Source organism: Kitasatospora sp. Ki12 (assembly GCF_054601375.1).
Window position 1 is genome coordinate 1 of sequence record NZ_BAAIHT010000007.1, and the last position, 54627, is coordinate 54627.

Sequence of the window (54627 nt, forward strand, 5' to 3'; positions counted from 1 at the left end):
GATCGACACCGACCGCACCCTGGCCGACGCCCTCCTCCAGCTCCTGCCCGCCACCGTCCCCCTCGCCGCCCTCACCCTGCTCTGCCACGCCGCCCTCATAGCGCTCCTCGTCCGCCTGCTCTCCCGCCCGCTGCGCCCCGGCTTCCACCCCGCCGGCGGCCGCGTCGCCTTCTGCGCCTGGGCCGTCAGCCGCCTCGGCGACACCGCCCGGCGCACCCTCTTCCCCTTCTACGCCAGCCTCTTCACCCCCGTGTGGCTGCGCCTGCTCGGCGCCCGCATCGGACGCCGCGTCGAAGCCTCCACCGTCCTCGCCCTGCCCGGCCTGATGCGCGTCGACGACGGCGCCTTCCTCGCCGACGACACCCTCGTCGCCCCCTACGAGCTGCGCGGCGGCTGGCTGCGCCTGGGCCCCGCCCACGTCGGACGCCGCTCCTTCGTCGGCAACTCCGGCATCGTCGGCCCCGGCCGCCACCTGCCCGACAACTCCCTCGTCGGCGTCCTGTCCGACACCCCCGCCCACGCCCCGAAGGCTCCTCCTGGCTCGGCCGCCCCGCCTTCGCCCTGCCCCGCGCCGCCGGCACCGGCGGCGAGGGCCGCACCTACGACCCGCCCCGGCGCCTGATGTGGGCCCGCGCCGGCGTCGAGGTCTGCCGGCTGCTGCCCGTCATCCTCGCCGCCCTCCTCGGCGACCTCGTCCTGGCCGCCCTGCAGTCGTACGCGACGACTACGGGCTGGGCGCGGCCTGCGCCACCGCCGGACTCGTCCTGACCCTGGCCGCCGTCACCGCCTGCGCCGTCACCACCGCCGCCAAGTGGCTGCTGGTCGGACGCTTCCGCGTCGCCGAGCACCCGCTCTGGTCCCCCTTCGTGTGGCGCAACGAGCTCTACGACACCTTCGTCGGGAACTCGCCATGCCCTTCGGCGGCTCCACCATCACCGGCACCCCGTACCTCACGCGTGGCTGCGCAGCCTCGGCGCCCGCATCGGGCGCGGCGTGTGGTGCGAGACCCACTGGCTGCCGGAGAGCGACCTGGTCACCGTCGAGGCCGGGGCCAGCGTCAACCGCGGCACCGTCCTGCAGACCCACCTCTTCCACGACCGCGTCATGCGGCTGGGCCCCGTCCACCTCGGCGCCGGCTCCACCACCGGCCCGCACTCCGTCGTCCTGCTCAACTCCTCCCTCGGCGCGAACACCACCGTCGGGCCCGCCTCCCTCGTCATGCGCGGCGAGAACGTGCCCGGGGCCACCCGCTGGCTCGGCAACCCCGTCGCCGCGTGGAACGCCGACCCGACCCCGCCCGCCGGGCGCAGGCGGCGCCGGCCGCGGCGGCAGCGGCGTGACGGCGGCGTGATGTGGATCACTCTGTTCGAGCGATGAGTCGGCGGTGTGATCATGGTCCTATCCCGTGAGCGCACCGCTTCCGCTGTGCCCGACCGAGAGGAACCGGACCGATGAGCACCGACTCCGTGAAGACCGCCGCCGTGAAGACCGCCGCCCCGAAGGGCGGTCCGGCCTCGTACTTCCCGTCGATCGAGAAGAAGTACGGCCGCCCCGTGGAGGAGTGGAAGGACCTGATCCGCACCTCCCCGCTGGTCAAGCACATGGAGCTGGTCGCCTGGCTGAAGGCCGAGCACGGGCTCGGCCACGGCCACGCCAACGCCCTGGTCGCCCACACCCTGGCCGAGCGGAGCGCCTGAGCGCGTGCCCGCTCAGCCGCTGGAGGCCGCCGCGAGGGCGGGGGTGCCGCGGGGCGGACGGGCCGGGGCCGGGAGGGCGGCCCTGCGGGCGTGCAGGACGGCGGCGCCCAGCGGGAGGGGGGAGTGGCCCAGGAGTTCGAGCCCGGCGTCGGCGAGCAGCCGGCCGTAGTGGTCGGCGCGGCGCTCGCGGCCGCCGGTGTTGCAGCGCATGTGGAGGTCCCAGGCGGTGGCCAGGGAGAGCGACCCGTCGTCGGGCAGCAGGCGCTCGACGATGAGCAGGTCGGCGTGGGCGGGCATCGCGCGGGCGCAGTGGCGCAGGATCTCGCGGCAGCGCGCGTCGTCCCAGTCGTGCAGCACCCGGGACAGCAGGTAGACGTCCGCGCCCGCCGGGACGTCCGCGAAGTCGCCCGCCCGGTAGTCGCAGCGGGTGCCGCAGCCGGCCTCGTCCAGGCGGCGGCGGGCGGCGTCGACGACGTGCGGGCGCTCCAGCAGGATCCCGTGCAGGCCCGGGTGGGCGGCCAGGACGCGGCCGAGCAGTTCGCCGTTGCCGCCGGCGACGTCGACGACGGTGGCGGGGGTGGGGGCGCTCTCGGGGGCGGTGGTGCGGGCCGCGGCGGCCGCCAGGACGGGGTGGGCGGGCAGCGGTTCGAACATGGGGGAGCTCGCGGCCATGGACTGGTCGAACAGCCCGGCGAGTTCGGGGTCACGGGCGAAGTGGTCGAAGTGGTTCTCGCCGAAGAGGTGGTCGAAGGCGGGCCGCCCGGTGCGGGCGGTGTGCTCCAGGCCCGCGAAGGACTCGTAGAACGGGCCGCCGTACATCAGCGCCAGCGACCGCATCGACCCCGGGGTGTCGGCGCGCAGCAGCGCGCCGAGCCCGGTGAGGCGGAAGCCGTCCGGGTGTTCCGTCACCACGTCCAGCATGGCCAGGTAGCGCAGCAGCGCGGTGAGGGTCTCCGGGTCGGCGCCGACCCGCTCGGCCAGGGCCTCGCCGGTGGTGGGGGTGTCCGGGGCCAGGGCGTCGGGCAGGGCCAGGCGGGCGCAGACCGCCAGTGCCTGGGTCGTCCACGCGCCGGTGAACAGGTGCAGGAGGGTCTCGGCGGTCGCGGTCGCGGTCGCGGGCCGGTCGTTCGCGGAGCGGTGGCCGGGGTGGCCGCCGAGGTGCGCGGCGAGGATGTCGGGGTGGTCGCCGTGGGTGTGCAGCTCCAGCCGGCGGTAGGCGGCCCCGGAGGCGGCGGGCACGGTGAAGTAGAGGACGGTGCCGTCCTCGTGCGGGTTGTACCCGCCGCCGTCGGCGCGGGCGCCGTGCCGGGCCAGGAGCGCGCACAGGCCGCGCAGCACCAGCGGGTCCGCGGAGTCGACCTCGAAGGCGAGGTGCGCCTCGTGCCGGTGGGCCGTTCGTGGGCGGCGACGGGGGCGAGCGGGGAGCCCGGCGGGACGGTCAGCGCGAACACCTCGACCTCCCGGTGCTCACGGCCGGGGCCGAGCGCGGTCGGGCGCAGGATCCGGATGTCGAGCCCGGCCGGGTCGTACCCGTGGCGCCGGGCCAGCCGCTCCCGGACGACGACGCTGGGCACCGGCGGCGCGTCGAAGGCCAGTCCGCAGTCGGCGAGTTGGGCGTGCAGGGTCGGCAGGTCGGGCGGGAAGACCAGGAGGGCGGCGTGCGCGAAGCGGCAGTGCCGGGCCAGTGCCCGCAGCTCCGGGCCGGCCAGGCCGGGCAGCAGCAGGGGGAGCAGGGAGGCGGTGTCGTGTTCCCGGACGAACGCGGCCGTGCGGCGCAGGCTGGTCGCGTCGTCCTGGGCGGTCGTGGGTGTGGTCGTCGTCATGAGGGTGTCCTCGGTGTGGCGCCGGGCGTGCGGCGCTGCGGTGCTTGGGGGGCGGACCGGCCCGGTGGTCAGATGCCGACGTAGTTCTCGGCGAACCAGTCCTGGTGGGAGCGCGAGGTGCGCAGTGAGGCGATGCGGGCGCGGCGGATGGATTCGTGGAAGAACGATTCGTCATCGGACGGTCCGGGCCGCGCGTGCAGCAGCTGGACCATCCAGTGGGAGAACTCCTGGGCCCGCCAGACGCGCTCCAGGGCCTCGGCGGAGTAGCGCTCCAGCGCCCGGCCGTCGCCGTGGGCGAGGTCGTCGACCAGGGCGCGGGCGAGCAGTTCGGCCTCCAGGACGGCGAGGTTGGCGCCCTTGGCGGCGGCGGGGCTGATCAGGCCGGCGGCGTCGCCGGCCAGCAGCAGGGAGCCGTGGCGCAGCGGTTCGACGACATCGGATTCCAGGTCGACGACGGCGCGCTGGAGGATGCGGCCGCGGTGCAGCGGGCCGTGCTCGGGAGCGCGCATCCGGGTGTCGAGTTCGTCCCATATCCGCTCCTCGGGCAGCTCGCCGGCCCGGGTGCCGCGCTCGCACTGCAGGTAGTAGCGGGTGACCTGCGGGGTGCGGGCCATGTGCCCGGCGAAACCGCGTCCGTGCAGCGCGTAGCCCACGGCGTCCAGGCTCGGCGGGGCCTCGGCGATCAGGCCGAGCCAGGAGACGCCGTGGTCGCGGCGGTGGTGACGGGCCGTCGGCGGCAGGGAGCGCCGGGACGCGCCGTAGCGGCCGTCGCAGCCGGCCACGTAGCGGGCCGCCCACTCGGCGGTGCCGTTCGTGTCGCCGCCGCCGCTTCGCGTGCCGCCGCCGTCCGGGGTGCGGACGGTGACCGTGGGCCGCGGCCCGTCGATGCCGTGCACGGCCAGGGCCTCGGTCTCGAAGTGGACGCGCCCGCCGGCGTCCAGGTACTGGTCCAGCAGGTCGCCGACCAGGTCCTGCTGCGGATAGACGGTGTGCTGCTCGCGCAGGCCGAGGCCGGCGTAGTCCAGGCGGAAGTGCCCGTCGTCGGTGCGGAATTCGCAGCTGCCGTGGAGCCGGCCGTCGCGGTGCAGGTTCCCGGACAGGCCGTGCCGGTCGAGGATCCGGACGGTGTTCGCGGCGAGGAAGCCCGCCCGGGCCCGGGTGCGGATGTGTACGGGGGTGGCGCGTTCCAGGACGGCGCAGTCGATCCCCTCGCGGTGGAGCAGGTTCGCGAGCAGGAGACCGGCAGGTCCTGCGCCGAGGATGACAACATCGGCCGTGTTCCCGGCCGTTCGGGTGTTCTGACTCTTCGTCACGGGAAACGGATCATAATCGGCGCCGGATACATGGATCGCTGGAAATCGCCCGAAGCGGTGAATAGGCGGATGATCATGGCGTCCGGGCCGGTGGTCGCCGAGTCGTGCTCCGGGTGGTCGCCGCGTCGCGCTCTCGCACCGTGTTCCGGGACCGCCGGGGCGAGCGGGTGGACCCGGGGGCCGGGGCCGCCTGCGGCACGATCGGGAAGCAGGCGGCCCCGGCCCCGGGTACGGTTCCGTACGGGCGGGGCATCGACCGCGGGATTGCCCGTACGGCTGCGGTCGGGTGCCATTCGACAACTTCAACAGCACTTGAAGTCAAGCCCGGGGCCCGCCGCGGTCCCCGCCGCGGCCCGCCCCCGCGCGTCCCCGCCGCCCCGGCGCGGGGTAGCCTCGCTCACGGCGCGGGCCTGCGGACGGGCACGGACGAGGCGGACAGGGGCGGTCGATGACGGAGCAGCAGCGCGGCTACTGGCGGGTGTCGGATGATTCGGCGGTCAGTGCCACCCAGGCGCACATCGTGTGGACCAGGGCGGCCTACCCGGCCCTGGTGGAGGTGGCAGGCCGCTACCACGGCGTGATCACCTACGCGGACCTGGCCGAAGCGGTCCAGGAGGCCTCCGGGGTACGCACCCGGATCAACCAGCGGCACTGGATCGGCAAGGTGCTCTCCCTGGTGATCCTCGAAGCCCACCGGCGCGGCGACCCGCCGCTGACGGCCCTGGTGGTGCACGCCGTCGACGGCAAGGTCGGCCCCGGCTACCAGGAGGTACTGGCGGTGGCCGGACAGCCCCCGCTGACCGAGGAGATGGACCGCGAACAGCACGCGGCCGCCGCCCGCCTGGCCTGCTACCGCCACTTCGGCGCCGACCTGCCCGCCGACGGCGGCACCCCCGCCCTCGCCCCGCGCCTGCGGGCCTCGGTGGAGCGCAAGGCCGCCGCCGTCGCCGAGGCCCGCCCGCCGGCGATCTGTCCGAACTGCTTCCTGCAGCTGCCCGCCACGCGGGTGTGCGACTCCTGCGGGGAGACCATCGCCCCCTGAGAAGTCCCCTGAGAAGTCCCCTGAGGAGCCTCCTGAGCGGGCCGGCGGGCCGCCGTCACCCGGCCGAGGCGCCCGCCGGCAGGCGCCCCGGCATCCGCCAGCCCTCGGCCAGGCGGGAGGGGGACAGCCGCCGGCCGTCCCCGAAGAACTCGCAGAACTTCATGATCAGCGGGTCCCAGCCCACCGGGTCCACGTAGTGGTCGCTGCCGGGCACGAGCAGACCCTCCTCGACGTGCGCCCGCACGACCTTCACCTCGAACGCGGTGCACCGGTCGTTGCCCGCCAGCGGCGTCGCCGCCTCCACCCGGCACTCCAGCTGCACCGGGCACTCCGCCGCCCGCGGCGCCCGCACCAGCTCGCCCGCCAGCTCCGTCAGCCCGGCCGCCTCGAACTTGCGCCGCTCGTGGCGGTAGCCCTGCTCCCGCCTCAGCTCCGAGATGTCCGGACGGGCGGTCAGCAGCGCGAGGGCGTCCACGGCGTCCACCTGCGCCGAGGACGGCAGGTTCAGCACGCACTCGCCCTCGCGCCGCAGGTTGTCGGCGGTCTGGCTGGTGTTGCCCAGACCCAGCACGCAGGACTGCCCCAGCCACCACGCCGAGGACATCGGCGCGAGATTGGCGCTGCCGTCCTCGTTGCGCGAGCCGATCAGCACCACCGGGGTGCCGAAGTACAGGACCTTCAGGTCGATGACCTTGTGCACGGGAATCGTCGTCCTTGGGAGAGGGAACCGCTGTCGGTCACCGACTCTGCCCCCGCCCGGACGGGGGCGCTGGCGGTGATCGGACATCCAGTTGCCCCGCCCGTCCCGCCCGTCCCGGCGGGCCCGCCGGGTGTGTCAGGCCGCGCCGTCCACCGGCCCGTGCGCGGCGACCTGACGGGCCTGGCCGTCCAGCAGCCGGTAGGACAGGCCCACCACGGCCACCTTGCCCTCCGCGACCTTCGACGCCAGCGCCTGGGAACGCTCCACCAGCAGGTCCACGGTCTGGCGGATGTGCACGTCCACGATCGCGTCCCGGTCCTCGATGCCCGCCGCCTTCGCCGACAGCACGCTCGGGGTCACCCGCTCCACCACGTCCCGCACGAAACCGCCCGGCAGCTGACCCTGCTCCAGGGAGTCCAGCGCCGCCGCCACCGCACCGCACGAGTCGTGCCCCAGCACCACCACCAGCGGGCACTCCAGCACGCTCACCCGTACTCGATGCTGCCCAGCGCCTCCGCGCCGGTCACGTGCCCGGCGGTGCGTACCACGAACAGGTCACCCAGGCCCTGGTCGAAGATGATCTCGGCGGCCAGCCGGGAATCCGAACAGCCGAACAGCACCGCGAAGGGCCGCTGCGCCGGTGCGAGCGCGGCACGGCGCCCCGCGTCCTGGTTGGGGTGCTCGGGGTTGCTCGCGACGAACCGCGCGTTGCCCTCCATCAGCATCCGCAGCGCCTCGCGGGGGTCGGAGATCGGGTCGGATATCGGTGTGGGGATCATGCCTGCACCCTAGATCGCCACGGACGGCCCCCGCAGCCGGGGGTGACCGGTCTCTCACTCCCGGGCGGCAATCCGTTCCGCGACCGGCCACGAATCACCCCGCGAATCATCCCGCGAAGCCCCCCCCGAATCACCCCGCGAAGCACCTGTAGAGCCGCAGACCCGTTGACCACTGAGACCGCCACCCCCGCGCACCGTACGAGGCCCCCGATGAGCACCGCCGTCGTCCTGTTCACCCAGGACCTGCGCCTGCACGACAACCCCGCCCTGCACGCCGCCCGCACCCGCGCCGACCAGGTCGTCCCGCTGTTCGTCCTCGACCCCGCCGTCGATCGGGCCGGCTTCGCCCCGCCCAACCGGCGGGCCTTCCTCGCCGACAGCCTCGCCGACCTCGACCGGGCCCTGCGCGCCGCCGGCTCCCGCCTGGTCCTGCGCCACGGCGACCCCGCCGAACAGACCGCCCGCCTCGCCGCCGAATGCGACGCCACCACCGTCCACACCGCCGCCGGGGTCTCCGCCTTCGCCACCCGCCGCGAAACCGCCCTGCGCCGGGCCCTGGGCGAGCGGCTGCACCTGCACGACGGACTCACCGTCGTTCCCGCCGGCGCCCTCACCCCCGCCGGCCGCGACCACTACGCCGTCTTCACCCCCTACCTGCGCGCCTGGCAGCGAACCCCGCACCGCCCCGTCCTGCCCGCCCCCCGCACCCTCGCCACCCCCGACGGCCCGGCCGGCGACCCCCTGCCGCAAGCCCCCGCCGGCACCTCCCCGGACCTGCCGCCCGGCGGCGAAGCCGCCGCCCGCCGACGACTGCGCGCCTGGGACCCGGACCACTACGACCACCTCCACGACGACCTCGCCGCCGACGCCACCTCCCGCCTCTCGCCCTACCTGCACTTCGGCTGCCTCTCCGCCCGCGAACTCGCCCACCACGCCGCCGCCCACGGCGGACCCGGCGCCGACGCCCTGGTCCGCCAGCTCGCCTGGCGCGACTTCCACCACCAGGTCCTCGCCGCCCGCCCCGACGCCGCCCACGCCGACTACCGCCCCCGCGGCACCCGCTGGCACCACGACGAACAGGAACTACGGGCCTGGCGCGAAGGCCGCACCGGCTACCCCGTCGTCGACGCCGGCATGCGACAGCTCGCCCACGAAGGCTGGATGCACAACCGCGCCCGCCTCATCACCGCCTCCTTCCTCACCAAGACGCTGCGCCACGACTGGCGCCCCGGCGCCGCCCACTTCCTCCACCTCCTGGTCGACGGCGACCTCGCGAACAACCAGCTCAACTGGCAGTGGATCGCCGGCACCGGCAACGACACCCGCCCCAACCGCGTCCTCAACCCCCTGCGCCAGGCCGAGCGCTACGACCCCGACGGCGCCTACGTCCGCCGCTGGCTCCCCGAACTCGCCCACCTTCCCGGCCGCACCGTCCACCAGCCCTGGACCCACGACGGACCCCTCGACTACCCGGCCCCCCTGATCCCCCCGGACGCCCTGAACGCCCGCATGCACGCGGAGCGGTGACGGGCGGGGTGACGGGGCGGGGTGACGGGGCGTTCGCCGGCCGCCGGAATGACGCTTCCTCAGGTCCACCCGTACTGCCAGAATCCGCGGGTGAAACACACGACCCACCGTCTCACCACCGCGCAGCAGCGGCGCCAGTGGATCAGCGGACCGCTCTTCCTGGCGGGCTCGGCCTACCTCCTGCACCTCGTCCTCAGCCGGCCGCTGAACGAACGGACCGCCCTGGTCGGGATCCTGTTCGTCCCCCTGCTGGCCGTCATCGGCACCGCCCACCTGCTCGCCCTGCGCACCAGCGTGAGCTTCGACGGGCACGAACTGTGGTGGACCCCCCTGTGGGGCGGCCGCAAGCGGGTCGCCTGGACGGACGTCACGAACGCCGAGGTGGTGAAGAAGAACGAGCGCGCCAACGCCCCGGACGTCGTACGGATCACGCACCGGGTCCACGGCGTGCGCACCCTGCCGGTGCTGATAGGCCTCCCGGGCACCTGGCGGGACCCCGACTTCGAGGCCAAGGCCGCCGGCCTCGTCACCGCCTGGCACACCGCCACGGCAGCGGCCGCGACGTAGGACCGCACGCCCCGGACAGCCTGCCGCCCACGGGCACCCCGTCCCCGGGCGCCGGCGTCAGGCGGTGGCCGTGGGGGCGGTGGCCGTCGGGGTGGGTGAGGCCGCGTCGGCGGGCGGGGCCTGGCAGGGGAGGGTGACGGCGACGCCCACGCCCTGGCCCGGCTTCGTCCCGTCCAGCAGGGAGACGGTGTAGGGGTCCGGCCCGTGGGCGGCCACGAACTCCTCGGAGGGCGGGGTGGACGGGGCGGCCCGACCGGGCTCCGGCGAGGTGATCGTGAAGCCTTCGCCCGCGAGTCTCTCCCGCAGCGCCCGGAGCACCTCGGCGTGCCGGTCGTCCGCGGCCTTCAGCTGGACCACCGAGGTGAGCCGGTACGGCTCGCCCTGTTCCGCGATGCCCAGGCCCCGCCCCGGGCACTTCTCGTAGCTGACGATCTTGATCCACAGGTCCCGTTCGAGGCCCGTCAGCTCGCGCACGTGGTCCTGGATCCGCGTCGCCCGGGTCAGCGCCTCCTCGCGGGACTCGACGCGTACGGGCTTGGCCGGCGTCCCCTGCCCTCCGTCCCACGGCCACCCGGCCGAGCAGGAGGCGAGCACCAGGGTGCCCGACGCCGTCAGTACGGCGGCGCGGGCCGCCCGTGCGGCGGCTCTGGTCGGCGTTGCCGTCGATCTCCGGAACAACAGTGGTACTCCCCCGTGAACAGGTGTGCGTGTGTGCCGTCCGGATGGTAGGGCACCACCGGGGGAGGCCGGCTGTCGGAGGGGGTGGGTACGGTGGCAGGTGTGTCCACCAGTGAAGCCCGTCCGGCCCGCCTCCCCGTCGCCGACCTCGTGCGGCTGCGGCAGGCCCGCGACCGGATGGACCGCGACTACGCGCAGCCGCTCGACGTGCCGGCGCTCGCCCGTACCGCGCTGATGTCCTCCGGGCACTTCTCGCGCAGCTTCCGCGCCGCCTACGGGGAGACGCCGTACAGCTACCTCATGACCCGCCGGATCGAACGGGCCAAGGCGCTGCTGCGGCGCGGGGACCTGAGCGTCACCGACGTGTGCATGGCCGTGGGCTGTACCTCGCTGGGCTCCTTCAGTACCCGCTTCACCGAGCTCGTCGGGGAGAGCCCCAGCGCCTACCGGGCCCGCGACCACGGCGACGGCGCCGCGATCCCGGCCTGCGTCGCCAAGGTCCGCACCCGGCCGGTGCGGCGCCCGGGGCCAGGAACGGGAACGGGGTCGGGGTCGGGATCCGGTACCGGTAGCGGCGCCGGACCGGGCTCTCCCGTAGCGTGACGGTCATGAGCATCGAACTCGCGCAGTGCTTCATCGCCGTCGACGACCACGACAAGGCCCTCGCCTTCTACCGCGACGTCCTCGGCTTCGAGGTGCGCAACGACGTCGGCTTCGAGGGCATGCGCTGGGTCACCGTCGGCTCGCCCGACCAGCCCGGCGTCGAGATCGTCCTGGAACCCCCGCTCGCCGACCCGCACGCCTCCGAGGACGACCGCCAGGCCGCCGCCGAACTCCTCGCCAAGGGCCTGCTGCGCGGCGTCATCTTCCGTACCGACGACTGCGACGCCACCTTCGAACGCATCCGCTCGGCCGGCGCCGAGGTCCTCCAGGAGCCCATGGACCAGCCCTACGGCGTGCGCGACTGCGCCTTCCGCGACCCGTCGGGCAACATGCTCCGCTTCAACCAGCCGCGCACCGCGTAGCGCCCCAGGCGCAGCGTCAGACGCGGCTTCAGGACCGGCGCAGGAAGCCGGTCACCGTCGCGGCGTAGTCCTGCGGGTGCGTCACATGCGGGATGTGGCCCGCGCCGGGGTAGGTGTGCCGGTGCGCGCGGGGCAGGGCGGCGGCCAGCCGGTCCAGCACGGTGGCGAACCACGCCGGGCTCTCGCCGCCGTGGCTGAGCAGCACCGGCGCGGTGCAGGCGCGCAGCCCGTCGACGTCCAGCCGGTCCCAGGCGGGATCCTCCTGCTCGTCGAGCCAGGTCCGGGCGTGGCGCACGAAGGTGTCCCGCATCGGCGCGGGCAGCGTCTCCCAGGAGCCGGGGCCGAGCGCGATCCGCTCGACGAACAGCCTCGCGCCGGCCGCGTCCTCGCCCTCGCGCAGCAGGTCCAGGGCCTGGGCGACGGCCCCGGTCACCGGCCGCAGCTGCGCGGCCGCGGCCGGGTCGTCGAGGACGAGGGCGGCCAGCGGCGGCTCGTGCAGGACGATCCCGCGGAACAGCTCGGGCCGGCGCGCGGCCAGGCCCGCCGCGATCGAGGCGCCGAAGGAGTTCCCGGCCACGTGGGCGGGGGCCGGGCCGAGGGCCTCGATCAGCGCGGCCAGGTCGTCCTCGTCCTGGCGGCGGGTGCCGGGGCCGGGCGCCGGCCCGCTGAGGCCGTGGCCCGGCGGTCGTACGCCAGCACGCGGAAGGCCGCCCGCAGGCCGGCGTCGGTGGCCGGCTGCCAGGAGCGGTGGTCGTTCCACGAGCCGTGGACCAGCACCAGCGGCTCGCCGGTGCCGGTCTGCTCGTAGTGCAGCGGCACGTCACCGGCGTCGAACCGGGGCATGGCGGCCACCCTTCTCGCGGCGGGTCCCCCTGCTGCCAGCCTTCCACGGGCGGCAGCTCCCCGCCCGCTCCCGCCCGGTTCCCGCCCGGGGTGCGGGCGGGGGTGCCGGCGGGCCGGTCCGGTCCACCCCCGTGGGGCCGGTCCGGGCCTCGCCGGGGTCAGGGTTCCTGCCGGGGGCAGGGTTTTCGCCGGGGTCAGGGCCTGTTGGGGTCGGGGGCGGGCAGGCAGGCCCGTACCAGCAGGGCGGCGGTGAGGGCGGGCAGGACCGGCCAGGGCAGCACGCCGACGGTGGCGGCGATGCCGGCCGGGCCGAGGACGGGCAGCGCGCTGGCCAGGCCGAGGGGCGGGCGGGGGCGCCCCGGCTTCGTGAGGTCGGCGGGGACTGCGGGGCCTTCGGGGCCGGGGCCGGGGGCGGCGGGGCCGGAGGCGGGGTCGGAGGCGGGGTCGGAGGCGGGGTCGGAGGCGGGGTTGGTGGTGGTCACGAGTCCTCCCGGGCCCGGTCGAGGTAGGTGCGCAGGTCGGCCCATTCGTCGGCGGGGGCGTCGGGGACGCCGGACATCGCGGCGGGCTCCTCGCGCCAGGCGGTGCGGACGGCCGCCGACAGGCTGGTGTCGCCGCCGCTGAAGAGGCGGCTGAGCTCGTCGAGGCGGTCGGCGATGCGGCGCACCCGGGGGTCGGTGGGGGCCACGCCGGCGGTGCGCAGGGCCTCGGCGCCGCGGTACAGCTGGGGCCATTCGACGTCCAGCAGGTAGTGGGCGGCGGGCCCCAGGGCGGCGGCGTGGTCGGCGAGGGCGTGGATCCGGTCCTCGTCGAGGTGGCGGTGCAGGGCCTCCCGGGCGGCGGGGGCGGTCGGGCCGGTGGCGCTGACGGCCCGCAGCAGGCGCAGCAGGTCGGCGGTGCCGGGGGCGCGTTCGGCGGAGAGTTCGGTGTGCACGTGGGCGAGGCGGTCGCGCAGCGCCTGCAGGGCGGCGAGGGAGGCCTCGGTGGCGGCGAGGTGCTCGCGCACCAGCCGGACCGGGTCGATGCCGGCGTCCAGGCAGGTGGCGATGGTGTCCAGGCCCAGGCCCAGGCGGCGCAGGGCGAGGATCTGGTAGAGGCGGACGACGTCCTGCTCGGTGTAGGCGCGGTGGCCGGAGGCGGTGCGCCGGGAGGGGCTGAGCAGGCCGATCTGGTCCCAGTGGTGCAGGGTGCGTACGGTCAGCCCGCTCGTCTCGGCGAGCGGGCCGACCTTCCAGGTCTGTTCGGTGGGCATGGCACGAGCATTCCTCCTGACGTCGCGTGAGGTGCAAGTCGGGGGGCGGTCCCGGTTCCGGGCGGACGGGTCAGAGGGAGTGGACGGGCAGCGGGTAGTCGGGCAGGTCGATGGCGTCGGCCTTGGCGAACTGGCCGGCCAGCAGGTTGCGCAGCGGCCAGCGGCCCATCCAGCGCATGGAGGCGGCGCGCAGGCGGATCATCAGGGCGCTGTCGGGGGCGTAGCCGTGCAGCCCGCCGGGCGGGAGTTCCTGGGCCTGGGTGACGTAGGGGCGCATCAGCTCCTCGTAGCGGGCGAAGGCGGTGGTGAAGTCGCCCCGGGCGGCGGCGAGTTCACCGGCGAGCAGGTAGGCGCCGACGAGGGCGAGGCTGGTGCCGAGGCCGGTGAGCGGACTGGGGCTGTAGCCGGCGTCGCCGAGCAGGGCGACGCGGCCGCGGCTGTAGCGGTCGAGGCGGATCTGGCCGAAGGAGTCGAAGGCGAAGTCCTCGGCGCCGCGCATCCCGGCGAGCAGCCGGTCCACCTGCCAGCCGGCGCCGGCGAAGCGTTCGCCGAGCAGGCGCTTGAGGGCGGCGGTGTCGCGGCGGTCGTAGGCCAGGGGCGCGGAGCGGAAGCCGAGGGAGGCCTTGACCTCGCCGGGCAGCCGGCCGGGGCGGGCGCCGGCGACCAGGCCGCCGGGGGCGTTGTACATCAGGAACCAGCCGTCGAGCTCGCGGGCGAGCGCGGTGTCGTGGACGGTGAACCAGGCGTGGTAGCCGCCCAGGGGGTGGTAGTGGCTGTCACCGCCGTCGCTGCGGCCGCTGCGGCCGGGGGTCTCGAAGGCGAGGCGGCGCACGGTGGAGTGCAGGCCGTCGGCGCCGATGACCAGGGCGAAGCGGCGGGCGGGGGCGTTCTCGAAGGTGACGGTGACGCCGTCGGCGTCCTCGTCGAGCGCGGTGACGGTGTCGTCCCAGAGGTACTCGACGCCGTCGGTGGCCTCCTGGAGCAGCTCGGCGAGGTCGCCGCGCAGGATCTCGATCTCGGAGACGATGCCCTGGCCCTCGAACAGCTCGACGGGCATCCGGGCGCTCACCCGCCCGCGCTGGTCGACCAGGGCCATGCCGTCCTGCTCGACGCAGAGCGCGCGGGCCCGCTCCATCAGGCCCATCCGCTCGACCACGGTGCGGCCGGCGCCGCGCAGGTCGACGGCCTGCCCGCCGGGGCGCGGGCCGGGGGCGCGTTCGACGACGGTGGGGCGGAAGCCGTGGCGGCGCAGCCAGTGGGCGAGGGCGGGGCCGGCGATGCCGGCGCCGGAGATGAGGATGTCGGTGGTGTTCATGGGCCCGTCCTGTCGGTGTGTCTGCCGGGGTGCTCGACACCGATGAATGTACGCCGTACGCATTGCGCTCAACAAGCCCTGTGCTGGGGGAATTTGACGGTAGTGCACTAGTACGGTAGGGCGCTTCGGGGCCGATCCGGGCCCGTGTGCGGCGTACGGTGGCGGCTTTTCCGCAGCGGGGAGGCCGTGGCGGGGGCGTCGAGGGCGACGGCGGGTGCACTAGTGCGGCACGATGGCGGTGGCTCCGGGCGGGGCGACTCCGGGTGGGGCGACTCCGGGTGGGGCGACTCCGGGCGGGGTGGCTAGAGCGTCGGCGTCCCGCTGCCCGGGGTTCCGCCGCCCGGGGTTCCGCTGCCCGGGGTGCCCGTCAGGGTGTGCAGCAGGTCCTGGCCCAGGGCCGTGCCGGTCTGCGACTCGTCGGGCAGCTCGTAGTCGCGGTACCAGGCGGCCGGCGCTTCCGGGTGCGGGCCGCTGACCGCGACCCGGCCCGCGCCGTACGCGGCGACCACGGCGGCCGGGCGGCCGTCGGAGTAGCGGGCGAGGACCTCCGCGGCCGGGCCGTCGACGTCGAAGTACGGGCCGTCCTGGAAGTACATCCGCTGCGGGCGGCCCCGCCACACCACGTCCACGAGCGTGTCCCGCTCGTCGGCGACGGTGGCCCCCGGGGTGCGGACGTACGGCCCGGAGTCGCCCGGCAGGAGGTCGAAGCCCGGGTCGCCGGCCAGGTAGCCGCCCATGCACAGCCCCAGGTATGCCCGCCGCGGCGCACGTAGGCCCGCACCAGCTCCGGGGAGAAGCCGGGTTCGTGCCCCAGCAGGTCCCACGCGGTGCCCACCTCCTGGCCGTTGGTGCCGCCCGGCTGCACGTACACGGCCACCCCGGTCATCACGTTCGGGCCGAACCGCACCCGCTCCCGCGGCCCCACGTAGCGCACCCTGAACCCGTCGCCCGCCAGCAGCGCCCCGCCGCCTCCGGACACCCCTCGCAGGCCGCCGGGCCCCGGTATACCAGCGCCAGCGGCCGGTCGTCCTCCGGCGCCGGCTTCCCGCCCCCGCCCGCCGGGCCGGCCCCGCACCCCGACGACACCACCAGTGCCACCACGGCCGCCACCGCCGCCGACACCCGTCCACCGCGCATGTGCGCCCCCTCTCTCCAGGGTCCGCCGGCCGCCGGCCGCCGGCCACGGCCCGCCCGCTCGCGGAACGACGCTACGTCGCGGCGGGGGTGCGCCGCGAACCCGGGCCCCGGTCGGGCGAGTTCGCGGCGGACGGGTTGACGGCCAGGCGTCCGTCCCACCGGAGCCCGTCCACCGGAGTCCGTTCACCGCTGTCGCAGGGAGCCCACCACCGCCGACAGGTCCTCCTCGGCGATCGACGGGTCCGCCAGCAACACCTCGCGGGCCGCCGACAGGACCCGGCCGCCGCCCGCCAGGGCGAGGTCCTTGGCGGCCAGCCGGACCGGGAAGTCCGAGTCCGCGCTGTGCGCCCGGGCCACCACCCCCGCGAGTGGCCCGGCCGCCAGCACCTCCCGTGCCAGCTCCTGCGGCACGCCCAACTCCTCGGCCACCGCCAGCACTTCACCGACCACCGTGACCGAGGCCACGATCGCGCCGATCACCACCACCTTCAACGCCGCCCCCGACCCCGGGCCGCCGCAGCGCCGCACCCGGCCCAGCCGCTCCAGGACCGGCTGCGCGCGGTCCAGGTCGGCGTCCTCGCCGCCCGCGAAGACCACCAGGCCACCGGTGGCCGCCGGGCCGACGCTGCCCATCACCGGGGCGTCCACCAGGGCCACGCCGTCCGGGAGCCCGGCGCGCAGCCCGGCGGTCGCGGCCGGGCCGATCGAGGACATGTCGATCCACAGCGTGCCCGGCGCCAGCTCGGCCGCGAACCGCCCGGCCACCTCGGTGACGGCCTCAGGGCCGGACAGCATGGTGACGACGACGGCCGCACCCCGCACGGCCTCCGCCGGGGTGGCCTCGGTCAGGCCGTCGGCGCGGCCGGGGGAGCGGTTCCAGACGGTCAACGGGTGGCCGGCGTCGGCGAGGCGACGGGCCATCGGCAGGCCCATCCGGCCCAGTCCCAGAAAAGCGATCTTCTCCATGGCCACCACGCTAGGCAGCCGCGAGTCAGGCGACAAACGAATGTCCGGCATGGTAGCCATGCGGAATGGACATGGCTTGGCTGGACGTCTTCCGCACCGTCGCACACCTCGGCTCCTTCACCGCCGCCGGTGAACGGCTGGGCTACACCCAGTCCGCGATCTCCCGCCAGATCGCCACCCTGGAAGCCGAGTTGGGCACCCCGCTGTTCGACCGCCTGGCCCGCGGCGTCCGGCTGACCGAACACGGCCGCGCGCTGCTGCCGCACGCCGAGGCGATGCTGGAACGCCTCGACACCACCCGGCGCGACCTCGCCTCGCTCACCGAACTCACCGCCGGACGCCTACGGGTGGGCGCCTTCGACAGCGCCAACGCGGCCCTGGTCCCCGGCGCGCTCGCCGCCTTCCGCGCCGCGCACCCGCAGGTCGCCATCAGCCTCACCGAAGGCCTCGCGGCCCACCTGCTCGACCTGCTGGCCGACGGCGCGATCGACCTCGCACTGGTCGCCTCGTACGAGGAAGACGCCTACGACCGCGACCAGTTCGACCTGCGGCCCCTGCTCGACGACCCCGTCCTGGTCGCCCTGCCACACACCCACCGCCTCGCCGGACGACGACGCCTGCGCCTGGCCGAACTCGCCGACGAACCCTGGATCGCCGCCCGCCACCACGCCGAATCCACCCTCCTCGCCGCCTGCCTGCGCAGCGGCTTCCAGCCCCGCATCGAGTACGCCGTCGCCGCCTGGACCGCCAAACTCGGCCTGGTGGCCGCCGGCCTGGGCCCCACCCTCATCCCCGCCCTGGCCGCCCGCGCCGCCCGCGCCGACCTCGCCCTCATCCCCCTCCACCCCGACGACACCCCGGTGCGGCGCGTGTGGACCGCGACGAGGCGGGGGCAGCGGGTGCCCCGGCGGTGGTGGCCTTCGAGGGCTTCCTGCGGAAGGCGGCGGGGGCGGGAGGGTAGGGGGGAGTGCGGCTCCTGTCGAGCATCTTTTCGGGATCCACAAGGCCCGTGCGGAGAACGGAAGTTCGACCCTTGGGCGTGACCTTCGCGAGGCCGTGGTCAAGCAGCCTCGGGTGGTTCCGGAGGGCAGTGGCGATTCCTGGACGGAGCATTTCAGGAAGGAGCTGGACGCCGTTCAGCAGGTGGTGTCCGCCGCCGGGAGCACGCCCGTCAACAGGTAGGTGTCGACCGCCTGTTGGGCGCAGGGGCGGTAGCCGTTGAGGTAGAGGGTGTGGGTGCGGCCGGGGACGGTGAGCAGGCGGGAGGCGGGGAGGCGGGTGTGGAGGGCGAGGGCGCCCTGGTAGGGGGCGTGGGTGTCGCCGGTGGAGTGGAGTTGCAGGGCGGGGACGGCGGTGCGGACCTCGACGGGGGGTTCCAGTGGGGTTCGGCGCCAGGAGGCGCACGGGGTGGGGGAGTTGTAGACCGGGCCGAAGACGGGCTGGGTGGGGCGGGCGCGGTCGACGGCGGCGCGGTACCAGCGCGGTGAGCGCGGCATGGTGACGTCGTCGCACAGGATGCCGATCGCGGCGGCGAGGTCGGCGCCGCCCTCGGGGCTCGGGGCGAGGACGGTGGTCAGCAGCTCGTGCAGGAGCGGGCCCGCCTGGACCGGCTTTCCGTCGGCGGCGTCGAGGAGCCGGCGCAGTACGTCGGCGTAGTCGGCGCTGTCGCGGTCGTCGCCCTGGCAGACGGCGAGCAGGAACGGCAGCAGGCGGTCGTCCAGCTGGAAGCCGTCGATGGCGATCGGTGCCGTCCCCGCCGGCGGACCAGTCCCTCGACGGTGGCCCGGACGGCCGCGGGCGTCGCGCCCAGGCCGTACGCGGAGTGGCGGGGGGCGGCCCAGGCGGCGAAGTCGTCCAGGGCGCGCTCGTTGGCGACGCCCATGTCCTGGAAGAGCCGGATGCCGTAGCGGGCCGGGTCGGGGGCGCTGTCGAGGACGAGGCGGTCGACCCGCTCCGGGTACAGCTGCGCGTACACCGCGCCCAGCATCGCGCCGTAGGACTGCCCGAGGAAGGAGGTCCGCTGCTCGCCGAGGGCGGCGCGCAGCAGGTCGGTGTCGCGGGCGATGTTGCGGGTGGTCAGGTGCGGCAGCAGGTCGGGGTACCTGGTCCAGCAGGCGTCGGCGTCGGCCTCGGCCAGGGTCCAGGCCTGCTCGAAGCCGGCCCGGTCGGTGCCCACCGACCGCAGCCAACTGCCCCTGGTGAGACCGCAGTCGAGGCCGCCGCTGGCGCCGACCCCGCGGGTGTCCATGCCGACGATGTCGAAGGCGGCGGCCGTCGCGGGCGCCATCACGGCCCGGACCGCGGCGGGCATGGCCAGTCCGCGGGTGCCGGGGCCGCCGGGGTTGGTCTGCAGGATGCCGTGGCGCTTGGCCGGGTCGGCGGCCTTGATCCGGGAGACGGCGAGGGGGAGGGTGCGGCCGCCGGGTTCGCGGTAGTCCAGCGGGACGGTCAGGGTCGCGCACCGGGCGCCGGCGGCGGCCAGTTCCGGGTCCTGGCAGGCGGTCCAGGCGAGCGGCTGGCGGCGGTAGCGCTCCAGCGGGTCGGCAGCTGCGGGGGAGACGGTGGTGAGGACGGCGGTCGCGGACAGGGCGAGGGCGGCGGCGATGGCTGGTATCGGCTTCATGTGGCCCAGGTTAGAAGGCAGTTGACGAATGTTCCGGAAGCGGATCCCGGGCCGGGGTGTCGGGGCGGACGGGCGATCGCTTGACCTCAAGTCGACTTGAAGTCCTACGGTCGATCGCGTCCAGACGGTCAGTCGGTCGGGCGACCGGACGGTCGGGTGATCGGTCGTCGGCCAAGCGAAGGAGTACGGGACATGACGATCAAGACGTACGCACCGGAGGTCATAGCCGCGCAGCCCATCGGGGCGTGGAGCGGCGAGGCGTACCGCCGGGTGGTGGGGGGCCTGCGCGAGCAACTGGCGGTGGAAGGCCTCACCCAGCCGCACTGGTGGACGCTCAACCACACCGCCGGCAGGCCGGGCGGCTGGAACCGGGCCACCCTGACCGAGCGGCTGACCCCGTACGACGACCAGGACACCGCCTTCGACGCCGTCTTCGACGACCTGATCGCCCGCGGCTGGCTGACCGAGGACGCCGACGGCGGGTTCACCCTCACCGAGGAGGGCGAGGCCGGCCGCCTGCGGGCCCGCGAGCGCAACCTGCGCGTCCACGAGCGCACCCACGAGGGCATCGACCCCGAGGACTTCGTGACCACCGTCAACGTGCTGCGCCGCATGGTGGCCAACCTGGGCGGCAACGGGGACCTCCCGGGCTGATCGCGGGCGGTCGTCGGTCCGGTGGAGGAGGCCCTGAACCCCGTGTTCAGGGCCTCCTTCGTCATGTCGGGGGGCTCGGATGGAGGAGGAAATTGACCCATGAAAATGGCCGAGAATTGCCACATGATCATGGGTCTATCCGACTGTAGATTGATCACATGACGACGACGAAGAACACCAACGCCGCCCCCACCGCCGCCACCCAGACTCTCGCCCAGGCCCCCATCCTGACCCGCCGCGCCGAGGCCGAGACCTGCGCCGACCCGAGCTCCACCATGACCCTGCTCGCCGAGACCGACCCGGGCCAGGGCGGCTTCACCGTCTACCGCTCCACCTTCGCCGAGGGCGCCGCCGGAGCCCCCTCGCACTTCCACACCCGGGCCTGGGAACTGTTCTTCGTGATCAGCGGCTCGCTGGAGGTGCTGGTCGGCGAGGAGGTCACCGTCCTGGGCGAAGGCGACTTCCTGGCCATGCCCCCGCACACCCCGCACGCCTTCGCCGCCGCCAAGGGCTCCGAGGCCGACGTGCTGTTCATGTTCACCCCCGGCATGGACCGCTTCGACTACCTGCGCCTGCTCGGCAGCGTCATGCGCGGCGAGACCGCGCCGGCCGCGATCGCCGCCTCCTCCGAGCGCTTCGACAACCACTACGTCGACAGCCCCGCCTGGCGCGCCGCCCTGGAGAGCCGCGCCTGAGCTCCCGGCTCTTCCCCGGCTCCCCGCCCCGGCACCCGCTCGACGGGCCGGGGCGCGCCAGGTGTGGAACGGTGGAAGACGGGGGTGGACCGGTTACGAGAGGAGTGGCCATGTCGTCGAAGCGCCGCCGCAAGAAGAAGGCCAGGGCCAAGCGCGGAGCCAACCACGGCCGTCGCCCCCAGTGCTGAACGGCTGAGCGGCAGAGACTGAACGGCTGACCGCGCGGTCGCCGACGGAACCCCCATCGGCGGCCGCGCCCGCCCGCCCCGTGCACCGCCTCCTCGAACAGCACCCGGGCCGGCTCCAGCCCGGACACGAACGCAGCACCAGGGCCCGTACCAGTCGTCACGCCACCCACTCTGCCGCCACCCGGCCGCGCGGGGCCACCGGATTCCCCGCCCGAGGGGCGCGGCGCGGGCGCCGCACGCCGGCCGGTGGCGCACCGGAAGTCGGGGCGGGCCGCACCGGGTGCCGCCCGCGCACCGGACGTCGGCCGCGCCGACGTCCCGTGCGGCGCCCCCGAACGCAGAGAGACCGCCCTCGGCCACCAGGGCCGGGCGGTCTCTGCTGTCCGGGCGGGCCCATGCGCCAACACGGCCCGCTGCCGATGTTCCCGAGATTGTCGGAGTGAACAGCGCCCCCCGGGTTCCGGACCCGCGGGTCCTGGTGACGCCGCCTCCATCGTCACATCCAGCGGTGTCGACCACAAAAGATTGATGCGCCCACGTCCGGCGCCGAAGCTCACCTCAGTGCGCCATGGACGGGATCCACGCAGGTCAGCAGCTAGTGGGAGAAAATTGATGAAAGATCATGCAGGCCTCGCCGATGAACTTCTGACTCGATTTCAGAATCTCCCGCACCGCCTGGCAGAGTGTCCTCAGCGAGGCTCTGAGTGACGCCAACCACTCGAGCTCCGTGGCCTGTTGGAGTGTTCAGCGTCCCTTGGAGGTCTCCTCAGATGACGAGGAAGCGTAAGAAGTGCAACCCTGCCCGATGCGCCACCGGAGGTGTGCCGCTGAACCCGGGCGGAGCCGTGCTGCCCGGTTTGGGTGAGGTGCTTGTCGTGATCGTGGTGGTCGTCGTAGCGGCCGCCTTGGTGGCAGCCGGCCTCTCGACCAGCGCAGCACTGGAACTGGTGATGGGAATCGGGCTCCTGGGGTCGAAGCGCCGACACGGGCACGCCTAGCCGGGGGGATGCCTGCCAGCGATGGGGCGTCGAGAGAATCCGATCGCAGCGACCGAGCCCGCTTTGGCACGGTTGACCGTTTGGCTGCGTGAGCAGCGCGAACTGTCCGGACTGACGTACCGTCAGCTCGCTGATCGGACCAACTACCACGCCACCACTTTGCAGCGGGCCGCCAGCGGTCGTTCCGTGCCGAACTGGAAGGTCGTCGAGGCCATCGCCCGTGAATGCGGCGGCGATCTCAGGACGGCCCGGCGCAAGTGGGCCCAGGCCAACTACTGGGCCCACGTCCCCCGCCCCTTGGAGGACCACCGCCGCCGCGCGCCCCGCCGCGTCGAGCCCGAGCAGGTCGACTCCTTCGCCGACCTGCGCCGGGCGATGCACGAGATGCGGCGTAAAGCCGACTGGCCCTCCCTGAAGGAACTGGACCGCCGGGCCCGCGACAACGGCGGACGCCTGCCCGCCAGCACCCTGGCGCAGGTGCTCAAGGGCGAAGCTCCGCTGCACAAGCCGGTGTTCCTCACCTACATGGAGGCCTGCGGAGTCACTCGGGGCCGCCGCGAGCTATGGGCGGCGGCCTGGGACCGGACGAGTAACCTATGCCGCCAACAATCGGGTCCCTTGCGCACCCGCCAGGGCGAGTTGGGCCGTGCGTTGGAAGCGTCGGCCAACGGAATCTCCACGGAGAAGCTCTTCAAGGTGTGGAAAGCGCTGCGCAACAGCCTCGCCGCCGAACGGGCCGAAGGCACCGACGACACCCGTCGGTGCCCGTGTGACCGGGTCCGCGGGCGGAGCGCGCCGGCCGCGCCCCGCCCGCGGACCAGCAACCACCCGCGCCACCCCGGGACAACCACCGATGCCGACACCACCGATGCCGTCGACAACACCGTCACCCACGCCACGTCCACGCCGCGAACCGGCCGCCCCCGGCCCGGCCCTGGGCCTGCGGGCGCTGCACGACCTCCACCTGCGCCACTACCTGGACTACGCCGCCCTGCTCCTGCCGCCCGCCGACGCGCCCCTGGCCGTCCGCGACGCCTTCGAGGACCTCAGCCGCCACTGGCTCGACGCCCTCGCCACCACCAGCCCGGCCGCCTGCGCCTGGCAGGCGGTACGCCGCCGCGTCCGCGCCCTGGCCGGACCACGGCCCTTCGGCCCGGTCGCCCACCTCACCGCCACCCAGCAGGACGTCCTGCTGCTGCACCTCGTTCTCCACCTGTCCGCCGCCGACATCGCCGCCCTCATCGGCACCGAGCCCGCCGCCGTCCACGTCCAGCTCCGCGCCCTGGCAGCAGACCGTCCCCGTAAGGGAACTGACGAACAGTAAGTATCGGGGGGCGCCGGGCCCGGCGGGCCGGTTGCCCCAGGACATGAAGCCATCGACACGGACGGATTCGGCGGCCCGGACGTCCTGCGCGACGCCGACCCTGCGCGACGCCGACCCTGTTTCTGAAGCGGTAGCCGTTCGCGCGGGCTCGGACGAGGTCGTGCACGGGCGACGGCCCGCACGGCGTGATGCGGGCCGCCGCCATCCCGCCGTGCGCGGGCACGGGCACCGCCGGGGTGAGCCGGCGGAGGCGGCCGGGCCGTAGACGGGGAGGGGCGCCCTCTGCCGGAGCGGGCGCCAGGGCGGCAGGAGGCGGGCATGCTCAGGTACCACGGCGCGTGGCGGATCACGGTGGTCGGACGCAGCGCCGACTTCGACCAGCGGGCGGTCGTGCGCGGCCCGTACGGCTCCCGGGTGCTCGCCGGACGGGTCGGCGCCGCGCTCGAGATCGACGAGGAGAGCTGGACGCTCTCCCTGGAACACCACCTGTGGGGGCGCAGCTGGCAGCCCAACCTGCGCACCACACCCGGGCCGGTCACCGAACGCGACGGCATCCGCAGCCAGTTGCTCACCAGCAACGACTGCCACTGGCCGGGCAAACCGCTCGACTACGTCAACTTCGTGCTGCGCCTGGACCAGGCCCTCGCCCCGGCCCCCACCCAGCTGCGCGCCGCCCGGGTGACCGGGGTGCCCGTCGCCGCGCCCGTCCAGGCCGTGCGCACCTCCTCCTCGGGGTGGCCGGGCGACGCCGTTCCGGCCGTTCCCGCCGCCGTCCCGGCCGTTCCCGCCGTCGTGCCGGGGCAGGGCGGGCGGCGGGCCACCTGGTAGCCCGCCGGGGCGTACGGGGGACAACCCCAGGTCAGGGCGGCCCGCTGGCCGGGTGTCGCGGCGGGCCGGCCCCGGGTTGGCTGGAGGCACACGCACCGACCGACCCGAAAGGCCGTCAACCGTGCACTTCCGCAAGACCGTCAGCACGACCACTACTCGTACGACCCCTGACCGCACGACCACCCGCACGACCTCCCGCCGTGTCGCCAAGGCCGCCGCCGTCGCCGCGCTGGCCGGGGCCCTGGGCGCCACCGCGATGAGCGGCAGCGCCTCGGCCATCGTCAACGGCCGTGACTCGACCGAGCGTTACCCGTTCATGGCGACCGTCCCGCTGAGCGCCGCGCAGCTGGCCGACGGCTCCTGCGGTGCCTCGCTGATCGACCCGCAGTGGGTGCTGACCGCCGCCCACTGCGTCGTCGGGGACGAGGAGAGCGGCCTGAAGCTCAAGGGCACCGTGCGCGTCGGCAGCGCCCACCGGGACAGCGGCGGCACCGTGCGCACCATCGCGCGGGTCGTGGTCCACCCCGGGTTCGCCTTCGGTGACGGCGCCACCCGGCCCAACGTCGACGACCTCGCCCTGATCCGCCTGGACCGCCCGGTCGCCCAGCGGCCCATCCGCATCGCCGAGCACGCGGGCCCGGCCGGCACCCCGACCCGGCTGCTCGGCTTCGGCACCGTCAAGGACACCCACAGCTACCCCGACATGGTCTTCCCCGACCGCCTCCAGGAACTGCCCACCCGGATCGGCGCCCAGGACGAGTGCGCGCCCGGCTGGTCCGGGCCCACCCGGCTGTGCACGGTCAGTCAGGTCCCCAAGGCGATGGCCTGCTTCGGCGACTCCGGCGGCCCGCAGGTCCAGCGCGGGCGCGGCGGGCGGTGGGAGCTGGTCGGCGCCACCTCCGGCCCCGGCGCCCCGGGCGTGGCCTGCTCCGACGGCCCGGGCCTGTACAGCGACGTGCCCGCGTACGCGCCCTGGATCCGGACCGTGATCGGCGCCGGGTGAGCGAGCCTGATCGGCGCCGGGTGAGCGACCGTCATCGGCGTCGAGTCAGTGATCGTGATCGGCGCCCAGTGGGCGACCGTGATCGCCGACGGCTGCGGAAGCCCGGCTAAAGTCCCAGGTGAGAACCGTCGCGCCCGAGGAGACCACGCCATGCCGACCGCCCCCGCCGCAGCAGACACCACGTCGGAGCCCGCCCGCCTCGGGCTGGGCACCGCGGCCGTCGGCCGGCCCGGCTACATCACCCTCGGGCGCGACGCGGACCTGCCCGCCGACCGCACCGTCGAGGCGCTGCGCGAGCGCACCCACACCCTGCTGGACGCCGCGTACGCCGCCGGGGTGCGCTACCTCGACACCGCCCGCTCCTACGGCCGCGCCGAGGAGTTCCTCGCCCAGTGGCTGGACGCACACCCCGAAGCCGCCGCCGAGGTGACGGTCGGCAGCAAGTGGGGCTACACCTACACGGCCGGCTGGCGGGCCGACGGGGTGGACGCGCACGAGGTCAAGGAGCACTCCACGGCCGTGTTCGACCGCCAGGTCCGCGAGACCCGGGCCCTGCTCGGCGACCGCCTGGACGTCTACCTCGTGCACTCCGTCGTCCCCGGCAGCCCCGCCCTCACCGACCCCGCCCTGCACGAGCGGCTGGCCGCGCTCGCCGCCGAGGGCGTACGGGTGGGCCTGTCCACCAGCGGCCCCGCCCAGGGCGAGACCATCCGCGAGGCGCTGGCCGTCACCGTGGCCGGCCGCCCGCTGTTCACCGCCGTCCAGTCCACCTGGAACCCGCTGGAGACCTCCGCCGCCCCCGCCCTCGCCGAAGCACACGCGGCCGGCTGGCTGGTCGTCGTCAAGGAGGGCATGGCCAACGGCCGCCTGGCCGGACGCAACGCCACCGGCCCCGACACCGCCCCCCTGCGCGCCCTGGCCGACCGCACCGGCACCACCCCCGACGCCCTCGCCCTGGCCGCGGCCGCCGCCCAGCCCTGGGCCGACATCGTCCTGTCCGGCGCCGCCACCCTCGACCAGCTCGCCTCCAACCTGACGGCGGCCGACACCCACCTGACCCCGCAGGACCTGGCCACCCTCGACACCATGGCCGAGCCGTCGGAGGCGTACTGGCACACCCGCTCACAGCTGCCCTGGGCCTGAGCGGCGGCCTGAGCGGCGGCCCTGGGCGGCCCGTCTGTCGGTGCCGCCTCCTACGGTGGGCGGCATGACGCAGCCCCTGGACCTGGCCGGCGCCCTCGCCGCACTGCCCGTCGCCCTGCCGCCCGGCCGCCTCGTCGGCGGCGAGGACGGGCGCGAGCCGCTGCTGTGGGTCAGCGACGCGCCCGCCCCCGGCGGGCTGTGGGCGCGGCTGCACCGCGCACACCCGGACAGCGGGCTTTGGCCGCTGCTGCTCAGCCCGCTGGACCGCGGCGGCCCCGACTTCCGGCCCTGGCTGTCCGGTGAGCTGTACCCGAGCGACGCCGGCGCCGTCGGGCTGTACGACCCGGCCGCGCTGCTGCGCACCTGGTGGGAGACGGGCGGCGAGGACGGGGACGACCGCGGGGACGACGAGGAGCTTGCCGAGTCCCTCGCCCCCTACGGCCTGACCTGGCCCGGCCCGGCGCCCGCCGTCGACGTGCCCGCGGGCGCGGCCGGCGTCGAGGCCCGCGGGCTGGCGGACGTGCTGCAATCCGTCAAGGAGGTGCGCCTGGGCCTGGTACGGGCCGACAGCGGCGCCGAGGCGCTGGCGGTGTGCGGCTGGAGCGGGCCGGCGAACCACGAGGACGACATCGCCAAGGTTGCCGCCGTGCTCGCCGACTGGGAACGCCGCTTCGGCGCCCAGGTGGTCGAAGTCGGCTTCGACACCCTGGAGTTGAGCGTCCCCGTGCCGCCCGCCACGCTCGCCGAGGCGCTCCCGCTGGCCGCCGAGCACACCTCCCTCTGCCCGGACCTGGTCTTCCAGGGCACCGGCAGTCTCGCCGAGTACGCCGAGGGGCTGGTGGGCGCCCACCAGTGGTCCTTCTGGTGGGACTGACCCGACCCGACCCGGCCTGGCCTGGCCTGACCCGGCCTGGCCTGGCCCGTCCGCTCGTCCGGCTCAGTACTCGGAGCTCGGCGCCGCCGTGGTCGGCCCGAGGTCCGGCTCGTCCCGCAACTCCAGTGCCGTTCCGTGCCGTTCCAGCTCCAGCACGACCAGCTCGTTGCCGCCCGGCCGCCACAGCGGCGCCGGGGCGTAGAGGGTGCGCTGGGGTCCGGCGGCGCAGTAGCGGCCGAGCAGGAAGCCGTTGACCCACAGCAGTCCGCGCCCCCAGCCGGGCAGGGCCACGAACGCGTCGGCGGGGGAGGGCAGTTCGGTCGTGAAGCGATGGAACACCGGCTCGCCGTCGAGGATCTGTGCGTCGTCGGTGAAGCGCAGCCCCGACAGGTCGGTGAGCGGCAGCGGCCGGATCTGCCAGTCGAACAGCCGCTGGCCGCCGTGCGAGACGCCGCGGGTGATGCCCTTGCGGTCGTCCATGTTCGGGCCGTAGTTCACCCGCCCCAGCGCCTCGACCAGGATGTCCAGGGTGACCCCGTCCTCCCCGGTGGCCAGCGCCAGCGTCGCGCCGGGGGAGTTGCGGTCGAGGGTGCCCAGCGGGCGCCCGTCCGCGAACACCTGCGCCCGGTCGGCCAACCCGTCGATGCGCAGCGGCAGTTCGGGGCGCGGCCCGGGCACCCGGGTGCGGTAGTGGATCAGGCCCAGGGACTGCCCGAGCTGCTCCATGGGCAGCGGCGCGGCCCGCTCCACCGGCTGCGACAGCGCGTCCAGGTTCGCCGGCAGCGCCGCCCGCCCGTCCGCCCGCTCCAGCCGCTGCGGCGCCACCCGGGGCGGGTCGGTCGGCAACTCCTCCTGCAGCAGCGGCAGGTAGCGGCCGATGACCTCGCGCAGCGCGTGGAACTTCTCGGTCAGCTCGCCGGCCTCGCCGATCGGCGCGTCGTAGTCGTAGCTGGTGACGGTCGGCTCGTACCCGGCGTCCAGCGGGTGGGCGCCGGAGTGGTTGGCGCCGGCCCACAGGCCGAAACTGGTGCCGCCGTGGGCCATGTAGAGGCTGACGGAGGCGCCGGTGGCGAGCAGTTCGTCCAGCGAGGCGGCGGTCTCCTTGGCGTCGCGCACGTGGTGGGGCAGGCCCCACTGGTCGAACCAGCCGATCCAGAACTCCATGGCCGTCAGCGGCCCTTCGCCCTGGTGGCGGCGCAGCACCGCCAGCCGCTCGGGCGCGCGCGAGCCGAAGGTCGCGGTGGCCAGGTGCCCGGGCAGGGCGCCGCCCTGCTGGTTGGTGTCGTGGGCGCCGTCGGTGGTGAACAGCAGGCAGTCCACGCCGCGCCGCACCAGACCGTCGCGCAGGTGGCGCAGATAGGCGCCGTCGTTCCCGTAACTGCCGTACTCGTTCTCCACCTGCACCGCCACCACCGGCCCGCCCCGGCTCGCCAGCAGCGGCAGCAGCTGCGGTACCACGGCGTCGAACCAGCCGTCCACCTCGGCCAGGTACGCCGGGTCCGCGCAGCGCAGCCGCAGCCCGTCCACCGCCAGCAGCCGGGCCGGCAGCCCGCCGAACTCCCACTCGGCGCAGATGTACGGGCCGGGGCGCAGGATCACGTCCAGCCCCAGGCCGCCGGCCAGCCGCACGAACCGGGCCACGTCCCGCCAGCCGGTGAAGTCGGTACGGCCGTCGGGCAGTTCGTGGAAGTTCCACGGCACGTAGGTGTCCACCGTGTTCACCCCCAGCGCCCGCACCCGGCGCAGCCGGTCCTCCCACAGGTCGGGGTGGATGCGGAAGTAGTGCACCGCGCCGGCCACCACCCGGTGCGCCACCCCGTCCCGTACGAACCCGTCCGCGTCGTACCCGAGCATGCCCACTCCCCACCTTCAGACGTCCCGCCGGCAGACCCCGTTCCCCGCCGAGCCTAGCGAGGAACGCGACCGCGCGTCCGGCCGCCGCCGGCGTGTCAGCACGGCCGCGTCCTTGCTCCGACCGGGTGATCCGAACGACCCGTCCGGCGGCGGCCGTTGCCCCGTCCGGCGGCACGTCGTTAACGCCCACGAGGTACCCGAGGGCCCTCCCGCCCGGACCGGCGGCGGCCCGAACTCCCCGGACCCGAACTCCCGGACAGGACAGGAACGGAACACCATGGCGGACGTGGCGACGACGGCCCCCGAGACGCTGCCCCCCGACGCCGTGGCACCCGCCGAGCCGGAGGACGGGCGGCCGGAAGAGCGGCAGCCGCAAGGCCCGCGCCGGCCCACCCGTTCCCGCCTACCCGCCCGTTCCCGCCGCAGGGCCCTCGCCGTCGCCGGCGAGGCCGCCGTCTCCACCGGTGTCGCCCTCGGCTTCACCCTCTGGGCCCGCACCGTCGACGTCGACCCGCTCATCCGGATCGGCCAGGTCAGCGGCCTCGCCACCCTGCAGTTCCGGGCCGCCCTGATCGCCCTGCCCGTCCTGGCCGCCGTCCTCTACGCCGCACACCGCGCCTCCCGGCGCCACTTCCAGCACGCCCTGCGGTTCGGCTGCGCCGTCGTCGCCGGACTCGGCACCGGCATCGTCGCCGGCGGCATCACCGTCGCCCTGCACGGCACCCCCTGGGACCTCGGCGGCCAGGACGGCGACCCGGCCGGCCTCCAGGGCTACGCCGTGTCCTTCCTGCGCGGCGAGGGACTGCCCGGCATCTACCCGCCCGGCTTCATCGTGCTGCTCGCCGAATGGACCAGGTACCTGCGCCACGGCCAGGTCGGCTACGCCCTCCAGGACCTCCAGCTCCTCCTCAGCGCCCTCCTCGGCCCCGCCTGCTACCTCGCCTGGCGCACCCTGCTGCGCCCCGGATGGGCCCTGGCCGTGGCCCTGCCCGCCGCCATCGTCTTCCTGGACCCGATCCGGCCCTACAGCCACCTGGTGATGGTGGTCCTCCTGCCGGTCCTCGCCCGGCTGCTGACCGAACTCACCCGCGCGCCCGGCCGCCCGCCGCGCTCGGCGGCACTGCGCGGGGCACTCCTCGGCGGGGCGCTGGGGCTGCTCTTCCTCACCTACTGCGGCTGGTTCGTCTGGACCGGCCCCGGCGCATTGGTCGCGGTGGCGGCCCTCTTCCCGTGGCGCGGCGGCCGGGCGGCGGTGCTGCGCGCCGGGGCCCTGCTGGCCGCCGCGGCCGCCGCGTTCTGCGCGGTCGGATCGCCCCTGCTGCTGCGGATGCTGCAGAACGCCTCGGGCACGGTCGACCGCTACGCGTACTTCGACGTCTACACCGACCCCGCCTACGTCCTCGGCTGGCACCAGGACCGGCCCGGCCGGCTCACCGAACTGCCCTGGCAGCCGACCGGCGAACTCGCCGGCCAGGGCACCTTCACCCTCCTGCTGCTCGCCGGAGCGGCCGTGGCGCTCGCCCTCGGCCTGCGCCGGCCGGCGGTGATCGCGGCCCTGTCCTGCCTGGTCAGCGCGTGGCTGCTGCGGTTCTGGTTCGCCGGGCAGATGGAACGCGACCAGGCGGTGATGCTCTACCCCCGCACCACCTGGCAGATCCTCTACGCGCTGATCGCCCTCACCGTCCTCGCCGCGATGCTCGCCACCCGCACCGCCCGCGCCCTGACGGCCCGCACGTTCCCGACGCCGTCACCGACGCTCGGCCGCCGCCTCGCGGCCGGATCCCTGTGCGCCGCCGCCCTGTTCGCCGCCGTGGGCGCCTCCTGGTCGGCCAACCGCTACCAGCCCAGCGACCCCACCCACCAGAACATGGGCCTGGACGCCTGGCGCGCCCACCACCTCCAGCGCACCGACGGCACCTGCTCCCCGTACGCCGCCGCCGGCACCTGCACCGCCCCGCACGACCTGGGCCGCCCGGCCGAGAACACCTACCCGCTGCTGTGGTGCGGCAACATCCCCGCCGAACAGTGGACCGCCTACTGCGGCGCCCCGGCACCCTGGGCGAAGGCCAAGTAGAGCCGGACGGAAGCAGTCCCGGCCGCATCCCTGTCAGCGTCCCCGGCCTGGCCCAGGGGGTCGGCCGGAACCGCTACACGTGCATCGGATACGGCGACCTCGACGCCGCCGGAGCTCCCGTGTTGCAGAAGGCCGAGGTCGTTCCGAACTCGCTCTATGGACCAGAATCCAAGGCCTGGTACAACCCCGGGCTTCAATGAGAGCGATCAGTGGCACACGAATTCGACATCAACAGGCTCCTGGAGCTCATGCCCCCGCCGGACGGAGCCGGCGAATCCGGTGACTGGGCGGCGGCCGAGTCGGCGTGGGGACTGCGGTTCCCGCGCGACTACACCGAGGTCATCACCCGGTACGGGAAGGGGGAGATCGACCGCTCCCTCACCGTCTTCGCCCCCGAGGAGCTGCTGCCCCCGGACGCCCCCGGGACCGGCGTGCGCGGCATGACCGAGGAGGCGCGCTGGCTCTTCGAGGAGGACGGCGAACCCACCGACGAGGTCCGCTCCGCCGAGCAGATCATCGCCTGGGGCGGCTCCTGCACCGCCGACACCCTCGGCTGGCTGGCCGTCGGCGACGACCCCGACGCCTGGCCGGTCCTGGTCCTCGGCCGCAACGGCGGCGCGCCCCTGATCTTCGACATGGGGATGGCCGAGTTCCTCCACGGGGTGCTCTCCGGCGAGATCAGCCCGAGCCCTATCGGCGCCGTCGTCACCTGGGGCGAACAGCCGCCCCGCTTCGTCCACTGGAGCGCCGAGTAACACCAGCACACCAGAGCGCCCCGCCCCCACCACACCGGGGGCGGGGCGCTCGGCTGCTGTCGGCCCACCCGGTGCCGGTGAGGTGGTGCCGGAACCGTGTCGACCAAGATCGACGAGGCCGACGAACTGCCGCCCGACATAGCGGAATTGCGTTCCTTGCGTACTCCGGCAAGGAGCGGCCCCGGTCATTCCACGGCGCGATCGGGCCAACAACCCGAGTCACCGGCGACCCGTGGGACTCCCCTGGCTACCGTCGCTTCCGTCTGTCACACGGCCCGGGCACGGGGCCTGGGGGAAGCTGTGGCAGTCGAGGGGGGAGAAACTGTGAGGCTTTCACGTTTCAGCCAGGCGATCACCATGGGGGTGGCGGCCTGCGCGCTCGCCACGGTCTGCGTCGGCACCGCTCAGGCGGATCCGTCGCCCGGCCGGACCGCCTCCGTGGCCCAGCCGTCGAAGCACGTACCGCCCGCCGGTGCGAAGGTCGCCAAGATGACGGTCCGCGGCGTCGACCGGCAGGTCGCGGAATCGCACGGTTTCAAGGTGGTGACCGGCCCGGACGGCACCCAGCACGTGGTCCCGACCGCTGCGGCCACCAACCCGGACGGCAGTCCGTACAAGGCGACGACGGCCAAGGCGACGACGACGTTCAGCCCCGACAACGTGGTCGAGGGCAACTGCGGCGACTCCTACCTGTGGGTCCACGCCGTGGGCGGTTACGTCTCGGAGATCGAGACCGGCTTCGACCTCAACATGGGCGCGGTCGCCTACCACTGGCAGGTCAACAGGTCCGACACGTGGGGCTCCGACTCCCACTCGTGGGGCGGCGGCCTGGGAGTGGACACGTCCTGGCACGGTGAGTGGGACGTGCGCAGCGGCGGGGCGACCTGGGAGACCGCAGGCGTCGTTCCGTCCAGTGACGCGCTGCTGTGGGACGGTGAGATCTGTTCCAGCGGTGGGCCCAGCGACACCGAGTGGATCTTCTGACGGGAGAATGACCGGATGGTGACGATGTCGGGCGCGCCGTGGTCGGTGGCCTTGGACTACTCGCACGACGTGGCCTTCGCGCTGGCGGTCCGCGACGCGCTCGGCATCACCGATCCGCAGGGCCTGCCGGCGCTCGATCCGCCGCAGGCCCTGGCCGTCGACTCGGCCGTGCTGGCCGACGGCGGCTCCGAAGAGCTCTGGCAGCGCTGGTGGAGCCGCGCGCTCGACGCCACCCGGCGTGAGGAGGCGGGCGCTCCGGCGCTGCCGGAGGGCCTGCTCGGCCGGGTCGTCGAGGAGAACTTCGCCGCCCTTCACCACTGGAGTGGCGCGCGCAAACGCGAGGTCGCTCGCGTCACCCGACCCACTCACGCTGTTCCCCGTCTGCGGGACGCCCTGCGCGAGCATGAGCGGGCCAGCGGCGTCCGAATGGGCGGATTCCGGCTGCGGGTGACCGCGTTGCCTGTCGCCGGCCCGGTCTTCCTCCCGCTCGACGAAGAGCGGATCCTCGTCAGCATCACGGTGCTGTCCGACCGTGCGGACTATCTCGCGCGCCTCCTGGCGCACGTCGGCCGGACGTCCGACTGAGCCGGCCGACCCGGTGCCGGGCGGGCACGGGCCGACTGGCGACCCCTGACCGGCGGGCCCAGGAGCTGACGCACGCCGTCTCGTCCGGCGGCCGGGTGCCCAGCGCCCGGCCGCCGGTGGGGTTTTCCGTCCCCGCCCGGCGTTCGCGCCGGGCGGGGACGGGGGGTTCAGGGGTGGTGGGTGGTGATGGTGATCGGGTGGGCGGTCCAGTCGGTCATGCCGCCGACGTAGAGGGTGGTGCTCCAGCTGCCGCCCCGGGCGAGGCAGCGGGCGACGCCCTGGCCGCCGCCGGGGCCGATGCAGATCCGGATGTAGTCCCGGTGGGCCTCCCGGACGGGGAGTTCCCGCACCCGCTCCCACAGGACGGGCAGGGCGTGGTCGAGGCCGGGGAAGAGGGCGGGCGCCATGATGCCTGTGATCTCGGCCCGGACGACGGTGGTCACGCGGCGCTCTCCTCGGGGCTGACGTGGCACCAGACGAACTTGCCGATCCCGCCCTCGCGCGGGCAGCAGCCCCAGCTGCGGGCCAACTCGTGGACGAGGAGCAGGCCCCGGCCGGTCTCGGCGCAGACGGGCGCGTCGCGGAGCACGGGCTTCTCGCTGTCGGCGTCGTGCACCTCGATGCGGAGGGTGCCGTCCGGGGCGAGGTGGAAGCGGACGTGGATCAGCCGGTCGCGCGGGAATCGGGCGTGCTGGACGGCGTTGGTGACCAGCTCGCTGACGAGCAACTCGCCGGTCGGGAGGATGAGTTCGCCGATGGGGAAGGGGGAGAGGAAGTCGCGGAGCCGCTGCCGGGCGAGGCTGGGGGAGGTTCGGCTACGGGGCAGCCGGCAGGTCGATTCGGTGGGGGCGGGGGAGGGGGAGTCGGTTTCAGACATGGCGGAGCCACCTCCGGAGTGTGCGGGGTGAAGACGGCCGAGGAGGGCATGGGGATGCCCGGGTGATGAGCCCGCCATGATCACGCTGTGTGGCAGTACTCACTACTCCAGGTAGCATGCACCTGTGTTGGTGCAACCTGCAAGTGGGACTTCTGCAACGATGCATGTATGGCTACGCTGGATTGACGAATCGTCACAAGGCAGACTGGGGTTCGTCAGGTGAGAGGACTTGCGCATGGCCGATGAACCGAAGCCGACCGTCCGTGCCCGCCGACTCGGATCGGAGCTTCGCCGCCTCCGCGAAGCCGTGAACAAGGGGACGGAGGATGCGGCGCAGGCCCTTGCCTGTTCCCGCGCCAAGATCAGCCGCATAGAGACCGGCGCGTCCGGCGTTCGCCGACTGGACCTCGGGATCCTGCTGGACCTGTACGGGGTGGTCGGCAAGGAGCGCGATGCTCTTGAGGGGCTGGCGAGAGACAGCAAGAAGCGCGGATGGTGGCACGACTACGGCGACACGATCCCCTCGGCCTATGTCGATGTTCTCGGGCTGGAAGACGATGCCCGGTACATCCGCATGTGGCAGACCATGGTCGTCCCCGGCTTGTTGCAGACGAAGGGCTACGCCAGGGCGCTCCTGGAAGCCAATCCGGCTGCGGTGCGACCGGAGCGCATCGATCAGTTGGTCGAGATTCGGATGGAGCGCAAGGAGGTCCTCGCGAAGCCGGATCCGGCCCGGTTCTGGGCGATCATCTGGGAGCCTGTACTCAGGTGCCCGGTGGGAGGGGCGGAGGTTCACAGGGAGCAGTTGGAGCACTTGTCGGAGATGGCGCAGCTTCCCAACGTCACCTTGCAAGTGGTGCCGTTGGACGTGGGTGCGACTGCCGGTGCGTGTGGCGCCTTCGTGATGTACGGCTTCTCCGACTCGCCCACCGCCGGAGCGGTGTTCCTGGAGACACTGACAAGCAGCCACTACCTGGAGCAGCAGGGTGAACTGGATGGCTATGGGTTGGTCTTCGAGTACTTGCGATCAGCTGCTCTGAACCCCAAGGAGTCGCTGGATATGATCGCGGCCATCGCTGCGGCGACATGACGATGAGAACAGAAGAGGTGTGACCACGTGACTGTGCCGGAGAGTGGCGCTCGGGGTTGGTACAAGAGTAGCTACAGTGCCCAGGCGAACGAGTGCGTAGAGGCCCGGCAGTCGGTGTTGAGCGGGATGGCCGTCCGGGATTCGAAGGACCCGAACGGGCCTGCTCTGCTGTTCCCCGCCAATGCGTGGTCCTCGTTCCTCGCGGGGCTCAAGGGCGGGGAGTTTCCGGCGGGCTGAAGCGCACGGAGAGTTGCCCCGCACGGGCTCTGGCTGTGCGGGGCTTCTGCCTGCTACCTCTGGGCAGGGCGCCCGGCTGACAGTCTCGACATGATCGCTCGGGAGCGGCACGAGCTGTGCCGCTAAGCGCGTAGAGGGGTAGGAGATGCTCGCATCAGATTTCGGCAACGTCCTGTGGCGCAAGAGCAGCTACAGCGGGCAGGGCGGCGATTGCATCGAAGCGGCAGAGCTTCCGTCGGCGGTCGCTGGCGATGAGTGGCAGAAGAGCAGCTACAGCGCTCAGGCGAACGATTGTGTGGAGACCGGCCGGTCGGTGCCGGGTGGAATGGCTGTCCGGGACTCGAAGGATCCGAGCGGTCCGACCCTTCGGTTCACCGCAGAGGCCTGGGCTGCCTTCGTCGGCGGCGTGAAGGCCGGCGAGCTCTCGGACGGGTAGACGGGTCTCGGCGGGGAACGTTCGGGTGCGGCGGTAGCTGTGCCGCCGTCGGCTATCGGAGGGTGGGCATGCTCGCATCGGACTTCGGCGACGTTCTGTGGCACAGGAGCAGTTACAGCGGTCAGGGCGGTAATTGCGTCGAGATCGCCGGCTGTGTGCCGGTCCCCGGCCCGGGGATCAACTGGCGGAAGTCCTCCCGCTCGGGTGCGCAGAGCAACTGTGTTGAGGTGGCCGACCTCATGCATGTCCATGGCGCCGGGCTTGATTGGCGCAAGTCGTCCCACTCCGGTGCGCAGAGCGAATGCGTGGAGATGGCCAGTGGCGCGACCGGTGTCGTGCCGGTGCGGGGCTCGAAGGACCCGCATGGTCCTGTGCTGCTGTTCCCTGCCGATGCGTGGTCCTCGTTCCTCGCGGGGGTCAAGGGCGGGGAGTTTCCCGTCGGCTGAGGCGCACGAGGTCGCCCCGCACGGGCTGTGGCCGTGCGGGGCACCTGCGGTCTCGTACGTAGGGCCTACCTATGCGTGACGGATTCGGCTGCCACCGTCTCCGTCCTACTGTCGGGACGTCAGCAGGAAAAGCCCGCGACGACCCCCCCAGGAGCAGCAGCCATGACCGCCTACGCCATCGCCCAGGTCCACTCGGTGGAGTTCGGCCCCGACATCGTCGAGTACCTGGAGCGGATCGACGCCACGCTCGACCCGTTCGGCGGGCGCTTCATCGTCCACGGTGGTGCGTACGAGACCGTCGAGGGGCGTTGGGGCACGGGCGGGACGATCGTCATCGCGTTCCCCGACTTCGAGCGGGCCCGGGCCTGGTGGGACTCGCCCGCGTACCGGGAGATCCTGCCGCTGCGCACCCGGCACATGGTCGCCGACATCATCCTGATCGACGGTGTGCCGGGTGACGGCTACCGCGGGGCGGACGCGCTCAAGCACTGAGGCCTGTCAGGCGCCCAGCCGTTCGCGCCACCAGGCCACCGTGGCCTTCACCTGCTCCTCCAGTGGCGTGGCCCGGGCCGTGAACGCGCTCTCGTACGCGGTGGCGTCCACGACGAACGGGTGGTCGAACTGGTAGCGGGTTTCGCGCAGTTCGCGCAGCAGGGGGGAGAACAGGCCGGCCGCGCCGAGGAGGACGGGGGACAGGCGGCGCACCGTCACCGGGGTGGTGCCGGCTTCGGCGGCGAGGTGGCCGACCATCGCCCGCACCGAGGCGGCGGGGGCGGTGGGCACGTGCCAGGCCCGGCCCCAGGCGCGTTCGTCGCCCGCGACCTCGGCCAACGCCCGTGCCACGTCCGGCAGGTAGGTCCAGCTGTGCGGGGCGTCCGGGTCGCCGAGGGTGGCGACGGGGCGGCCCTTGAGCAGGTTGGGCATGACGCGGGCGGACAGGTGGCCGCTGTCGGTGACGCCCGGGCCGAAGAAGTCGGAGGCGCGTACCTCCACGGCCCGGATCCGCCCGGCCTCGTGCAGGGCCAGGGCCTGCTCCCAGGCCGCCGCGCGGACGCGGCCCTTGGGGCCGGTCGCGGCGAGCGGCAGGTCCTCGGTCAGCGGGCGGCTGGGGTCGGCCTGCGGCCCGTAGCCGTACAGGTTGCCGAGCATGACCAGGACGGCGCCGCTGTCCTCGGCGGCCGCGCACAGGGCGGAGGCCAGGGCCGGCCAGCGGTCGGCCCACTGGGGCAGCGGCGGTGCGGCGCAGCCGTGGATGGCGGCGGCGCCCTGGGCGGCCCGGGAGAGCGCGGCGGGGTCGCTCGCGTCGAGGGCGAGGTGGTCGACGCCTTCGACGCTCTGCTGTCCGGCGGGACCTCCGGTGCGGGTGACGACCCGTACCTCGTGGCCCTGTTCGGCCAGCAGGCGGGCGGTGGCGGCCCCGGCGGGCCCGTGTCCGACGACGAGATGGAAGCTCACCGGCCCCACCCTATCCAGGCCGTGGGCGGGGCAACGCGGCGGTGGTGGGGTGGCGGTGGGGGCATGTGATTATTCGGTATGGGAAGCGTAAAAGACGATCTATGCTGTCGGGGTTCATGATCCTCACGCGAAGTAAGGTCCGCCGCATTGAAGCTGCCCCGGGTGTCCGCCGTCGTCGCGGCCGCCGTCCTGGCCCCCGCCGTCCTCTTCCCCTCGACGGCCTCCGCCGCCGACGCCCCGCAGCCGGCCGGCGTCTCGGGTCCTGACACCGCCTCGGGCTCGGCACCCGACACGGCGTCGGACACCGTGAAGGAGACGGCGAAGGACGCCGGCAAGGACACGCCGAAGGACGCCGGTCAGCCGACCGACCAGGAGAAGAAGGACCGCGCCGAGATCGAGCGCCTCCTCGCCGACCCGGCCAGCGGGCCCAAGGTGCGCGAGACCGCCGAGAAGGCGCTCAAGGGCACCGCCGCCGAGCTGCGGACCTATCTGGAGACCGGACTCGAGGCCGCCCGCCAGACCGACAACCGGCTGCTGGTCGTCCAGATCTCGGACCGCGGCGGCCCGGCGGTGCGCAAGGCCGCCGACAAGGCACTGCGCGGCACCTACCAGGACATCCTCGACTTCCTGAAGACCGGTCAGTACGTGGCCCGGGTCGAGGACCAGGACCGGGCCGAGGTCGAGCGCATCCTCGCCGACAAGGACAGCGGGCCCGGTGTGCGCGAGGCGGCGGAGAAGGCGCTCAAGGGCACCGCCGCCGACCTGCGGCACTTCCTGGAGGTCGAGCTCGGCCAGCAGCGCAAGACCGACAACCGGGTGAAGGTCTTCCAGATCCTCGGCACGGGCGGCCCGGCCGTGCAGAAGGCCGCCAAGGCCGCCCTCCTCGGCACCGACGAGGACGTGGCCGAGTTCCTGAAGACCGGTCAGTACGTGGCCCGGGTCGAGGACCAGGACCGGGCCGAGGTCGAGCGCATCCTCGCCGACAAGGACAGCGGGCCCGGTGTGCGCGAGGCGGCGGAGAAGGCGCTCAAGGGCACCGCCGCCGACCTGCGGCACTTCCTGGAGGTCGACCTGGCCAAGCAGCGCGGCGACGACAACCGGGTCAAGGTCTCCCAGATCATGGCCACCGGCGGCCCGGCCGTGCGCGAGGCCGCCGGCAAGGCGCTGGACGGCGGCGACGCGGCCGTCCTGGCCTTCCTCACGGACGGCTGGGCCAAGGCCCGCGCCGTGGACGAGGCCGCCGCGGCGGCGTCCGGCAACGGGAACGGCAACGGCTCCGGGAACGGCTCCAGCACCGGCGCCACTGCCCAGGGCGGCGGGCAGGCGCAGGCCGTCCAGCCCGCCGGCCTCACCGGGACCGCCACGGGCGCCAGGACCACCTCGGGCACCGGCACCGGCGGCGGGATCACCACCGTGGGCACCGGAACCGGCTCCGGCTCCGGCTCCGGCTCGCTCGCGGCCACCGGTGCCGACGGGATCGGCTGGGAGGCCGGCGGCGCCGCCGCGGCCCTGGCCGCGGGCGCGGCGCTGGTCGCCGTCTCCCGCCGCCGCGCCACCGAGAGCTGACGCCGGGAAAGTCGTTCCCCGCGCGTCCCCGGCCGCCGCCCGCCACCACGGGCGGCGGCCGGGGACGCGGCGTGTCAGTCGCCGGGGTCGGCGAACCGGCGCTCCATCCGCTCGCGCCACCGGGCCGCGTTACTGCCGTCCAGCTGCCCGGCGAAGGCGCGCCGGGCCGCCTCGACCAGGGCCGGCGGCACGTCGGGGCGGGCCATCTCGATGGCCCACAGCGCCTCGTCGGTGTCCGTGTCCAGGCCCAGGCAGCTCGGCACGCCCCGCCCGGCCAGGGTGCCGGCCAGCACCGACTCGAAGACGGCCCGCAGCTGTTCCGGATCCTTCGGTTCCCACATGTCTCAGTCACCGCCGCCGCTGTCGCCCGAGTTCTTGCGACGGTCGCGCCGGTACCTGCGCAGGGCCTCGCCGCTGCGGACCGTGAGGGCCGCGACCACCCGGGTCCAGGCCGGTCCGCCCCGGTCGGCCCACACCACGCAGGCGCACCCGGCGACGACCAGCGCCAGCAATCCGATCAGCACCGCGCCGATCACCGCGGTCACCCGCCCTTCGTCCGTACGTCAGGTTCCACGTGGGGATCCTTCCACCCGGTTCGGCCGCGAACCCCGGGTCTGTGCCAGGATGCCGTAGCCGATCTTCCTGGTCACCGCACCAGCCGCACCCGAGGAGTCACCCGTGGCCACTGCCCGGTTCGCCACCCTGCACACCACGGCGGGCCCGATCCGCCTGGAGCTGTTCCCGTTCCACGCGCCGAAGACGGTCCGCAACTTCGTCGAACTCGCCGAGGGCACCCGGGAGTACACCGACCCGCGCACCGGTGAGCCGGGCAGCGGCCCGTACTACGACGGCACGCTCTTCCACCGGGTGATCAAGGGCTTCATGATCCAGGGCGGCGACCCGACCGGCGCCGGCACCGGCGGGCCGGGCTACGCCTTCGCGGACGAGTTCCACCCGGAGCTGTTCTTCACCAAGCCGTACCTGCTCGCGATGGCCAACTCCGGCCCGGGCACCAACGGTTCGCAGTTCTTCGTCACGGTGGGCACGCCCGCGCACCTCAACCGCAAGCACACCATCTTCGGCCAGGTCGCCGACGCGGCCTCCAAGGCCGTGGTGGACGCGATCGCCACCGCCCCCACCGAGGACGACCGCCCGGTGACGGACGTGGTGGTCGAGTCCGTCGAGATCACCTGGTCCTGATCGCGATGACCCCCGACCCGGCGCAGAGCTTCCCGCAGCACCCGATCCGCGGGGTGCAGGCCCGCTACGTCCGCCAGAGCGGCTGCCCCTGCGACGTGGCGATCGTCACCGTGGACTTCGAGCCGTGGGAGGAGGGCGTGCACCTGGAGGTGGCGCCGGACGCCACGGTGCGCGGCGACTCCGATCCGCACTACCTGGCGCTGTTCCACGCGGCGCTGGCCGAGGGGGTGCGCGAGGAGCTGGCCGAGCGGGCGCCGGGACGGGCGGTGGCGCTGGCGGTGGTGGTGCACTTCACCGTCGTGCACGAGATCGACTCGCGCGAGCACTCCTTCCGGGTGGCCGGACGGCTGGCCGCGCGCGAGGCCCTGGCGCGCGAGGCCCTGGCGCGCGAGGCCCTGGCCCGGGAGGACGGCGTCACGCGATAGCGGACGGCCGCCGCCCGTAGCGCGGGCGGCGGCCGTGGAGAGCAGGATGCGTCAGCTGCAGCTGGTGAACGTCGGGCTGGTGTTGGCGATGTAGAGGGTCGGCCCGGCGTTGGGGTCGGAGGTCACCGGGATGGTGATGGTGTCGTCGGCGGTCCACGGGATGCCGTGGGCGTCGAACGTCCAGGAGCCGGTCACCTTGCGGGCGACCTCGGCGAGCGTCACCCAGCCGTACTGCTGCGGCGGGACGGTGACGGTGACGGCGTTGTTGACGGTGCGCGAGCCGTTCCAGACGTTGGTGAAGGTGATGGAGGTACCGACCTTCACTCCGAACACGTTCGGGGTGCCGGCGGAGATGTCGCTGCCCAGCGTGCTGCCGAGGGTGCTCGACCAGCCGCTCATGTCGGTCACCGCGAAGTTCTGCTGGACGGTCCCGCTGGTGTTGTTGAACCAGACCGCGGAGGTGCAGATCCGGGGCAGCGGTGCGGCCGGGCCCTCGCTCTGGACGGCCCAGGAGCAGGTGGAGGCGTCCTTCTGGCACTGCTTGGCGGCGTGGTCGACGGCCAGGGTGCGGGCGGCCTGCGGGAAGCCGGTGGCCCACTGCTGGTTGGCGGTGCCGTTGCAGGCGTACTGGTCGGTCCAGGCGTCGTCGTACTGGGCGCCGTTGAGGAGGTCCAGGCAGGTGTTGTCGCCCGCGTGGCGGATGAAGAACGCGTCGCCGCCGCTGGGGGCGGGCTGCAGGAACCAGCGCTGGCTGGCCTGCCCGGCGCAGGTCTGCTGGCGCAGGACCGGGACGAACCAGGAGGCCAGGTCGATGCACTTGCCGGTGTCGTTGTTGACGATGGTGAAGGTGTAGTCGGAGGTGTCGACGTTCAGCCGCCAGGACTGGTGGTAGCCGGGCGCGGAGTTGGTGACGACGTAGACGCCGTCGCCGGTGTTGCCGTTCTGGACGTCGAGCTGGCGGCCGTTGCCGAGCGACTTGATGGTCAGGCACTGCTGCGGGGTCGCGCACGCGGCGGCCGGAGCGGCGGCGGGCGCCGGGGCCGGGGCGGCGTGGGCGGGCGCGGCGGCCAGGCCCAGGGCGGCGCAACAGGTCACCAGGAAGGCCGCGAGCAGGCGCAGCCAGGGCGCCGTACGGCCGGAGGTCGTGGTGGTGGGCAAGGAGGGTGTCCTTTCAGCGGGAGGCGGGAAGGGAGAGGAGAAGGACGTCAGGGCGCGGCGGCGAAGGCCGCTTCCAGGCGCGGGACGTAGTCCACGAGGTCCTGCGCCCAGCAGCCCGCGGTGTGGCCGCCCTGGCAGTCGGCGCCCCAGCCGGTGCCGTCGCCGTAGTCGACGTAGTGGTACGGCAGTTGGAGGGCGTCCAGGCGGTCCTTGAGGCGCTTGGCGGTGCCCTCGGCCCAGAACTCCATGTCGGCGGGGTTGCCCTTGCCGTTGCCGGTGTAGACGGCGATGCCGGTGTGGGCGAGCGCGGCCGCCCGGGAGACCGGGTCGGCGGCGTTCCAGCGCCAGTCGGCGTTGAACACCGGGTACGGGGTGCCGAAGAGCGCGTCGCTGGAGACGGTGGGCCCGTAGTCGAAGCCGCAGGGGCGGCCGTCGCTGGGGCCGCACAGCACGGTGCCGGCGTTGGTCAGCATGGCGACGATCGCGCCGCGCAGGACCATCTGGTCGGCGGACAGGTCGTTGGCGCCGGACATGGTGAGGACCTGGCCGAACAGGTCGGGGCGGTCCTGGGCGTAGTGCAGGGCGCCGAAGCCGCCCATGGACAGGCCGCCGACGGCCCGGTGGGCGCGGTCGGTGCGGGTGCGCAGGTTGGCGTCGACGAACGGGAGGACCTGGGTGAGGTGGAAGGTCTCCCAGTTCTGCGCGCCGGCGGCGGTGCCCTGGTCGAGCCAGTCGGTGTACCAGCCGCGCAGGCCGCCGTCCGGGATGACGGTGATCATCGACTGGGCGGCGGTCAGGGCGGGGTAGGCGAGCGCCGGGTCGCTCGGGTTGTCCGAGGCGCCGTGCAGGAAGTACAGCACGGGGTAGCGCTTGTCCGGCTGCTGCGCGTAGTCGGCGGGCAGCAGGATCCGGATGGTGTGCTGCCCGGCGACCTTCGGCGTGGTGACGGTGATGACGAAGTTGGTGGCGGTGCCGGTGGCGGTGCCGACCTGGGTCAGCCCGAAGCCGTCGGCCAGCGGCGGCGGGCCGGGCGCGGGCTCGGCGTTTCGGGCGGTGGCGGCGGGCGCGGGCGCGGGGACGGCGGCGGCCGCGGGCGCGGCGAGCAGGAGCAGGCCGGCGGCCAGGGCGGCGACGGCCGTCCGGGCACGCCGCGGCCGGGCGGGCAGGAGCCGGGCTGGGGTCATGGTCGTCCTCGGCCTTCGACGGTCGGTGGGTCCGGGGGCCCGGTGGTGGCGGGCTCGCGTTCCGACAGGGCGTGCTGACGGGGCGTCCTGACGAACCGTCTCACACTGCGTGTCTGAACATCGACAACTTTCGTCACATCGACCGCCCCGGCGCCAGAGCCCGCGGCGGCCCACCTGGGCCACTGGCGCATGTGGGCCACCCGCCCGGGTAGGCTCCTGCGGCCGCCCGACACACCCGGGCGCAGTCCACGATGACCGGGGGGATGTCGTGCACGACGTACTGGATCCGGACTCCGAACGCGGCCGCGTCTACCGCGGCCTGGTCGCCCGGCCGCGGGCCCGGGTCGCCGACCTGGCGCACGGCGCCGGCCTGGACGAGGACACCGTGCTGGCCGTCCTGCGCGACCTCGCCGACGAGGGCGTCGCGGTCGCCTTCGACACCGCCGGCAGCGCCGACGACCGCGACCACGCCTGGGAGGCGCTGCCACCGGGCCGGGTCGTCGAGACGGTGCTGCAACGCGACGCGCTGCGCCAGGCCACCGCCCGCCGGGCCGGCGACGAACTCGAACGCCTCTACCGCTTCGCCCGGCGCGACGCCGGCAGCTACGGCGCGCTGGAGGTGGTCGAGGACCCCGCCGAGGTGCTCGCCGCCAGCCGCCGCCTGCAACTGGCGGCCCGCCACCAGGTACGGGTCATCGACGTGCCGCCGTACTCCGGCAGCCACGCCCACTACGCCGACCAGGAAGTGCTGCAGCGCCGACGGATGGCCGCCGGCGTCGTCTACCGGGCGATCTACCAGGGCTGCGCGTTCGAGGACCCGGTGGCCGGGCCGAACATGGCGCGCATGGTCGAGGCGGGGGAGCAGGCCCGCACCCTGGACGAGCCGCCGCTCAAGCTCGCCATCGGCGACGACGACCTCGCCATCGTCACCCTGCCCGCCGACGACCGCCCCGGCGTCGTCTCCCTGCTGATCCGCCCCTCCGGCCTGCTGAACGCCCTGACCGCCGTCTTCGAGACCCTGTGGCGCCTGGCGGTGCCCGCCACCGTCGTCGGCGTCGACCTGCGCATCGACGAACGCGACCGGCGCATCCTCACCCTGATGGCGGGCGGTTCCACCGACGACGCCATCGCCCGCCGGCTGGGCGTGGGCCGGCGGACCGTGGTGCGCCGCGTCTCCACCCTCCTCGCCCACCTGGGCGCGACCACCCGGTTCCAGGCCGGGGTTCAGGCCGCTCGGCGGGGGTGGTTGTGAGGCGGGGGTGTGTTGGTGTTCGGGGGGCTCTCGGGAGGGTGGGTGCGGGGGCGGTTCCGGGGGTGGGCGCTCCGAGGGGCTGGATGATTTTCAGACTGCCGACTCTGAGGGTGGGGGGTCGGGCGCCGTTGGCAGTCTGAAAATCACCCGCCACGCCCCTCTCCGCGCCCACCCCCTCCACCGCCCCCTCCCGCAGCGCGTCCCTCTCGCCTGGTGGGGTGTGGGGGTAGGTGGTGGGCGCGCGGGGCGTTGCCCGCGCGCCCACGGAAGGGGCGGGTTCGGGGGTGGGCGCGGAGAGGGGCGTTGCCCGCGCGCCCACGGGGATTGGGGCGGCGCGGCCGCGGGGCGAACTGCCCCGCGGCCGCGCCGTCGTGCCGGTGACCTTCGGTCAGCAGGTGCCGGCCGGGCGGTCGCGGACGACGAGGTCGGTGCGGCCGGTGGTGGCGTCGAGCCAGATCACCCGGGTGCCCTGGTCGGCGGCGGCCTCGTACTGGCCGCCGCGGTCGCAGGAGAGGCGCTGCGGGGTGCCGCCGGTGAGCGGGACCTGCCACAGCTTGGGCAGGGCGGCGTTGGTCCAGCCGCCGGCGGGCTTGTCGCTGTCGACCCGGTAGGTGACGGCCTGGTCGGAGGCGGTGAGGACGGTGGAGCGCGGGGCGTTCGGGGAGTCGCCGCTCAGCAGGTCGGCGATGCCCGAGCCGTCCAGGGCCGCGGAGCGGATGGTGGCGTGCCGGGTTTGGTCGGCGGGGAAGTCCAGCCACAGCAGGCGTCCGCCCGCCAGGGTGAGGGAGGCGGCGCTGCCGGGCCCGGTTCCGGCCGGGGCGTGTTCGGGGTAGCGGGCGGTGATCTTCCCGGCGGCGACGGAGTAGAGCGTCGGTACGGTCACCAGCCGGCCGTCGCCGTCGCGCCAGGTCTCGTTCCAGGCGAGGGTGCCGTCCTTGAGGGCGAGTCCGGACGCGTCGTGCCCCTCGGGCAGCGGGAGGGCGACCGGCGCGCCGCCGTCGTGGCTCAGGTAGGGCCGGGTGTGGCCGTTCTCGGTGAGGGTGAAGGCGATGTCGGTGCCGGAGATCCGGGCGTTGCCGAGCTGCTGGGCGGTGCCGGTGGAGCGGAAGACGCTGCGTACGGGGCCGGCGCCGCTGAGCGGGGCGGTCAGCACTTCCTGGCCCGCGCCCTGGGGGCCGCCCATGGCCGCCCAGACGGCGTTGGTGCCGTCGGTGGTGGCCCAGCTGTGGATGCGGCCGTCCTCGGGGCTGAGGCGTACCGGGGTGCCGTGCCCGTCGACGGTGCCGGTGTACAGGCCGGTGCCGGCGGGACCGTCGCCGAGGATCAGCCAGTGGCCGCGGGCGACGGCCGGGGTGGCCATGCCGTTGGAGATGTTCGGCAGCAGGGTGCGGCTGTCGGTGCCGAGCCGCTTCTGCCAGCCGGGGGTGATCCCGTGCGCGTCGAACGCGGCGGCGACGGAGCGCAGTTGACGCTTGGTCAGGCCCAGGTCGCGGCCGGCCGAGAGGACCGCGTCGCGGCCGGCGGTGAAGTCGTCCAGCGGGGTGAGGTAGTCGGCGAGCGCGTGGTAGACGACCCGGTCGGCGGTGAGCGGGTCGAGGGTGCGCCGGATGTCCCACAGCGCCCCGCTGAAGATGGTGGAGTTGTAGTGCGCTCCGCCCTGGTCGATCTCGTAGCGGGTGCCCAGGTAGTCGGCCACCGTGGTGCGGTGGTCGTCCAGGCGGCGCTGGGCGCAGGCCTGCGGGGTGCCGCCGCGGCACAGGCCCTCGCCGAGCAGTGCGGCGGCGGGGTCGTCCATGGACAGGCCGCGGGCGGTGGCCTCGATGGCGTTGCCGAAGTAGTCGGAGATCCCCTCGTTCATGGCGCCGGGCTGGCCGAGGGCGAACAGGTTGGCGGTGTGCTCGACGACGCCGTGGGTCATCTCGTGCCCGGCCACGTCCAGGGCGACGGAGAACGGGTAGTAGTCGGGGCCGCCGGAGCCGTAGACCATCTTGGAGCCGTCCCAGAACGCGTTCGGGAACGGCTTGCCGCCGTCGCTCGCGTTCACCACGGAGACGATCGCCCCGCCCTTGCCGTCCAGGCCGTCGCGGCCCAGCCGGTCGCGGTAGAAGTCGTACACGATACCGGCGTTGACGTGGGCGTCGGTGGCGCCGTGCTCGCCGGTGGCGGCGGGGAAGGCGGGGGTGGGGGAGGAGGCGGGGACGGCGTCGGCGGGGACGGGCACGTGGTCGAAGTCGCCCGCGTCGCGGCCGTCGGCGTCGTAGGTGGTGATGGGGGCGGGGCGGGTGAGGTCGGTGAACTGGTAGGTGCCGTCGGCCCGTTTGGCGATGTGCACGGCGGTGGTGCGTCCGTGGACGTCGGGGGCGGTGCCGGTGGCGGGCTGGAGGCCGTCGGCGGGCACGGCGGGAGCGGCGGTGGTCGTCGCGGCGGTCGCGGGCCGGGGTGCGCGGGCGTCGTGGGCGAGGGCGACGGTGCCGGTGGTGGCGTCGACGTACACCTCCCGGGCGGTGGCGGCGGCCTTGTCGCGCACGGTGAAGTGCTCGGTCAGGCGGCCGCCGCCGCCGGGCAGGATCACCGCTCCGAGGTCCTCGGCGGTGGCCGAGTCGCGGGAGCGCGGGTCGGGGAGTTCGGCGAGCGCCGCCTGCCGCAGCGTCCCGGCCGGGACGGCGGGGGTGGTGGGGGCGGTGAGCCCGGTGAAGTAGCGCCCGCCCGCCGACTGCACCTTCTGCCCGGCGCCCTGGCCGGTCAGGTGCACCAGGTACTGGCCGCCGAGCACGGGGATCCCGCCGTGGCGCTGCTCGAACCTGACGGTGCGCCGGCCGTCGGGGCCCTGGGTGGAGCCGAGTTCGGCCAGCTCGCCGGTGTCGACGCGGTAGCGGTCGGGATGGGCCGCGAGGTGGGCGAGCGCGGCGGGCGCCGGGTCGCCGGGGGCGGGGTCGGACAGGCCGGTCACCAGTCGCGGGGCGGCGGTGTCGGTGCCGGCCACCAGGGCGGGCACCGGGTCCGCGTCCGGCGCGGGGGCGCCCGCCGCCGGCAGGGCCAGGGCGGGCGGCACGGCCAGCGCCAGCGTCACGACGGCGGTGGCGCCGAGGGTGAATGTGCGGGTGGCACGGGGGAGTCGGGGCACGGCGGTCCTCTCGCGCAGGGGTCAGGGGCGCGGCGGCACGACGGCCACCGCACCGACCACAATAGGCAGGCCAACGGCATATGTCGACTGACTGCCCATTGGGACTGACCGCCCGTCAAGGTCCGCGCAGGCCCGCGTCCTCGGCCCACCCGCCCAGCCGGACGGCCGAGGCCACCGCGGCGGCCAGGCAGGCCAGGGCCAGCACGATCCAGAACGGGATCGCCAGCAGGCTCGGCCGCCCGGTGGTCATCCGCCCGCCGTCCTCCAACCAGACCTTGACCTCGTGGTTGTCCGGGTAGGGCTTGTCGACCGGGCGCTCCTCGCTGAACTGCCGACCGTCCACGCTCCACCGGTAGGTGCAGCCGTACGTCCGGTCGCCCAGCCCGCCGCCCTCCACCGCCACCTGGCCGGTCACCCGGCAGTGCGTCACCACCGCCCACACGCTCGGCGGCTCGTGCACCCGGGTGCGGACGGTGTCGGCGGCCTGGGCCGCCGCGAACGCCGTACCCCACAGCGCCAGCAGGAGCAGCACCGCGAAGGAGGCGACCGGCGCGAAACCGCGGCCCGCCGCCCGGCGGCTCAGCGGGACGCCGGCGGCGACGGCCACCGCCAGCGCCACGGCGCACACCCACAGCCGCGCCCCGCCCACCGGCCGGTCCTGCGACCACGCCCACACCGCCGACCCGCCCGCGACGGCCAGCACCGCCAGCGCCACCGCGGCCGGCGCCGTCCACCCCCGCCCCCGCCGCCCGTACGTCAGGTCGCCCACGTCGCCGTCCTTCCCCCGTCGTCCGGCCCTCCCGCCGATCCTCCTACCGCCCGGGGGCCCGCCCACACCCCAGGGCCGGGATCCGTGCCGAGCGGTGACGGGGCCGCGACATCGTCACGGGCCGCCCGGTGCCGGGGTGGTCGGGTGTTCAGGCCTTCGTCACGGTGACCCCGAGCATCCGCGCGCCCGTCTCCGTGCGCGGCCGGTGGCTGCTGCCCGGCGCGAACACCACGTAGCTGCCCGCCGGGTGACGCTCCTCGCCCTCGATCACCTCCCCGCTCAGCACGAAGTACCGCTCCTCGGCGTCGTGCACGTCGACCTCCGGCCACCGGCTGCCCGGCGCGAAGTCGATCAGCCAGCCGCGCGCGTACCCGGTGGCCGTCAGCCGGCGCCGCACGATCCCCGGCGCGACCTCCACCGGCTCCACCTCGTCCACCAGCAGCGACGTCTTCAGTTCCATCTCGTTGTCGTCCATGCCCCCACTGTGGCCGCCCCCGCACCCACCGCCCCAGAGTCCTAAAAGACATCCTCGGGTACATTCCTGACATGAGCGTCGCAGCCCCGGAGAGCACCGGAACCGCCCTTGTCCGTACGCCCGCCGCGCGCCGCCATCGGGTGGTGGCCCTGCTCGGCGCGCCCCAGTCGCCCTTCGAACTCGCCTGCGCCGCCGAGGTCTTCGGCACCGAACGGCCCGGACTCACCGCCCACTACGACTTCCGGCTGTGCACCCGCACCCCCGGCCCGGTACCCACCACCCTCGGCGTCCCCCTGCTGGTCGAGGACGGCCTGACGGCACTCGAGGAAGCCGACACCGTCGTCGTCCCCGGCTGGCAGCCGCCCGGCTCCCCCGTCCCGGCCGACGTCCTCGCCGCGCTGCGCGCCGCCCACGCCCGCGGCGCCCGGATCGTCTCCATCTGCACCGGCGCCTTCGTCCTCGCCCGAGCCGGACTCCTCGACGGCCGCAGCGCCACCACCCACTGGGGCCGCACCGCCCAACTCGCCGCCGAATACCCCGCGTTGCGGGTCGACCGGGACGTCCTCTACGTCGACCACGGCGACGTCGCCACCAGCGCCGGATCCGGCGCCGGCATCGACCTGTGCCTGCACCTGCTGCGCCACGACCACGGCGCCGCCTACGCCGCCCAGGTCGCCCGGCACATGGTGCTGCCCCCGCACCGCGAGGGCAGCCAGCTGCAGTACGCCGCCACCCCGGAGCCGGCCCGGGCGGACGAGTCACTGGCCCCGCTGCTGGAATGGGCCGGACAGCGTCTGGGGGAACGCCTGACAGTGGACGAGCTGGCCGCCCGCGCCGGGGTGTCCGGGCGCACCCTGGCCCGCCGCTTCACCGAGCAACTGGGCACCAGCCCCGGCCAGTGGCTGCTGGCCCGGCGCATCGACGCCGCCCGCGCCCTGCTGGAGCGCACCGACCTGCCCGTGGAGGCCGTCGCCACCCGCGTCGGCCTCGCCTCCGCCGTCAACCTGCGCCGCCGCTTCCGCACCGCCGTCGGCACCACCCCGGGCGCCTACCGCCGCACCTTCGGCGGCGGTTGACAGCTTGATCCGTGGATCGTGATCCGGCTGCCGTCTCCCGGAGGGACGAGGCATGAGGACTGTCGACGACGCGCACGCCGCCGGGTGTGCCGCTCCTCCCGGCCGCGCCCCGGTCATCCTCGACCTCGACCCCGGGGCGCGGGAGCGCAACCGGCACCTGCTGCCCGAACTGCTCGCCCCGGCCGGAGCACGGCCACCTGACGCTGGTACGGCTGCGGTCACGGCCGGAGGCGTCGCGCCGGCTCGCCGCCGCGCGGCACCGCAGCACGGCCCGGTCCGGGGAGCGATCATGACCGGTACCCGACCGTCCGCGTCGGCCATCGGGCTCACCGGCCGCCTGTGCCTTCCACGGAGGACCGAGGCCGGGCCGGCCCCGCGTGCCGGGTGGGCCGGCCCGTACGCCGCCCGGTGACCCGGTGACCCGGCGAGAGGTGGATCTGACGACATGACGACGGCCGTGGTGGTCGGCAGCGGGCCGAACGGGCTCGCCGCCGCGATCCGCCTCGCACAGGAAGGCGTCAGGGTCCGGGTGCTGGAGGCCCGGGAGACGATCGGCGGCGGCACCCGGTCCGGAGAGCGGACGCTGCCCGGGCTGATCCACGACGACTGCTCCGCCTTCCACCCCACCGGCGTCGCCTCGCCGTTCCTGCGGTCGCTGGGCCTGGAGGAGTACGGGCTGCGCTGGCTCCGGGCCCCGGCGGAGCTGGCCCACCCCCTGGACTCGGGAGCCGCGGGAGTGCTGTGGCGCGACCTGGACCGGACGGCCGAGCACCTGCCGGCGGCGGACGGCAGGACGTGGCGGCGCGTGTTCGGCGGGCTGTCGCGCCGCTTCGACCGGCTCGCGGACGACGTCCTCCGACCCGTACCGCACCTGCCCCGTTCGCCGCTCGCCCTCGCCGGGTTCGGCGCCCAGGCCCTGCCGCCCGCCTCGTGGACGTCCAGGAGGTGGAGCGGCGAGCAGGCCCGGGCCCTGTTCGGCGGGGCGGCGGCCCACGCCTTCAGCTCGCTGCGCACCCCGTTCAGCAGCGCCATCGGGCTGATGCTGATCGCCGTCGGCCACGCCCACGGGTGGCCGGTGGCGGAGGGCGGCTCACAGGCGGTCACCACCGCGATGGCGCGGCTGCTGGAGCGGCTCGGCGGCACCGTCGAGACCGGGGTGGAGGTCCTCGCACTCGACCAGCTCGACCGGCCCGACCTCGTCCTGCTGGACACCGGCCCGCACGCCGCCGCCCGGATCCTGGGCGACCGCCTGCCGCACCGGACCGCCCGCGCCTACCGGCGCTACCGGTACGGCCCCGCGGCCTTCAAGGTGGACCTGGCGGTCGAGGGCGGCATCCCATGGGTCAGCGAGCACTGCCGCACCGCGGGCGCCGTCCACCTCGGCGGAACCTTCGAGGAGGTCGCCGCCGCCGAGGAGGCGACCTACCGCGGCAGGATGCCCCGCCGGCCCTTCGTGCTCGTCGGCCAGCAGTACCTGGCCGACCCGTCCCGCTCGGCCGGGGACCTCCACCCGGTCTACGCGTACGCCCACGTCCCGCACGGCTACCGGGGCGACGCGACCGAGCAGGTCCTGGACCAGATCGAGCGGTTCGCCCCCGGCTTCCGGACGCGGGTACGCGCCCGGTCCGTCCGCACGGTGGCGCGGATGCGGTCGGACAACGCCAACCACGTCGGCGGCGACATCGTCGGGGGAGCCAACACGGTGCGTCAGCTCCTGCTGCGCCCCCGCCTCGCGGTGGACCCGTACGCGACCGGGGTGCCCGGTGCCTACCTGTGCTCCGCCGCCACCCCGCCGGGCGCGGGGTGCACGGGATGGCCGGCTTCCACGCGGCGGAGTCGGCCCTGAGGGGGCTGGGGCGTGGCTGACACGCCCTGGCGAAGCGGTGACGGCGGACGTCGGCCCCGGGCCGCGCGGGCCCGGCGGGGAGTCATTGCGGTTGCATCACGGGCGTGTCCGGTTCATCAAGCAATGGGTGAGTGTGCGGTGATTGAATTTGTTGGCAGGGCTGTCGACGGACTCTCATAATGCCTGCTGACACGCGTGACGGACGGTCCGGGGAACCCGCTGGGGGAGTGGGTCCCGCGAGGGCCCCACGTGTGGGAATCCGCATTCTTTCCCTGGGGGAGTCCCTTGCCCGAGCCCGAGAACGAGAGCGCCGCCGCCGAACCGCCGGCACCGGCCCAGCCGTTCGAGTCGCAGTCGCAGTCGGTTGCGCCAGAGCCTGAGTCGCAGCCGCAGCCGCAGCCGCAGCCGTTCGCGCCCGAGTCGCAGTCGGAGCCGCAGCCCGCGCAGGCGCCGTCCGCGCGCCGGCTGCCGCGCGCCGTCGGCGTCGCGCTGGCCACCGCCGGCCTGCTCGCCGTCACGGCGGCCAGCGCCGCGGTGACCGTCGCCGTCGGCAAGCCCGACGCCCGGCCGGCCGCCGCCCCCGCCGTGACCGCCGCCCCGACGGCGAGCGCGAGCGCCACCGCGAGCGCCTCGCCGACGCCCGAGCCCGTCCCGGTGCCGACCGCCGTCCCGACCGAGCCCGCCCCGGCCAGCACCGTCAAGGGCACCGTCAGCGGCGGCAAGCACGAGGGCGACCTGCGCTTCTTCCTGCTCCCGATCCCGGCCGGCGGCGAGTCCTACGGGCCCGCGGACGGGATGATCATGGGCGACGAGGACGTCGCCGCCATCTTCGGCAAGCAGGACGGCATCAAGGACATCCTCGCCTCCTACGGCTACAAGGAGGGCGCGACCCGGATGTACCGGACGGCCGACGGCAAGGCCGAGGTGACCGTCACCCTCCTGCACTTCGGCTCCGCCTCGATGGCCACCGAGTTCGTCAAGGGCTACAAGATCAAGTCGCTGGACCCGGTCGACGTCCCCGGCCTCCCCGACGCCCGCGGCTACCTCAAGAAGCCCAAGCAGCAGGCGTACACCGGCTCGATGACCGGCATCGCCAGCCAGGGCGACGTCCAGTACACGATCGACGTCGACGTGAAGGGCACGCCGGACCCGGCGCTGCTGGGCGAGCTGATGAAGCGCCAGCGCGACTGGCTCGCCTCGGGCGGCTGAGCCCGCGCGCGCGTGCCCGTGCGCGCCGCCGCCGTCGTCCGTCCACCGACGCCACCCCTTCCTTCCTCCTCTGGAGCCACTTCCGTGACCACCGAACCCCCGGAGCCGGTACCCGCGCCCACCGCGCCGCCCGCGCCCGCCGTACCGCCGCCCGCGATACCGCCCACCGCGCCGCCCGCCCCCGGCCCGTACGCCGCCAACCCGTACGCCGCCGATCCGTTCACCGTCGCGCCGGGCGAGCTGCTGGAGGCCGGCCCCGAGCAGGCCCCGCGTGCCCCGCGCCGCCCCCGCCCGGTCCTGCTGGCCACCTGCGCCCTGGTGCTGGGCGCCCTGACCGGCGGCGGCGTCGGCTACGCCGTGCAGGCCCAGCGCCCGCCCACGCCGCTGCCGCCGTTGCAGGCGGCGCGCCCGTCCTACCCGGCCGAGGTCCTCGACCCGGCCGCCCTCGCCGCCGAGCAGCCCGCGCCGCTGGCCATCGAGGGCGACCTGACCAAGCTGCTGATCACCGCCCCCGAGGGCAGCACCCCCTGGGGCGACTACCCGGACAAGCCCGCCTGGGCCTCGATCGGCGAGATCGCCGAGCACAGCGGCAACGCGTCCTACACCTTCCGCGACCTCGCCTCGCGCGGCTTCCGGCGCGCCGCCGAGGTGGACTGGAAGAAGGACGACGTCCGCTACCGCGTCTCCCTGATCCAGTTCGCCCCGGACCGCGCCGACCAGGCCAAGTCCGTCAGCTGGCTGCCGTTCGCCGACGGCGCCACCGGCGGCTACAAGGTGGAGACCGCCCCCCGGCGCTGGGCCGAGAGCACCGACCAGTACTACTACGGCGAAGCCGTCGCCAAGCGCGGCTCGCTGCAGATGACGATCGAGGTGTTCGGCACCCAGCTGGTGAGCGCCGACGTCCTCAAGGACCTCGCCAAGCGGCAGTGGGAGCGCCTCGTATGAACGACGACACCGTGACCGAGCACCCGGCCGCGCCCGAGCCGACGCCCGAGACGGCCTCCGAGCCGACGCCCGCGGCCGAGACCGCCGCCGCGCCCGAGGCCGCTGTCCCGAACCCCGCCGCCCCGGTGCCCGGGTCCCGGCTGCTGCTGCGGGCGGGGGCCGCGACGGTCGCGGCCGCGCTGGTCGGCGTGGCCATCGGCATCGGCATCATCAAGACCCAGTACGACGACCCGGCCCCGGCCACCGCCGCGGCCCCGTCCGCCGCGCCCACCCCGACCGCGACCGCCACCCCGTACGGCGCCAAGTCCAACGGCAGCCACTTCGGCGCGCTGCGCGACCTGCTGGTGCCCGTCCCGGCCGGGTACGAACTCGGCCCCGACGACGGCGTCTACGGCAACGACACCGAGCTGAGCGGCGGGCAGCTGGCCGCCGAGCTGGACGCCGAACTCCAGCAGATCCCCAAGGAGAAGCGCGACAAGCTCCGCTCCTACTGGGAGGGCCTGCACGTCAAGGGCACCGGCGTGCGCACCTACCTGGCCTCCGGCGACGACCTGCTGATCGGCCTGAAGCTGCGCCAGTTCAACCAGCAGGAAGTGCAGCGGATCAACGAG

The 54627-nt window shown here is 74.5% G+C and carries 59 protein-coding genes and 3 pseudogenes (1 of these 62 only partly in view); 38 read left to right on the forward strand and 24 right to left on the reverse strand.

Annotated elements, in window-relative coordinates; genetic code table 11:
* From ACYP53_RS42970 to ACYP53_RS42985, 4 genes and pseudogenes are all read left to right on the forward strand, one after another.
* A pseudogene (locus tag ACYP53_RS42970) lies at window positions 1-622 on the forward strand (amino acid adenylation protein); the annotation flags it as partial.
* Window positions 622-768, forward strand: a complete 147-nt coding sequence (locus ACYP53_RS42975; RefSeq protein WP_459651515.1) for a hypothetical protein — start codon at window positions 622-624, stop codon at window positions 766-768. The pseudogene ACYP53_RS42970 and the gene ACYP53_RS42975, both read left to right, overlap by 1 nt.
* Window positions 769-993: 225 nt before the next feature.
* Entirely contained in the window at window positions 994-1377 is a 384-nt protein-coding gene (locus tag ACYP53_RS42980) for a hypothetical protein (protein WP_459651516.1), read from the forward strand.
* 74 nt (window positions 1378-1451) lie between these two features.
* Window positions 1452-1697 carry a DUF4287 domain-containing protein gene (locus ACYP53_RS42985; RefSeq protein ID WP_459651295.1) on the forward strand — a complete coding sequence of 82 codons (246 nt, stop codon included), beginning with the start codon at window positions 1452-1454 and terminating at the stop codon, window positions 1695-1697.
* A 12-nt stretch (window positions 1698-1709) separates the two neighbouring features.
* Here ACYP53_RS42985 and ACYP53_RS42990 read toward each other — a convergent pair whose 3' ends face one another.
* Both ACYP53_RS42990 and ACYP53_RS42995 read right to left on the reverse strand, forming a co-directional pair.
* Window positions 1710-3035, reverse strand: a complete 1326-nt coding sequence (locus ACYP53_RS42990) for a methyltransferase (protein WP_459651296.1) — start codon at window positions 3033-3035, stop codon at window positions 1710-1712.
* A 553-nt stretch (window positions 3036-3588) separates the two neighbouring features.
* Window positions 3589-4833: a 4-hydroxybenzoate 3-monooxygenase gene (locus tag ACYP53_RS42995; RefSeq protein WP_459651297.1), complete on the reverse strand. Its 1245-nt coding sequence runs from the start codon at window positions 4831-4833 to the stop codon at window positions 3589-3591.
* A gap of 448 nt (window positions 4834-5281) precedes the next feature.
* Between ACYP53_RS42995 and ACYP53_RS43000 the strand changes: the two genes are divergently transcribed.
* Window positions 5282-5875 carry a hypothetical protein gene (locus ACYP53_RS43000; RefSeq protein WP_459651298.1) on the forward strand — a complete coding sequence of 198 codons (594 nt, stop codon included), beginning with the start codon at window positions 5282-5284 and terminating at the stop codon, window positions 5873-5875.
* 55 nt (window positions 5876-5930) lie between these two features.
* Here the strand turns inward: ACYP53_RS43000 and ACYP53_RS43005 are convergent, their stop codons facing one another.
* Both ACYP53_RS43005 and ACYP53_RS43010 read right to left on the reverse strand, forming a co-directional pair.
* On the reverse strand, window positions 5931-6575 hold the full coding sequence (locus tag ACYP53_RS43005) for a flavin reductase family protein (protein ID WP_189924254.1): 645 nt from the start codon (window positions 6573-6575) through the stop codon (window positions 5931-5933).
* A 135-nt stretch (window positions 6576-6710) separates the two neighbouring features.
* Window positions 6711-7354, reverse strand: a pseudogene (locus ACYP53_RS43010) (carbonic anhydrase).
* Between the two features lie 210 nt (window positions 7355-7564).
* On the opposite strand from ACYP53_RS43010, the gene ACYP53_RS43015 reads away from it, so the two are divergent.
* Window positions 7565-8881: a cryptochrome/photolyase family protein gene (locus ACYP53_RS43015; RefSeq protein ID WP_459651299.1), complete on the forward strand. Its 1317-nt coding sequence runs from the start codon at window positions 7565-7567 to the stop codon at window positions 8879-8881.
* A 90-nt stretch (window positions 8882-8971) separates the two neighbouring features.
* Window positions 8972-9448, forward strand: coding sequence for a hypothetical protein (locus ACYP53_RS43020; protein ID WP_459651300.1), 477 nt, complete (start codon window positions 8972-8974; stop codon window positions 9446-9448).
* A gap of 57 nt (window positions 9449-9505) precedes the next feature.
* Here ACYP53_RS43020 and ACYP53_RS43025 read toward each other — a convergent pair whose 3' ends face one another.
* Window positions 9506-10126 (reverse strand): hypothetical protein, encoded by a 621-nt coding sequence (locus ACYP53_RS43025; protein ID WP_459651301.1) that lies wholly within the window; start codon window positions 10124-10126, stop codon window positions 9506-9508.
* A gap of 177 nt (window positions 10127-10303) precedes the next feature.
* On the opposite strand from ACYP53_RS43025, the gene ACYP53_RS43030 reads away from it, so the two are divergent.
* Both ACYP53_RS43030 and ACYP53_RS43035 read left to right on the forward strand, forming a co-directional pair.
* Window positions 10304-10729, forward strand: a complete 426-nt coding sequence (locus ACYP53_RS43030; protein ID WP_459651378.1) for a helix-turn-helix transcriptional regulator — start codon at window positions 10304-10306, stop codon at window positions 10727-10729.
* A gap of 5 nt (window positions 10730-10734) precedes the next feature.
* A complete protein-coding gene (locus ACYP53_RS43035) occupies window positions 10735-11151 on the forward strand; it encodes a VOC family protein (protein ID WP_189924263.1) in 417 nt (138 codons plus the stop codon).
* Between the two features lie 28 nt (window positions 11152-11179).
* On the opposite strand, the gene ACYP53_RS43040 is transcribed toward ACYP53_RS43035, so the two are convergent.
* The 6 genes from ACYP53_RS43040 to ACYP53_RS43065 all read right to left on the reverse strand — a co-directional run bounded on the left by ACYP53_RS43040 (window position 11180) and on the right by ACYP53_RS43065 (window position 16664).
* Window positions 11180-11911, reverse strand: coding sequence for an alpha/beta fold hydrolase (locus ACYP53_RS43040; protein ID WP_459651302.1), 732 nt, complete (start codon window positions 11909-11911; stop codon window positions 11180-11182).
* Between the two features lie 277 nt (window positions 11912-12188).
* On the reverse strand, window positions 12189-12476 hold the full coding sequence (locus tag ACYP53_RS43045) for a hypothetical protein (protein WP_459651303.1): 288 nt from the start codon (window positions 12474-12476) through the stop codon (window positions 12189-12191).
* Window positions 12473-13246, reverse strand: a complete 774-nt coding sequence (locus ACYP53_RS43050; protein ID WP_459651304.1) for a MerR family transcriptional regulator — start codon at window positions 13244-13246, stop codon at window positions 12473-12475. Before ACYP53_RS43050 ends, ACYP53_RS43045 begins: the two co-directional genes overlap by 4 nt.
* Window positions 13247-13316: 70 nt before the next feature.
* Window positions 13317-14561, reverse strand: a complete 1245-nt coding sequence (locus ACYP53_RS43055) for an FAD-dependent monooxygenase (protein WP_459651305.1) — start codon at window positions 14559-14561, stop codon at window positions 13317-13319.
* Between the two features lie 302 nt (window positions 14562-14863).
* A complete protein-coding gene (locus ACYP53_RS43060; RefSeq protein WP_459651306.1) occupies window positions 14864-15298 on the reverse strand; it encodes a hypothetical protein in 435 nt (144 codons plus the stop codon).
* A gap of 583 nt (window positions 15299-15881) precedes the next feature.
* Window positions 15882-16664 carry an NAD(P)-dependent oxidoreductase gene (locus ACYP53_RS43065; RefSeq protein WP_459651517.1) on the reverse strand — a complete coding sequence of 261 codons (783 nt, stop codon included), beginning with the start codon at window positions 16662-16664 and terminating at the stop codon, window positions 15882-15884.
* Window positions 16665-16729: 65 nt separating this feature from the next.
* Here ACYP53_RS43065 and ACYP53_RS43070 point away from each other — a divergent pair, with 65 nt between their 5' ends.
* Window positions 16730-17707, forward strand: a complete 978-nt coding sequence (locus ACYP53_RS43070) for a LysR family transcriptional regulator (protein ID WP_459651309.1) — start codon at window positions 16730-16732, stop codon at window positions 17705-17707.
* A 93-nt stretch (window positions 17708-17800) separates the two neighbouring features.
* Here the strand turns inward: ACYP53_RS43070 and ACYP53_RS43075 are convergent, their stop codons facing one another.
* The gene (locus tag ACYP53_RS43075; RefSeq protein WP_459651310.1) at window positions 17801-18160 is read right to left on the reverse strand and encodes an alpha/beta hydrolase; all 360 of its coding nucleotides are present in this window, start codon (window positions 18158-18160) and stop codon (window positions 17801-17803) included.
* 77 nt (window positions 18161-18237) lie between these two features.
* Window positions 18238-19287 carry an alpha/beta fold hydrolase gene (locus ACYP53_RS43080; RefSeq protein ID WP_459651518.1) on the reverse strand — a complete coding sequence of 350 codons (1050 nt, stop codon included), beginning with the start codon at window positions 19285-19287 and terminating at the stop codon, window positions 18238-18240.
* Between the two features lie 192 nt (window positions 19288-19479).
* On the opposite strand from ACYP53_RS43080, the gene ACYP53_RS43085 reads away from it, so the two are divergent.
* The 9 genes and pseudogenes from ACYP53_RS43085 to ACYP53_RS43125 all read left to right on the forward strand — a co-directional run bounded on the left by ACYP53_RS43085 (window position 19480) and on the right by ACYP53_RS43125 (window position 26994).
* Window positions 19480-19941: a MarR family winged helix-turn-helix transcriptional regulator gene (locus ACYP53_RS43085; RefSeq protein ID WP_459651311.1), complete on the forward strand. Its 462-nt coding sequence runs from the start codon at window positions 19480-19482 to the stop codon at window positions 19939-19941.
* Between the two features lie 158 nt (window positions 19942-20099).
* Complete coding sequence (locus tag ACYP53_RS43090) at window positions 20100-20636, forward strand: cupin domain-containing protein (RefSeq protein ID WP_189924281.1); 537 nt, start codon at window positions 20100-20102, stop codon at window positions 20634-20636.
* 958 nt (window positions 20637-21594) lie between these two features.
* The gene (locus tag ACYP53_RS43095; RefSeq protein ID WP_459651312.1) at window positions 21595-21822 is read left to right on the forward strand and encodes a hypothetical protein; all 228 of its coding nucleotides are present in this window, start codon (window positions 21595-21597) and stop codon (window positions 21820-21822) included.
* Between the two features lie 21 nt (window positions 21823-21843).
* Window positions 21844-22050 (forward strand): annotated as a pseudogene (locus ACYP53_RS43100) (helix-turn-helix domain-containing protein); the annotation flags it as partial.
* Between the two features lie 625 nt (window positions 22051-22675).
* Complete coding sequence (locus tag ACYP53_RS43105; protein ID WP_459651380.1) at window positions 22676-23146, forward strand: sigma factor-like helix-turn-helix DNA-binding protein; 471 nt, start codon at window positions 22676-22678, stop codon at window positions 23144-23146.
* A gap of 318 nt (window positions 23147-23464) precedes the next feature.
* On the forward strand, window positions 23465-23974 hold the full coding sequence (locus tag ACYP53_RS43110; RefSeq protein ID WP_189924289.1) for a hypothetical protein: 510 nt from the start codon (window positions 23465-23467) through the stop codon (window positions 23972-23974).
* Window positions 23975-24095: 121 nt separating this feature from the next.
* On the forward strand, window positions 24096-24977 hold the full coding sequence (locus ACYP53_RS43115) for a S1 family peptidase (protein WP_459651313.1): 882 nt from the start codon (window positions 24096-24098) through the stop codon (window positions 24975-24977).
* 150 nt (window positions 24978-25127) lie between these two features.
* A complete protein-coding gene (locus tag ACYP53_RS43120; RefSeq protein ID WP_189924291.1) occupies window positions 25128-26120 on the forward strand; it encodes an aldo/keto reductase in 993 nt (330 codons plus the stop codon).
* 64 nt (window positions 26121-26184) lie between these two features.
* The gene (locus ACYP53_RS43125; RefSeq protein WP_459651314.1) at window positions 26185-26994 is read left to right on the forward strand and encodes a DUF4253 domain-containing protein; all 810 of its coding nucleotides are present in this window, start codon (window positions 26185-26187) and stop codon (window positions 26992-26994) included.
* A 63-nt stretch (window positions 26995-27057) separates the two neighbouring features.
* Here the strand turns inward: ACYP53_RS43125 and ACYP53_RS43130 are convergent, their stop codons facing one another.
* Entirely contained in the window at window positions 27058-28848 is a 1791-nt protein-coding gene (locus ACYP53_RS43130) for a glycoside hydrolase family 35 protein (RefSeq protein ID WP_459651315.1), read from the reverse strand.
* 286 nt (window positions 28849-29134) lie between these two features.
* On the opposite strand from ACYP53_RS43130, the gene ACYP53_RS43135 reads away from it, so the two are divergent.
* From ACYP53_RS43135 to ACYP53_RS43150, 4 genes are all read left to right on the forward strand, one after another.
* A complete protein-coding gene (locus ACYP53_RS43135) occupies window positions 29135-30922 on the forward strand; it encodes a hypothetical protein (RefSeq protein ID WP_459651316.1) in 1788 nt (595 codons plus the stop codon).
* 209 nt (window positions 30923-31131) lie between these two features.
* On the forward strand, window positions 31132-31677 hold the full coding sequence (locus ACYP53_RS43140; protein WP_459651317.1) for a hypothetical protein: 546 nt from the start codon (window positions 31132-31134) through the stop codon (window positions 31675-31677).
* 324 nt (window positions 31678-32001) lie between these two features.
* Entirely contained in the window at window positions 32002-32661 is a 660-nt protein-coding gene (locus tag ACYP53_RS43145; protein WP_189924306.1) for a hypothetical protein, read from the forward strand.
* Window positions 32662-32676: 15 nt separating this feature from the next.
* On the forward strand, window positions 32677-33246 hold the full coding sequence (locus ACYP53_RS43150) for a hypothetical protein (protein WP_459651318.1): 570 nt from the start codon (window positions 32677-32679) through the stop codon (window positions 33244-33246).
* Window positions 33247-33413: 167 nt separating this feature from the next.
* On the opposite strand, the gene ACYP53_RS43155 is transcribed toward ACYP53_RS43150, so the two are convergent.
* Window positions 33414-33689, reverse strand: a complete 276-nt coding sequence (locus ACYP53_RS43155; protein WP_459651319.1) for a hypothetical protein — start codon at window positions 33687-33689, stop codon at window positions 33414-33416.
* Complete coding sequence (locus ACYP53_RS43160; RefSeq protein WP_459651320.1) at window positions 33686-34123, reverse strand: ATP-binding protein; 438 nt, start codon at window positions 34121-34123, stop codon at window positions 33686-33688. The genes ACYP53_RS43155 and ACYP53_RS43160 overlap by 4 nt, the downstream gene beginning before the upstream one ends.
* A gap of 235 nt (window positions 34124-34358) precedes the next feature.
* On the opposite strand from ACYP53_RS43160, the gene ACYP53_RS43165 reads away from it, so the two are divergent.
* From ACYP53_RS43165 to ACYP53_RS43185, 5 genes are all read left to right on the forward strand, one after another.
* A complete protein-coding gene (locus tag ACYP53_RS43165; protein ID WP_459651321.1) occupies window positions 34359-35213 on the forward strand; it encodes a helix-turn-helix domain-containing protein in 855 nt (284 codons plus the stop codon).
* A gap of 33 nt (window positions 35214-35246) precedes the next feature.
* The gene (locus ACYP53_RS43170) at window positions 35247-35450 is read left to right on the forward strand and encodes a DUF397 domain-containing protein (protein ID WP_459651379.1); all 204 of its coding nucleotides are present in this window, start codon (window positions 35247-35249) and stop codon (window positions 35448-35450) included.
* Between the two features lie 145 nt (window positions 35451-35595).
* Window positions 35596-35886 carry a DUF397 domain-containing protein gene (locus ACYP53_RS43175; RefSeq protein ID WP_459651322.1) on the forward strand — a complete coding sequence of 97 codons (291 nt, stop codon included), beginning with the start codon at window positions 35596-35598 and terminating at the stop codon, window positions 35884-35886.
* A gap of 68 nt (window positions 35887-35954) precedes the next feature.
* Window positions 35955-36332 (forward strand): DUF397 domain-containing protein, encoded by a 378-nt coding sequence (locus tag ACYP53_RS43180; RefSeq protein WP_459651323.1) that lies wholly within the window; start codon window positions 35955-35957, stop codon window positions 36330-36332.
* A gap of 162 nt (window positions 36333-36494) precedes the next feature.
* On the forward strand, window positions 36495-36824 hold the full coding sequence (locus ACYP53_RS43185; RefSeq protein ID WP_459651324.1) for a DUF1330 domain-containing protein: 330 nt from the start codon (window positions 36495-36497) through the stop codon (window positions 36822-36824).
* Window positions 36825-36830: 6 nt separating this feature from the next.
* On the opposite strand, the gene ACYP53_RS43190 is transcribed toward ACYP53_RS43185, so the two are convergent.
* Window positions 36831-37787, reverse strand: a complete 957-nt coding sequence (locus ACYP53_RS43190) for an NAD-dependent epimerase/dehydratase family protein (RefSeq protein ID WP_459651325.1) — start codon at window positions 37785-37787, stop codon at window positions 36831-36833.
* A gap of 162 nt (window positions 37788-37949) precedes the next feature.
* Between ACYP53_RS43190 and ACYP53_RS43195 the strand changes: the two genes are divergently transcribed.
* On the forward strand, window positions 37950-39353 hold the full coding sequence (locus ACYP53_RS43195) for an ALF repeat-containing protein (RefSeq protein ID WP_459651326.1): 1404 nt from the start codon (window positions 37950-37952) through the stop codon (window positions 39351-39353).
* Window positions 39354-39427: 74 nt separating this feature from the next.
* Here the strand turns inward: ACYP53_RS43195 and ACYP53_RS43200 are convergent, their stop codons facing one another.
* Window positions 39428-39694 (reverse strand): hypothetical protein, encoded by a 267-nt coding sequence (locus ACYP53_RS43200; RefSeq protein WP_189926800.1) that lies wholly within the window; start codon window positions 39692-39694, stop codon window positions 39428-39430.
* A 3-nt stretch (window positions 39695-39697) separates the two neighbouring features.
* Window positions 39698-39898 (reverse strand): hypothetical protein, encoded by a 201-nt coding sequence (locus ACYP53_RS43205; protein WP_189926802.1) that lies wholly within the window; start codon window positions 39896-39898, stop codon window positions 39698-39700.
* Window positions 39899-40031: 133 nt separating this feature from the next.
* On the opposite strand from ACYP53_RS43205, the gene ACYP53_RS43210 reads away from it, so the two are divergent.
* Together ACYP53_RS43210 and ACYP53_RS43215 are read left to right on the forward strand one after the other, a co-directional pair.
* Window positions 40032-40553, forward strand: coding sequence for a peptidylprolyl isomerase (locus tag ACYP53_RS43210; protein ID WP_459651327.1), 522 nt, complete (start codon window positions 40032-40034; stop codon window positions 40551-40553).
* Between the two features lie 5 nt (window positions 40554-40558).
* Window positions 40559-40978 (forward strand): hypothetical protein, encoded by a 420-nt coding sequence (locus ACYP53_RS43215; RefSeq protein ID WP_459651328.1) that lies wholly within the window; start codon window positions 40559-40561, stop codon window positions 40976-40978.
* A gap of 51 nt (window positions 40979-41029) precedes the next feature.
* On the opposite strand, the gene ACYP53_RS43220 is transcribed toward ACYP53_RS43215, so the two are convergent.
* Both ACYP53_RS43220 and ACYP53_RS43225 read right to left on the reverse strand, forming a co-directional pair.
* Window positions 41030-42136, reverse strand: coding sequence for an RICIN domain-containing protein (locus ACYP53_RS43220; protein WP_459651329.1), 1107 nt, complete (start codon window positions 42134-42136; stop codon window positions 41030-41032).
* Window positions 42137-42183: 47 nt separating this feature from the next.
* Window positions 42184-43320 (reverse strand): alpha/beta hydrolase, encoded by a 1137-nt coding sequence (locus tag ACYP53_RS43225; protein WP_459651330.1) that lies wholly within the window; start codon window positions 43318-43320, stop codon window positions 42184-42186.
* Between the two features lie 268 nt (window positions 43321-43588).
* Between ACYP53_RS43225 and ACYP53_RS43230 the strand changes: the two genes are divergently transcribed.
* Window positions 43589-44572 (forward strand): transcriptional regulator, encoded by a 984-nt coding sequence (locus ACYP53_RS43230; protein WP_189926809.1) that lies wholly within the window; start codon window positions 43589-43591, stop codon window positions 44570-44572.
* Window positions 44573-44960: 388 nt separating this feature from the next.
* Here ACYP53_RS43230 and ACYP53_RS43235 read toward each other — a convergent pair whose 3' ends face one another.
* The 3 genes from ACYP53_RS43235 to ACYP53_RS43245 all read right to left on the reverse strand — a co-directional run bounded on the left by ACYP53_RS43235 (window position 44961) and on the right by ACYP53_RS43245 (window position 48940).
* On the reverse strand, window positions 44961-47696 hold the full coding sequence (locus ACYP53_RS43235) for a M4 family metallopeptidase (RefSeq protein ID WP_459651331.1): 2736 nt from the start codon (window positions 47694-47696) through the stop codon (window positions 44961-44963).
* Window positions 47697-47811: 115 nt separating this feature from the next.
* Window positions 47812-48465, reverse strand: coding sequence for a hypothetical protein (locus tag ACYP53_RS43240; RefSeq protein ID WP_459651332.1), 654 nt, complete (start codon window positions 48463-48465; stop codon window positions 47812-47814).
* A gap of 148 nt (window positions 48466-48613) precedes the next feature.
* On the reverse strand, window positions 48614-48940 hold the full coding sequence (locus ACYP53_RS43245) for a cupin domain-containing protein (protein WP_189924334.1): 327 nt from the start codon (window positions 48938-48940) through the stop codon (window positions 48614-48616).
* Between the two features lie 71 nt (window positions 48941-49011).
* On the opposite strand from ACYP53_RS43245, the gene ACYP53_RS43250 reads away from it, so the two are divergent.
* The 6 genes from ACYP53_RS43250 to ACYP53_RS43275 form a co-directional block, all read left to right on the forward strand.
* Window positions 49012-50016, forward strand: coding sequence for a GlxA family transcriptional regulator (locus ACYP53_RS43250; RefSeq protein WP_189924336.1), 1005 nt, complete (start codon window positions 49012-49014; stop codon window positions 50014-50016).
* Window positions 50017-50068: 52 nt separating this feature from the next.
* The gene (locus ACYP53_RS43255) at window positions 50069-50428 is read left to right on the forward strand and encodes a hypothetical protein (protein ID WP_459651333.1); all 360 of its coding nucleotides are present in this window, start codon (window positions 50069-50071) and stop codon (window positions 50426-50428) included.
* Window positions 50429-50461: 33 nt separating this feature from the next.
* Window positions 50462-51862 (forward strand): phytoene desaturase family protein, encoded by a 1401-nt coding sequence (locus ACYP53_RS43260; protein ID WP_459651334.1) that lies wholly within the window; start codon window positions 50462-50464, stop codon window positions 51860-51862.
* Window positions 51863-52147: 285 nt separating this feature from the next.
* Window positions 52148-53071, forward strand: coding sequence for a hypothetical protein (locus ACYP53_RS43265; RefSeq protein ID WP_459651335.1), 924 nt, complete (start codon window positions 52148-52150; stop codon window positions 53069-53071).
* An 84-nt stretch (window positions 53072-53155) separates the two neighbouring features.
* Window positions 53156-54016: a hypothetical protein gene (locus ACYP53_RS43270; protein ID WP_459651336.1), complete on the forward strand. Its 861-nt coding sequence runs from the start codon at window positions 53156-53158 to the stop codon at window positions 54014-54016.
* On the forward strand, window positions 54013-54627 hold the 5' portion of the coding sequence (locus tag ACYP53_RS43275; protein WP_459651337.1) for a hypothetical protein. The gene runs 255 nt beyond the window's last position; the window shows 615 of its 870 coding nt (coding positions 1-615); its start codon is at window positions 54013-54015; the stop codon falls past the right edge of the window. The genes ACYP53_RS43270 and ACYP53_RS43275 overlap by 4 nt, the downstream gene beginning before the upstream one ends.

Excerpts from the sequence above, each read along its gene's own strand:
- ACYP53_RS42985 (WP_459651295.1), top strand. The coding sequence starts at position 1,452 with ATGAGCACCGACTCCGTGAAGACCGCCGCCGTGAAGACCGCCGCCCCG.
- ACYP53_RS43200 (WP_189926800.1), bottom strand. The coding sequence starts at position 39,694 with ATGTGGGAACCGAAGGATCCGGAACAGCTGCGGGCCGTCTTCGAGTCG.
- ACYP53_RS43225 (WP_459651330.1), bottom strand. The coding sequence starts at position 43,320 with ATGACCCCAGCCCGGCTCCTGCCCGCCCGGCCGCGGCGTGCCCGGACG.
- ACYP53_RS43245 (WP_189924334.1), bottom strand. The coding sequence starts at position 48,940 with ATGGACGACAACGAGATGGAACTGAAGACGTCGCTGCTGGTGGACGAG.
- ACYP53_RS43120 (WP_189924291.1), top strand. The coding sequence starts at position 25,128 with ATGCCGACCGCCCCCGCCGCAGCAGACACCACGTCGGAGCCCGCCCGC.
- ACYP53_RS43125 (WP_459651314.1), top strand. The coding sequence starts at position 26,185 with ATGACGCAGCCCCTGGACCTGGCCGGCGCCCTCGCCGCACTGCCCGTC.
- ACYP53_RS43215 (WP_459651328.1), top strand. The coding sequence starts at position 40,559 with ATGACCCCCGACCCGGCGCAGAGCTTCCCGCAGCACCCGATCCGCGGG.
- ACYP53_RS43090 (WP_189924281.1), top strand. The coding sequence starts at position 20,100 with ATGACGACGACGAAGAACACCAACGCCGCCCCCACCGCCGCCACCCAG.
- ACYP53_RS43015 (WP_459651299.1), top strand. The coding sequence starts at position 7,565 with ATGAGCACCGCCGTCGTCCTGTTCACCCAGGACCTGCGCCTGCACGAC.
- ACYP53_RS43105 (WP_459651380.1), top strand. The coding sequence starts at position 22,676 with ATGCCGACACCACCGATGCCGTCGACAACACCGTCACCCACGCCACGT.
- ACYP53_RS43060 (WP_459651306.1), bottom strand. The coding sequence starts at position 15,298 with ATGGGCGGCTACCTGGCCGGCGACCCGGGCTTCGACCTCCTGCCGGGC.
- ACYP53_RS43000 (WP_459651298.1), top strand. The coding sequence starts at position 5,282 with ATGACGGAGCAGCAGCGCGGCTACTGGCGGGTGTCGGATGATTCGGCG.
- ACYP53_RS43095 (WP_459651312.1), top strand. The coding sequence starts at position 21,595 with ATGACGAGGAAGCGTAAGAAGTGCAACCCTGCCCGATGCGCCACCGGA.
- ACYP53_RS43130 (WP_459651315.1), bottom strand. The coding sequence starts at position 28,848 with ATGCTCGGGTACGACGCGGACGGGTTCGTACGGGACGGGGTGGCGCAC.
- ACYP53_RS43065 (WP_459651517.1), bottom strand. The coding sequence starts at position 16,664 with ATGGAGAAGATCGCTTTTCTGGGACTGGGCCGGATGGGCCTGCCGATG.
- ACYP53_RS43180 (WP_459651323.1), top strand. The coding sequence starts at position 35,955 with ATGCTCGCATCGGACTTCGGCGACGTTCTGTGGCACAGGAGCAGTTAC.
- ACYP53_RS43050 (WP_459651304.1), bottom strand. The coding sequence starts at position 13,246 with ATGCCCACCGAACAGACCTGGAAGGTCGGCCCGCTCGCCGAGACGAGC.
- ACYP53_RS43070 (WP_459651309.1), top strand. The coding sequence starts at position 16,730 with ATGGACATGGCTTGGCTGGACGTCTTCCGCACCGTCGCACACCTCGGC.
- ACYP53_RS43055 (WP_459651305.1), bottom strand. The coding sequence starts at position 14,561 with ATGAACACCACCGACATCCTCATCTCCGGCGCCGGCATCGCCGGCCCC.
- ACYP53_RS43030 (WP_459651378.1), top strand. The coding sequence starts at position 10,304 with ATGGACCGCGACTACGCGCAGCCGCTCGACGTGCCGGCGCTCGCCCGT.
- ACYP53_RS43080 (WP_459651518.1), bottom strand. The coding sequence starts at position 19,287 with ATGAAGCCGATACCAGCCATCGCCGCCGCCCTCGCCCTGTCCGCGACC.
- ACYP53_RS43175 (WP_459651322.1), top strand. The coding sequence starts at position 35,596 with ATGCTCGCATCAGATTTCGGCAACGTCCTGTGGCGCAAGAGCAGCTAC.
- ACYP53_RS43085 (WP_459651311.1), top strand. The coding sequence starts at position 19,480 with ATGACGATCAAGACGTACGCACCGGAGGTCATAGCCGCGCAGCCCATC.
- ACYP53_RS43110 (WP_189924289.1), top strand. The coding sequence starts at position 23,465 with ATGCTCAGGTACCACGGCGCGTGGCGGATCACGGTGGTCGGACGCAGC.
- ACYP53_RS43160 (WP_459651320.1), bottom strand. The coding sequence starts at position 34,123 with ATGTCTGAAACCGACTCCCCCTCCCCCGCCCCCACCGAATCGACCTGC.
- ACYP53_RS43165 (WP_459651321.1), top strand. The coding sequence starts at position 34,359 with ATGGCCGATGAACCGAAGCCGACCGTCCGTGCCCGCCGACTCGGATCG.
- ACYP53_RS43250 (WP_189924336.1), top strand. The coding sequence starts at position 49,012 with ATGAGCGTCGCAGCCCCGGAGAGCACCGGAACCGCCCTTGTCCGTACG.
- ACYP53_RS43260 (WP_459651334.1), top strand. The coding sequence starts at position 50,462 with ATGACGACGGCCGTGGTGGTCGGCAGCGGGCCGAACGGGCTCGCCGCC.
- ACYP53_RS42975 (WP_459651515.1), top strand. The coding sequence starts at position 622 with ATGTGGGCCCGCGCCGGCGTCGAGGTCTGCCGGCTGCTGCCCGTCATC.
- ACYP53_RS43035 (WP_189924263.1), top strand. The coding sequence starts at position 10,735 with ATGAGCATCGAACTCGCGCAGTGCTTCATCGCCGTCGACGACCACGAC.
- ACYP53_RS43185 (WP_459651324.1), top strand. The coding sequence starts at position 36,495 with ATGACCGCCTACGCCATCGCCCAGGTCCACTCGGTGGAGTTCGGCCCC.
- ACYP53_RS43150 (WP_459651318.1), top strand. The coding sequence starts at position 32,677 with ATGGTGACGATGTCGGGCGCGCCGTGGTCGGTGGCCTTGGACTACTCG.
- ACYP53_RS43075 (WP_459651310.1), bottom strand. The coding sequence starts at position 18,160 with ATGCCGCGCTCACCGCGCTGGTACCGCGCCGCCGTCGACCGCGCCCGC.
- ACYP53_RS43255 (WP_459651333.1), top strand. The coding sequence starts at position 50,069 with ATGAGGACTGTCGACGACGCGCACGCCGCCGGGTGTGCCGCTCCTCCC.